Source organism: Halomonas litopenaei (genome assembly GCF_017303055.1).
GTDB lineage: Bacteria > Pseudomonadota > Gammaproteobacteria > Pseudomonadales > Halomonadaceae > Halomonas > Halomonas litopenaei_A.
Map to the genome: position 1 here is coordinate 797,866 of NZ_JAEKJT010000001.1, position 57,671 is coordinate 855,536.

At 60.0% G+C, this 57,671-nt stretch carries 52 protein-coding genes and 1 tRNA gene (2 of these 53 only partly in view); 26 read left to right on the forward strand and 27 right to left on the reverse strand.

Annotated features, from left to right (window positions below; all coding sequences use genetic code 11):
* Positions 1–1,258, reverse strand: the 5' end (the start) of a protein-coding gene (locus JF545_RS03400; protein WP_206938831.1) for a GNAT family N-acetyltransferase. 1,490 nt of this gene lie to the left of the window's left edge; 1,258 of the gene's 2,748 nt are visible here — the first part of the coding sequence; its start codon is at positions 1,256–1,258; the stop codon falls past the left edge of the window.
* Between the two features lie 213 nt (positions 1,259–1,471).
* On the opposite strand from JF545_RS03400, the gene JF545_RS03405 reads away from it, so the two are divergent.
* Both JF545_RS03405 and JF545_RS03410 read left to right on the forward strand, forming a co-directional pair.
* Positions 1,472–2,419 carry a histone deacetylase family protein gene (locus JF545_RS03405; RefSeq protein ID WP_206938832.1) on the forward strand — a complete coding sequence of 316 codons (948 nt, stop codon included), beginning with the start codon at positions 1,472–1,474 and terminating at the stop codon, positions 2,417–2,419.
* A 145-nt stretch (positions 2,420–2,564) separates the two neighbouring features.
* On the forward strand, positions 2,565–3,203 hold the full coding sequence (locus tag JF545_RS03410) for a helix-turn-helix domain-containing protein (protein WP_206938834.1): 639 nt from the start codon (positions 2,565–2,567) through the stop codon (positions 3,201–3,203).
* Positions 3,204–3,325: 122 nt separating this feature from the next.
* On the opposite strand, the gene JF545_RS03415 is transcribed toward JF545_RS03410, so the two are convergent.
* Positions 3,326–4,198 (reverse strand): formate dehydrogenase accessory sulfurtransferase FdhD, encoded by an 873-nt coding sequence (locus JF545_RS03415; RefSeq protein WP_206938836.1) that lies wholly within the window; start codon positions 4,196–4,198, stop codon positions 3,326–3,328.
* Between the two features lie 148 nt (positions 4,199–4,346).
* On the opposite strand from JF545_RS03415, the gene JF545_RS03420 reads away from it, so the two are divergent.
* The 11 genes from JF545_RS03420 to JF545_RS03470 all read left to right on the forward strand — a co-directional run bounded on the left by JF545_RS03420 (position 4,347) and on the right by JF545_RS03470 (position 15,232).
* Positions 4,347–4,778 (forward strand): DUF3305 domain-containing protein, encoded by a 432-nt coding sequence (locus JF545_RS03420; RefSeq protein ID WP_242520581.1) that lies wholly within the window; start codon positions 4,347–4,349, stop codon positions 4,776–4,778.
* Positions 4,775–5,566, forward strand: a complete 792-nt coding sequence (locus tag JF545_RS03425; protein ID WP_206938838.1) for a DUF3306 domain-containing protein — start codon at positions 4,775–4,777, stop codon at positions 5,564–5,566. The genes JF545_RS03420 and JF545_RS03425 overlap by 4 nt, the downstream gene beginning before the upstream one ends.
* 130 nt (positions 5,567–5,696) lie before the next feature.
* Positions 5,697–7,436 carry a 4Fe-4S binding protein gene (locus JF545_RS03430; protein WP_206938839.1) on the forward strand — a complete coding sequence of 580 codons (1,740 nt, stop codon included), beginning with the start codon at positions 5,697–5,699 and terminating at the stop codon, positions 7,434–7,436.
* Complete coding sequence (locus tag JF545_RS03435) at positions 7,433–8,113, forward strand: TorD/DmsD family molecular chaperone (RefSeq protein ID WP_206938850.1); 681 nt, start codon at positions 7,433–7,435, stop codon at positions 8,111–8,113. The genes JF545_RS03430 and JF545_RS03435 overlap by 4 nt, the downstream gene beginning before the upstream one ends.
* Positions 8,110–8,328, forward strand: coding sequence for a twin-arginine translocation signal domain-containing protein (locus JF545_RS03440; RefSeq protein WP_206938867.1), 219 nt, complete (start codon positions 8,110–8,112; stop codon positions 8,326–8,328). The genes JF545_RS03435 and JF545_RS03440 overlap by 4 nt, the downstream gene beginning before the upstream one ends.
* 18 nt (positions 8,329–8,346) lie before the next feature.
* On the forward strand, positions 8,347–11,202 hold the full coding sequence (locus tag JF545_RS03445) for a formate dehydrogenase subunit alpha (RefSeq protein WP_206938869.1): 2,856 nt from the start codon (positions 8,347–8,349) through the stop codon (positions 11,200–11,202).
* A 73-nt stretch (positions 11,203–11,275) separates the two neighbouring features.
* A complete protein-coding gene (gene fdh3B / locus JF545_RS03450; protein ID WP_206938871.1) occupies positions 11,276–11,899 on the forward strand; it encodes a formate dehydrogenase FDH3 subunit beta in 624 nt (207 codons plus the stop codon).
* A gap of 9 nt (positions 11,900–11,908) precedes the next feature.
* The gene (locus JF545_RS03455; protein ID WP_206938873.1) at positions 11,909–12,994 is read left to right on the forward strand and encodes a formate dehydrogenase subunit gamma; all 1,086 of its coding nucleotides are present in this window, start codon (positions 11,909–11,911) and stop codon (positions 12,992–12,994) included.
* A 159-nt stretch (positions 12,995–13,153) separates the two neighbouring features.
* Complete coding sequence (locus JF545_RS03460) at positions 13,154–13,495, forward strand: DUF1244 domain-containing protein (RefSeq protein WP_206938875.1); 342 nt, start codon at positions 13,154–13,156, stop codon at positions 13,493–13,495.
* The gene (gene moaB / locus JF545_RS03465) at positions 13,492–14,019 is read left to right on the forward strand and encodes a molybdenum cofactor biosynthesis protein B (protein ID WP_206938882.1); all 528 of its coding nucleotides are present in this window, start codon (positions 13,492–13,494) and stop codon (positions 14,017–14,019) included. Before JF545_RS03460 ends, moaB begins: the two co-directional genes overlap by 4 nt.
* Entirely contained in the window at positions 14,009–15,232 is a 1,224-nt protein-coding gene (locus JF545_RS03470; RefSeq protein WP_206938883.1) for a molybdopterin molybdotransferase MoeA, read from the forward strand. Before moaB ends, JF545_RS03470 begins: the two co-directional genes overlap by 11 nt.
* On the opposite strand, the gene JF545_RS03475 is transcribed toward JF545_RS03470, so the two are convergent.
* From JF545_RS03475 to JF545_RS03500, 6 genes are all read right to left on the reverse strand, one after another.
* A complete protein-coding gene (locus JF545_RS03475; protein WP_206938884.1) occupies positions 15,227–15,808 on the reverse strand; it encodes an ACP phosphodiesterase in 582 nt (193 codons plus the stop codon). The genes JF545_RS03470 and JF545_RS03475 overlap by 6 nt on opposite strands.
* 8 nt (positions 15,809–15,816) lie before the next feature.
* On the reverse strand, positions 15,817–16,170 hold the full coding sequence (locus JF545_RS03480) for a TusE/DsrC/DsvC family sulfur relay protein (RefSeq protein WP_206938885.1): 354 nt from the start codon (positions 16,168–16,170) through the stop codon (positions 15,817–15,819).
* A gap of 153 nt (positions 16,171–16,323) precedes the next feature.
* Positions 16,324–16,614, reverse strand: a complete 291-nt coding sequence (gene tusB / locus JF545_RS03485; RefSeq protein ID WP_206938895.1) for a sulfurtransferase complex subunit TusB — start codon at positions 16,612–16,614, stop codon at positions 16,324–16,326.
* Positions 16,615–16,747: 133 nt separating this feature from the next.
* Entirely contained in the window at positions 16,748–17,137 is a 390-nt protein-coding gene (locus JF545_RS03490; protein ID WP_206938897.1) for a DsrE family protein, read from the reverse strand.
* A gap of 43 nt (positions 17,138–17,180) precedes the next feature.
* Positions 17,181–17,573 (reverse strand): sulfurtransferase complex subunit TusD, encoded by a 393-nt coding sequence (gene tusD / locus JF545_RS03495; RefSeq protein WP_206938899.1) that lies wholly within the window; start codon positions 17,571–17,573, stop codon positions 17,181–17,183.
* 134 nt (positions 17,574–17,707) lie between these two features.
* Positions 17,708–18,379 (reverse strand): Bax inhibitor-1/YccA family protein, encoded by a 672-nt coding sequence (locus JF545_RS03500; RefSeq protein WP_206938901.1) that lies wholly within the window; start codon positions 18,377–18,379, stop codon positions 17,708–17,710.
* Between the two features lie 331 nt (positions 18,380–18,710).
* On the opposite strand from JF545_RS03500, the gene JF545_RS03505 reads away from it, so the two are divergent.
* A tRNA-Ser gene (locus tag JF545_RS03505) sits at positions 18,711–18,800 on the forward strand.
* 536 nt (positions 18,801–19,336) lie between these two features.
* On the opposite strand, the gene JF545_RS03510 is transcribed toward JF545_RS03505, so the two are convergent.
* From JF545_RS03510 to JF545_RS03540, 7 genes are all read right to left on the reverse strand, one after another.
* The gene (locus JF545_RS03510; protein ID WP_206938903.1) at positions 19,337–22,939 is read right to left on the reverse strand and encodes a hypothetical protein; all 3,603 of its coding nucleotides are present in this window, start codon (positions 22,937–22,939) and stop codon (positions 19,337–19,339) included.
* 954 nt (positions 22,940–23,893) lie between these two features.
* Entirely contained in the window at positions 23,894–25,864 is a 1,971-nt protein-coding gene (locus tag JF545_RS03515; RefSeq protein WP_206938905.1) for a hypothetical protein, read from the reverse strand.
* A gap of 5 nt (positions 25,865–25,869) precedes the next feature.
* Complete coding sequence (locus tag JF545_RS03520) at positions 25,870–26,739, reverse strand: hypothetical protein (protein ID WP_206938907.1); 870 nt, start codon at positions 26,737–26,739, stop codon at positions 25,870–25,872.
* Positions 26,739–26,960 (reverse strand): hypothetical protein, encoded by a 222-nt coding sequence (locus JF545_RS03525; RefSeq protein ID WP_206938909.1) that lies wholly within the window; start codon positions 26,958–26,960, stop codon positions 26,739–26,741. Before JF545_RS03525 ends, JF545_RS03520 begins: the two co-directional genes overlap by 1 nt.
* Entirely contained in the window at positions 26,960–27,151 is a 192-nt protein-coding gene (locus JF545_RS03530; RefSeq protein ID WP_206938911.1) for a helix-turn-helix transcriptional regulator, read from the reverse strand. The genes JF545_RS03525 and JF545_RS03530 overlap by 1 nt, the downstream gene beginning before the upstream one ends.
* Before the next feature lie 96 nt (positions 27,152–27,247).
* On the reverse strand, positions 27,248–28,057 hold the full coding sequence (locus JF545_RS03535; protein ID WP_206938913.1) for a hypothetical protein: 810 nt from the start codon (positions 28,055–28,057) through the stop codon (positions 27,248–27,250).
* A complete protein-coding gene (locus JF545_RS03540; protein ID WP_206938921.1) occupies positions 28,054–29,292 on the reverse strand; it encodes a tyrosine-type recombinase/integrase in 1,239 nt (412 codons plus the stop codon). The genes JF545_RS03535 and JF545_RS03540 overlap by 4 nt, the downstream gene beginning before the upstream one ends.
* A 793-nt stretch (positions 29,293–30,085) precedes the next feature.
* Between JF545_RS03540 and JF545_RS03545 the strand changes: the two genes are divergently transcribed.
* A complete protein-coding gene (locus JF545_RS03545) occupies positions 30,086–30,286 on the forward strand; it encodes a hypothetical protein (protein WP_206938923.1) in 201 nt (66 codons plus the stop codon).
* A gap of 129 nt (positions 30,287–30,415) precedes the next feature.
* On the opposite strand, the gene JF545_RS03550 is transcribed toward JF545_RS03545, so the two are convergent.
* Entirely contained in the window at positions 30,416–31,216 is an 801-nt protein-coding gene (locus JF545_RS03550; protein ID WP_206938925.1) for a M48 family metallopeptidase, read from the reverse strand.
* A gap of 244 nt (positions 31,217–31,460) precedes the next feature.
* Positions 31,461–33,167: a potassium/proton antiporter gene (locus tag JF545_RS03555; RefSeq protein ID WP_206938927.1), complete on the reverse strand. Its 1,707-nt coding sequence runs from the start codon at positions 33,165–33,167 to the stop codon at positions 31,461–31,463.
* Between the two features lie 189 nt (positions 33,168–33,356).
* Between JF545_RS03555 and JF545_RS03560 the strand changes: the two genes are divergently transcribed.
* Complete coding sequence (locus JF545_RS03560; protein WP_206938929.1) at positions 33,357–34,628, forward strand: ABC transporter substrate-binding protein; 1,272 nt, start codon at positions 33,357–33,359, stop codon at positions 34,626–34,628.
* 156 nt (positions 34,629–34,784) lie between these two features.
* Here the strand turns inward: JF545_RS03560 and JF545_RS03565 are convergent, their stop codons facing one another.
* Both JF545_RS03565 and JF545_RS03570 read right to left on the reverse strand, forming a co-directional pair.
* On the reverse strand, positions 34,785–35,561 hold the full coding sequence (locus JF545_RS03565; protein WP_206938931.1) for an alpha/beta fold hydrolase: 777 nt from the start codon (positions 35,559–35,561) through the stop codon (positions 34,785–34,787).
* A gap of 125 nt (positions 35,562–35,686) precedes the next feature.
* Positions 35,687–36,373, reverse strand: coding sequence for a 7-cyano-7-deazaguanine/7-aminomethyl-7-deazaguanine transporter (locus JF545_RS03570; RefSeq protein WP_206938933.1), 687 nt, complete (start codon positions 36,371–36,373; stop codon positions 35,687–35,689).
* 742 nt (positions 36,374–37,115) lie between these two features.
* Between JF545_RS03570 and JF545_RS03575 the strand changes: the two genes are divergently transcribed.
* Entirely contained in the window at positions 37,116–37,445 is a 330-nt protein-coding gene (locus tag JF545_RS03575) for an ArsR/SmtB family transcription factor (protein ID WP_206938942.1), read from the forward strand.
* Positions 37,446–37,596: 151 nt separating this feature from the next.
* On the opposite strand, the gene sohB is transcribed toward JF545_RS03575, so the two are convergent.
* On the reverse strand, positions 37,597–38,622 hold the full coding sequence (sohB, locus tag JF545_RS03580; protein WP_206938944.1) for a protease SohB: 1,026 nt from the start codon (positions 38,620–38,622) through the stop codon (positions 37,597–37,599).
* A gap of 156 nt (positions 38,623–38,778) precedes the next feature.
* Here sohB and JF545_RS03585 point away from each other — a divergent pair, with 156 nt between their 5' ends.
* Entirely contained in the window at positions 38,779–39,084 is a 306-nt protein-coding gene (locus JF545_RS03585) for an SCP2 sterol-binding domain-containing protein (RefSeq protein WP_206938946.1), read from the forward strand.
* A gap of 175 nt (positions 39,085–39,259) precedes the next feature.
* Here the strand turns inward: JF545_RS03585 and nudC are convergent, their stop codons facing one another.
* The 4 genes from nudC to JF545_RS03605 are packed head-to-tail and all read right to left on the reverse strand — an operon-like array spanning position 39,260 to position 42,099.
* Positions 39,260–40,039: an NAD(+) diphosphatase gene (gene nudC / locus JF545_RS03590; RefSeq protein ID WP_206938948.1), complete on the reverse strand. Its 780-nt coding sequence runs from the start codon at positions 40,037–40,039 to the stop codon at positions 39,260–39,262.
* Complete coding sequence (gene dnaQ / locus JF545_RS03595; RefSeq protein ID WP_206938950.1) at positions 40,039–40,815, reverse strand: DNA polymerase III subunit epsilon; 777 nt, start codon at positions 40,813–40,815, stop codon at positions 40,039–40,041. The genes nudC and dnaQ overlap by 1 nt, the downstream gene beginning before the upstream one ends.
* A 39-nt stretch (positions 40,816–40,854) precedes the next feature.
* Positions 40,855–41,316, reverse strand: a complete 462-nt coding sequence (rnhA, locus tag JF545_RS03600; protein WP_206938954.1) for a ribonuclease HI — start codon at positions 41,314–41,316, stop codon at positions 40,855–40,857.
* Between the two features lie 6 nt (positions 41,317–41,322).
* On the reverse strand, positions 41,323–42,099 hold the full coding sequence (locus JF545_RS03605; protein ID WP_224852104.1) for a class I SAM-dependent methyltransferase: 777 nt from the start codon (positions 42,097–42,099) through the stop codon (positions 41,323–41,325).
* A gap of 178 nt (positions 42,100–42,277) precedes the next feature.
* Here JF545_RS03605 and gloB point away from each other — a divergent pair, with 178 nt between their 5' ends.
* The 7 genes from gloB (at position 42,278) to JF545_RS03640 (ending at position 52,772) form a co-directional block, all read left to right on the forward strand.
* The gene (gloB, locus tag JF545_RS03610; protein ID WP_206938963.1) at positions 42,278–43,060 is read left to right on the forward strand and encodes a hydroxyacylglutathione hydrolase; all 783 of its coding nucleotides are present in this window, start codon (positions 42,278–42,280) and stop codon (positions 43,058–43,060) included.
* 83 nt (positions 43,061–43,143) lie between these two features.
* Positions 43,144–44,352, forward strand: coding sequence for a transglycosylase SLT domain-containing protein (locus tag JF545_RS03615; protein WP_206938970.1), 1,209 nt, complete (start codon positions 43,144–43,146; stop codon positions 44,350–44,352).
* A gap of 45 nt (positions 44,353–44,397) precedes the next feature.
* The gene (locus JF545_RS03620) at positions 44,398–46,224 is read left to right on the forward strand and encodes an extracellular solute-binding protein (protein WP_206938972.1); all 1,827 of its coding nucleotides are present in this window, start codon (positions 44,398–44,400) and stop codon (positions 46,222–46,224) included.
* Between the two features lie 144 nt (positions 46,225–46,368).
* Positions 46,369–47,442, forward strand: coding sequence for a microcin C ABC transporter permease YejB (locus JF545_RS03625; protein ID WP_206938974.1), 1,074 nt, complete (start codon positions 46,369–46,371; stop codon positions 47,440–47,442).
* Positions 47,443–47,444: 2 nt separating this feature from the next.
* A complete protein-coding gene (locus tag JF545_RS03630; RefSeq protein ID WP_431606254.1) occupies positions 47,445–48,509 on the forward strand; it encodes an ABC transporter permease in 1,065 nt (354 codons plus the stop codon).
* Positions 48,506–50,107, forward strand: coding sequence for an ABC transporter ATP-binding protein (locus JF545_RS03635; protein ID WP_206938976.1), 1,602 nt, complete (start codon positions 48,506–48,508; stop codon positions 50,105–50,107). Before JF545_RS03630 ends, JF545_RS03635 begins: the two co-directional genes overlap by 4 nt.
* A gap of 382 nt (positions 50,108–50,489) precedes the next feature.
* Positions 50,490–52,772: a sensor domain-containing diguanylate cyclase gene (locus JF545_RS03640; protein WP_206938984.1), complete on the forward strand. Its 2,283-nt coding sequence runs from the start codon at positions 50,490–50,492 to the stop codon at positions 52,770–52,772.
* 24 nt (positions 52,773–52,796) lie between these two features.
* Here the strand turns inward: JF545_RS03640 and JF545_RS03645 are convergent, their stop codons facing one another.
* Together JF545_RS03645 and JF545_RS03650 are read right to left on the reverse strand one after the other, a co-directional pair.
* The gene (locus JF545_RS03645; RefSeq protein WP_206938990.1) at positions 52,797–53,492 is read right to left on the reverse strand and encodes a pseudouridine synthase; all 696 of its coding nucleotides are present in this window, start codon (positions 53,490–53,492) and stop codon (positions 52,797–52,799) included.
* Positions 53,492–54,304 carry an amidohydrolase gene (locus JF545_RS03650; protein ID WP_206938995.1) on the reverse strand — a complete coding sequence of 271 codons (813 nt, stop codon included), beginning with the start codon at positions 54,302–54,304 and terminating at the stop codon, positions 53,492–53,494. Before JF545_RS03650 ends, JF545_RS03645 begins: the two co-directional genes overlap by 1 nt.
* A 150-nt stretch (positions 54,305–54,454) precedes the next feature.
* Here JF545_RS03650 and rarD point away from each other — a divergent pair, with 150 nt between their 5' ends.
* Positions 54,455–55,357, forward strand: coding sequence for an EamA family transporter RarD (rarD, locus tag JF545_RS03655; RefSeq protein WP_206938997.1), 903 nt, complete (start codon positions 54,455–54,457; stop codon positions 55,355–55,357).
* Here rarD and JF545_RS03660 read toward each other — a convergent pair.
* Positions 55,333–57,671, reverse strand: partial view of an EAL domain-containing protein gene (locus JF545_RS03660; RefSeq protein ID WP_206938999.1) — the 3' portion only. It continues 145 nt past the right edge of the window; the window shows 2,339 of its 2,484 coding nt (coding positions 146–2,484); its start codon lies beyond the right edge, outside the window — the gene reads right to left on this strand; its stop codon occupies positions 55,333–55,335. The genes rarD and JF545_RS03660 overlap by 25 nt on opposite strands.

Consider the following 57,671-nt stretch of genomic DNA (forward strand, 5'->3'; position numbering starts at 1 on the left):
AGCCCATCCAACTGGTCAGCAGATTGCGCGGGAAACGTCGCCTTCCACCAATCAGCGCTTCGGCGGTGGCCCGGGAGGGCGCCAGGCGCGTGGGGGCATGAACCACCAGCACCGCATCGACGTTGGGATCCGCTGCCACCGCCTCCAACGCTGCCACAAAACGCTCTGGGGTGGCATTGCCTCCCAGGTCCACCGGATTTTCACCTGGCTTGCTGATATCCAGGTCCTGTTCGCGCAGCGCGCGTTGGGTATCATCCTCGAACTCGGCCAGGCGACCGCCGGAGCTAATCAGCTTGTCGATGGCGAGCATGGCCGGGCCTAACCCATTGGAAACGATTGCCAGCCGATCCCCTTTGAGAGGGCGCATCCGCGACAGGGTTTCCAGCGCATCATAAAGCTCATCGGAATCGTTGACCCTGACCACCCCCGCCCGGGCAAAGGCCGCATCGAAGACCTGATCGCGATGGGTGATACCCGGTGTCGGTGGCAGTCCACTCATGTCACTTTGCGCCGTGCGACCACTCTTGATGGCCAGGACCAGGCGACTGCGCGACGCATCTCGCACGGCAGTCATGAAGTGCTGGGCATCATGCACTCGCTCCAGGTGCAGCAATATCGCCTGGGTCGGCGAATTCTGATTGATGTAGTCAATCAGGTCAGGAAGCATCACATCGATGCTTTCACCCAGCGTCAGCAAGTGTGAAAAGCCAATACCTCGCCCCGCCGCCCAGTCGATCATGGCGTTGGCCAGCATGCCGGACTGCCCGAGATAGGCGACCTTGCCCCTGGGAACCGTGTGGCTCGAATAGGAGGCATTGAGGTGCCTTCCGGGCACGATCAGCCCCATGCATTCGGGTCCCAGCACGCGAATACCGGAGGCCCTGGCGGCATCGAGCATGCGCTGGCGAAGCGAGGACTTGCCGCTATGCTCATCATCCAGTTGGCTGCCTCCGGACAGCACCAGCGCAGCCCGAACGCCACTTTCGCCAAGGCGGGAAAGCAGCTTCGGCAAGCTATTGACCGGAGTGCACAGAATGGCCAGATCGACGATCTCGGGTAACTGCGATGTCCGCGCGACACAGGTGACCCCATGCACGCTGGCGTAGCCCTTGGCATTGACCGCCCAGAGTTTACCGGTGTATCCCCCATCGAGAAGGTTGCGAATGACCTGGCCTCCCGTGGAGTGCGTCTTCTCGGAGGCGCCCACGACGGCTATCGACGCGGGATCGAAAAAACGGCGCAAAAACTGGGTGCTCACGGCAAGACCTCCTGGGCGAATCGTACCCCGATGGGTGGCACCTGGCGTGCCACCCAAGCCAATAGTGGTGGAGTGTGGCGCGGTGCCCTCCGCGCGTCCACCCTTGGGTGTCACGTCAAGGGGTGTCGCCACGGTGGGCGCGTTCGACCATTGGTGACTGTCTTCCCAGGCCGTCTCACCCTTAAGGTGGCGCCATGACCGCCGGAGCCTCGCATGATTACAGCCTACTTGACCCATCCGCAGTGCCAGCGCCACGACATGGGACCAGAGCACCCGGAGAGCCCGCTGCGACTGGATGCCATCAGAGCTCAGCTGATGCGTGCAGGTGTGCTGCAGCATGCCATGCAGGCCGATGCTCGCGAGGTCACCCGGGAACAGCTTGAGCGCGTGCATGGCACTTCCTACCTGGCGCGCCTCGACGCCGCTCTGCCTGACGCCGGCCACGCCCACCTGGACGCCGACACCTTGATGAACCCCGACAGCCTGCAGGCAGCAAGCTTTGCGGCTGGGGCGGTCGTCAAGGGCGTGGACCAGGTCCTCAAGGGCAAGGCTGATAACGTGTTCTGCGCGGTGCGTCCGCCAGGACACCACGCCGAAGCCGATGAAGCCATGGGTTTCTGCTTCTACAACAACGTCGCTGTCGGTGCGGCCCACGCCCGAGCGGCCCATGGCGTGCAGCGCATCGCCATCCTCGATTTCGACGTGCACCAGTGCAATGGCACTATCGATATCTTCAAGAATGATCCCGATACCCTGATCTGTACCAGCTTTCAGTCGCCCTTCTATCCCTGGCGGTATCTCGACACTCCCTACCCCAATGTGGTGCACACGCCACTGCCTGCCGGCACACAGAGTCTTGAGTTTCGAGCTACCATAGAGCGTGACTGGTGGCCTGCGCTGGACCGTTTCAAGCCCGAACTGGTGATCATCTCGGCAGGCTTTGACGCCCATCGCGACGATCCCATGGCCGAGCTATGCCTGGACGATCAGGATTACCACTGGATTACCCAGGGCATACTCGCCATAGCGCGCCAGCATTGTGAAGGGCGCGTCGTCTCAGTGCTTGAAGGAGGCTACGACCTCATCGCTCTCGGCAGATGCGCTGAAGCCCATATGCGCGCCCTGCTGGGACTGGCCTACTCACCTTCCGCCGCCACCTGACGGCGCGCCTCCCTCCCTCTCACGGGGCTGCAAGTTACGGGCTGTGGCTTAAGAGCGGCGTCTTACGGGTAAAACAGGCAGAAGCGAAACAGGGAGGGGCTGTGTTAGCCTAAAGGAAATCAGATTTCCTATCGTGAACACCGCCATGGCGCAACATACCGATCAGGAGGCAGCGCTCGAGATTGCCTCCGGCCGCAAGGCCTTCGTTGAACCCCTCCGTCTTGGTGAGCGGCTCAAGGAAATACGCCTTGCCAACCAATGGACGTTGGAAGATGTCAGCCAGCGCACGGGGCTGGCCCGCTCGACGCTTTCCAAGATCGAAAATGATCAGATATCCCCGACCTTCACCGCCGTCCAGAAACTGATCGGTGGGCTTGGCATCGACTTGCCACAACTGCTGTCACCCCCACGCCAGCAGTCGCGCACCATGGGCCGACGCGATATGACCCGTCGCGGCGATGGTCAGCGCCACCCGACGCCGACCTACGAGCACGAGCTGCTCAGCTGCGAACTGGCTCAAAAGCGAATGATCCCGTTCAAGACGATCGTGCGGGCGCGTCGGTTCGACGAGTTTTCCGAGTGGGTACGTCATGACGGCGAAGAGTTCTTGATGGTGCTGGACGGAGAAGTCCTGCTCTACTCGGAGTTTTATGAGCCGCTGGCGTTGGCCGAGGGGGACAGCATCTACTTTGACAGCGACATGGGCCATGCACTGGTCTCTACCAGCAAGGAAGACGCCACGATCCTGTCCGTCTGTACGCGACGGGAAGCGGTGAGCGGTTAAATTCTGGTCGGCGCCAAGGCGCTAGTTGCTGGTCCGTGTGGTGACTTGAGCATCGTGGCATGCGTGAAAAGAGCCAAGGTCTCGTCAAGGAGCGCTTCTTACTCACTACCGCCTACATCGACCTACTGCCGGCGCTGAAGATCCCCCGGCCGGGGATCAGGCTTGGCATCATGGATAAACCGATCTCGCCCATGGATGATCTGCAGTCTGCGCCCCTTGGCGCGGGCAATCAGCAGCACCCCAAACCTCTCGGCAAGCTCGACACCTTTCTGAGTAACGCCTGAGCGGGATACCAGTATCGAAATGCCCATCTGCGCCACTTTGAGCACCATCTCGGAGGTCAGTCGCCCGGTGGTGTAGAAGATGTCGGGTACCTGCCCATCCCCCGGCGTTAACCACTCACGCCCGGCCAGAGTATCCACGGCGTTGTGGCGCCCCACATCCTCGACGAAGTCCAGCACCTCCTGCTGGCGGCACACCGCACAGCCATGTACCGCGCCCGCACTGCGGTAGGTGTCGTTATAGGCCCCTAGTGCCTCCAGCAAGGCGTAGATCACCGATTGACGTACCGGCTCACGCGACAGTGCTGCCATCGAGGTCTGATCCAGCAGGCGGCCGAACACCGTGCCCTGGCCACAGCCAGTGGTAACGGTACGCTGGCCCAGGCGCTGCTCGAGATCGTCGGGCTCCTCTCGCGTCACCACGGCCGCAGCCTCTACCTCCCAGTCCACCATGACAGCGTCCAGGTCCTCACGCCGCTGTATCAAGCCCTGATTGCGTAGATACCCCACCACCAAGGCCTCAGGGTCGGCACCAAGGGACATCAAGGTGACGATCTCCCGTCGATTGAGGTACACCGTCAAGGCCCGCTCTGCGGCGATCGCCTGGCGACGGGGATGACCAAATTCATCGACAACCTCGATCTCGAGTGTCGCTGGCAACTGCGCGTAGCTTCTCTGGACCTTATGCTGGCTGCTGGGCTTGCTGAATGACATGCAGACTCCTGGAGGTAGGTGGCAGCCATCGTAAGGGCGTGAATCAAATGCCTGTTAACGGCATAATGCATGTTGGGTATCATTGAATGAGCGTTCGCTGATACTGTCGTTCCCCAGAGGCAAGGATGCCGCACGGAGACAATACACCATGACTGAGATGTCCAACAGGCGACAACTCAGCCTTGACCTTGGTCACCACGACCGTATGGTCAAAGGCTTTCGCCAGCGCAACTGGGAAATCACCGGCCTTGAACCCGGAAACAGCGGTCCCTGGGTGCTGACGCTGGTGCTGAGCATGACCGAGCGTGCCGCCTACCGCTTCAACCTCGAGTCCCAGACCCCACGCCTGTTCGTTCGCGCTGGCCACAGCGACCTGCCTCCCAAGCCCGACGCGGTCACCGCGAGCCAGGATGTCGCTGCCAACTGGATGGACGGTGAACACCGAGTGCTCGCCACACCCATGCCCTTGGCCCTGCAGGCCTGGGTCGAGGCCTATCTGGCAGCCCATGGCGAAGCGCCGGCAGAGGGGCGCAAGAAGAAGCGCAAGGGCGCAGGCCGTGCCCGGGAGAACACTGCATGAGCCGCCTGTCGCGCTGGTCTCAGCGCAAGCTGGATGATCACGAAGCGCCTGACCACTTAGCGTCCGTGGATGAAACGCAGCGAACCATTGGGGCCGGCACGGCGGCCGGCATTGCGGCTGGCAACGAGCCGGAAGATGCCCCCAGTGATCGTATGTACGCTCCCGGGCACGCCGCTGTGCCAAGCCCAGCGCAAAGCCCGGCGCAAGCGCAACCGACGAAAGCTGCAGAGGGCGACGCCAGCGAGTCTGCTGCTGGCGCTGACGCCACCGCCCTGCCCGATCCAGAGACGTTGGTTCCAGGCAGTGATATACGCGCCTATCTTGAGCCTGGCATCGACAAAGCCTTGAAGCAGCGTGCCCTGCGGCAGCTTTTCAGTGCCGAGCGCTACGGCATTCGCGACGGTCTGGACGACTACGACGATGACTTCCGACAGCGCCTGACACCGCTGGCCAAGGAAACCGCCCAGCGCTTGCGCCGCTGGTGGGATAACGTCGACGACGCGACTGACGATCGGACTCTCGATGCCGATGCCGACAGTGTTGATCAAGACAGTGCTGATCAAGAGGCTGGCGACCAGCAGGCTTTTGACCACGGCATCGCCGAGAAAGACGCCGCTGGGCATGCGCAGGACCAAGCTACCAACGAGGGTGGTGCCACTCCTTCTCGCCCACGCACAGGCCGGGAGGAGTCTACCTCAGCATGCAGTAAGTCTCACTGCGAGACGCTCAGCGAAGACACAGCGAGGGGCGACGACCGGGACCTCTCGGGAGATACATCTCAACCCTGACCTCATCAACGTTTGGCCCACGTCTTCGACCAAGGGCGGTTGGCGAATTTGAGATTGACCGCTCACACTGAGTCCTAGACACATAAGAAAAAAATGATAACGACCAATACGTTCTCGACCGTGGAACAGCATGAACCAAAGAATTGCGACGATACCGGTAGACCAGGAGGTCAACCGGAAAGCCCGTGAGCGCGCACTTGCCGCCAGCTCATGGCCAGTCAACCTGGCAGCCTCCTCCGTCGGCTATCAGAGTCATGGCCATGTGCTGGCCATCGGTGACAGCCGTGCCCTGACCGCCCTGCTGGACCGCCAGGGAGACGCATCATCCCTGGCCAGCCTGACGCTGGTCGTCACCGACGCCGGACATCAAGCGCTCACGACCCATGCTGATCTGCGTGCCCATGCCGATCTGCGCGTCTTCGTGCAACCACTGCTGGGCAAACACCCTGCGGACCTGCACCTCGAGGGCTACCTGGGCAACTTCAGGTTGTGGCTGCCGACGCCCGATGGGCCTATCAACCTGGCCAAGGCGCTACTGGAACGTGACGGCCACGACCTGGTCATCGACCTATGTGCAGAGCCCAGCCTGCCTCGAGAGCTTCCTCCTCCCGGCTACTTTCACGCCCCTGTTGCGGGGGAGCAGCGCGACACCCTCATTGATGGTCTGGCTGACTGGGTTGGGGACTTCGAGAAGCCTCGCTACTTCCAGATTCATAACGATCGCTGCGCCCACTCCACACGTGGCTTTGAAGGCTGTACTCGCTGCCTGGAGGTTTGCCCAGCCGATGCTATCCACAGTGTTCCTGGAAGGATTGGCGCGCACATCGAGATTGACCCTCAGCTGTGCCAGGGCGTAGGTAGCTGTTCCAGCGCATGCCCCACCGGAGCCATCGAGTTTCGCCAGCCTCACAGCCTACGTCAGCAGGACACCTTGCTGGCGTGGCTCGATGGGTATCACAACGCTGGCGGCACGTCGCCGGTCGTGCGCTTCGTCCAGGCCGACTACACCGACCATCAACAACCTGACGCGCCTCACGTGATCGACGTGGCCCTGGAAGATCTTGGCGCCGCCGGTGCTGACCACTGGCTATCGCTGATCGCCGCGGGAGCGTGTGAAGTCCGCATTGTCGACTACCCCTCCATGCCGCCGCGCCTCGCCGCTCATCTGGAGGATCAGCTGGCTCAGGCTCGCGGACTGCTCGCGGCACTTGGACATTCTGAACAGCGACTCCAGCGTTTTGCCGCCAGCGACCCGCTCAGCAGCGATGCTTTGCCCCGCCATGCGGGATTGCCCACCCGCCTGAGCCGCCTTGACGACGACGCCGACAGTGACGGCGATGACGAGCAGGGCAAGCGCCGACGCCTCAACCGAGTGCTGGAGCACCTGGCGCTCCATGGCGAGCAGGATGGCCAGCGACACAGCATGCCAGGCGGCAGCCCTTTCGGGGGCATCGACGTCAATAGCGATGCCTGCACCCTGTGCATGGGCTGCGTCGCCAGCTGTCCCACGGACGCGCTCGCCGCGGGCGGGGACACACCTAGGCTCGACTTTCGTGAGGCCGACTGTGTGCAGTGCGGTCTATGCGCAAAGAGCTGTCCTGAATCTGCCATCACGCTGCAGCCCGGATTCTTCGCCAGCTCAGCGCGAGCGGACTGGCGCGTGTGCCACGAAGACAGCCCCTTTCACTGCATCTCCTGCGGCACCGCGTTCGCCAATCGCGGCACCATCGAGGCCATTCAGCAAAAGCTCGCCCAGCATCCGTACTTCAGCGGTGATCAGGCACGCCGTCTGGAGATGTGTCAGGACTGCCGCGTCAAGGATGTATGGCAGGAGATGGCGACCAACCCGGAGGCTCAGCTCAAGGTATGACGGCTCAACACTCGCCCACCGATATCTCGCCCGGGCAGGACGATGAGGCCCGGGCCCTCAGAGCGGACATCTATGCCCTGCTCGCCGCCTTGCTGAGAACGCCACCCGACAACGCACTGCGTGAATGGCTGGCTTCTCTCGAGACATCGACAGACGACATACGTTTCGCCCAGGCCTGGCAGCGCCTGGCGAATGCCGCCGCGGACAGTACCAGCGAAGGGCTGAAACGCGCTCACTTCGTTCACCTGGTCGGCGTCATCCAGGGCGATGTGCTGCCTTACGCCTCCTACTATCGTGAAGGCGGCTTGATGGAAGCGCCATTGGTCGCCCTGCGCCAGGAGCTGCGCACGCTTAACCTGGAACGTTCTCCCGACGTGAGTGAGCCCGAGGACCACCTGGCCGCCCTGTGCGAAGTCATGGCCATGCTGGTGGCGGAAAGCCATCCCCACGAGGCCGGTTTCTTCCATCGCCACCTGGCGCCCTGGGCCACTGACTGTGCACGGGATCTCGCCGCCGTGGCATCGCCCTTCTATGCCGCCATCGGCGCGCTGGCGTCACTCTTCTTCGAACGCGAAGGCAGTCAGTTGCAGGCTACGCCCCACCCCTCATCCCAGACCCTCGGCATGGCAACACCAGACGTTCGTCGCCAGCCCCAAGGAGCAGGAGATCAAGCATGAGTGCTACCCCCGATACACAACGACGTCGCTTCCTGAAGGTGCTTGGCGGGGGCACGATTGCCGCTGCCGGGGCAGCGGTCGTGGTCAGCCAGACGGCTCAGGCGACAGCAGAGGACAACGCCGACGCCTCATCGGCCAAGCGTGACCCAGCGTCTTCCGGCAATTACCGGGAGACAGAGCACGTGCGTGCTTTCTATGACTCTCTACGCGACTGATACCCAGGAGATCCTGCTATGCGTCTGACACGCACCTCTCACACTCCCAAGGCATCCGGGCTGGGTATCTCGCGGCGACAGTTCCTCAAGCGCAGCGGAGCCGCCACCGGCGGTGTTGCCGGCCTCGGTCTACTTGGCAGCCCGATGATGCGTCGCTCCGAAGCCGCCGAGAAAACCCCGTACAGCGACGCACCGGTAGAGACACGCCGGACGATATGTTCACACTGCTCCGTCGGCTGCGGCGTCTATGCAGAGGTTCAGGAAGGCGTCTGGACCCACCAGGAACCGGCCTTCGACCATCCGATCAATCGCGGCGCCCACTGCGCCAAGGGTGCCTCGTTGCGTCAGCATGGCCACTCGACGCGACGCCTGAAATACCCCATGAAACTGGTCGCCGGCGAATGGCAGCGGCTGTCCTGGGATGAGGCCATCGACGAGATCGGCGCCAAGGTGCTGGAACTGACGGATCAGCATGGGCCAGATAGCATCTACTGGCTGGGATCTGCAAAGTTCAGCAATGAACAAGCCTACTTGATGCGCAAGTTTGCGGCGCTGGCGGGCACCAACAACACCGATCACCAGGCCCGTATCTGCCACTCCACGACGGTGGCGGGCGTTGCCAATACCTGGGGCTACGGGGCGATGACCAACTCGCTCAATGACCTCCAGAACAGTCGTTCGATCCTGTTCATCGGCTCCAATCCCAGTGAAGCGCATCCCGTGGCCATGCAGCACGTGCTGCTCGCCAAGGAGCGCAGCCAGGCCGAAATCATTGTGGTGGATCCTCGCTTCACCCGCACCGCAGCGAAGGCCGATCACTACGTGCGGATTCGTCCCGGCTCTGACGTGGCCTTTATCTGGGGACTGCTGTGGCATATCTTCGAAAACGGCTGGGAAGACCGTCAGTACATTGAGCAGCGCGTCTATGCCATGGACGAGGTGCGCAATGAAGTGGCCAACTTCCCGCCCAGCGAGGTAGAGCGAATCACCGGCGTGCCCGAAAATGTCATGCGGGATACCGCAAGGACATTGGCTGACAACCGCCCGGGTTGCATCGTCTGGTGCATGGGAGGCACCCAGCACACCACCGGCAACAACAATACTCGCGCCTACTGCATTCTCGAGCTCGCCCTGGGCAATATCGGCAAGTCAGGTGGTGGTGCAAACATTTTCCGTGGCCATGACAATGTTCAGGGCGCTACCGACCTGGGACTGATGTCCCACTCGCTGCCCGGCTACTACGGTCTCGCCGAGGGCGCGTGGCAACACTGGGCCCAGATCTGGGGGCTGGACTACGAGTGGCTCAAGAGCCGTTTCGACCAGACCGAGTACGCCGACGGCTACCCGATGAATTCCAGCGGGATCACGGTGTCTCGCTGGATTGATGGCGTGCTTGAGGACGATGCTGATATTTCGCAGCGCACAAGCCTCAAGGCGATGTTCTACTGGGGACATGCCGTCAACTCCCAGACGCGTGGCACCGAGATGCAGAAGGCCATGCAGAAGCTGGAGATGATGGTCATCGTCGATCCTTATCCGACTGTGGCTGGCGTCATGCATGACCGCACCGACGGCGTCTATCTGCTGCCGGCCGCCACCCAGTTCGAAAGCTACGGTAGCGTGACGGCCACCAACCGCTCTGTGCAGTGGCGTGACCGTGTGGTGGAACCCGCGTTCGAAGCCAAGCCCGACCACGCCATCATGTATCTGCTTAGCCAACGTCTTGGCTTTGCCGACAAGCTGTTCAAGAACATCCAGGTCAATGGCGATGAGCCACTGATCGAGGACATCACCCGAGAATTCAACCGCGGGATGTGGACCGTCGGCTATACCGGCCAAAGCCCAGAGCGGCTGAAGGCCCACCAGCAGAACTGGCACACCTTCAGTTTCCGTGACTTGCGTGCCGAAGGTGGGCCGGCTGACGGCGATTACTACGGCCTGCCCTGGCCGTGCTGGGGCACGCCAGAACTTGGCCATCCAGGCACTCCGATTCTGTATGACACCAGCAAGCCGGTATCCCAGGGGGGGCTGACCTTCCGTGCTCGCTTCGGTATCGAGCATGAAGGCACCCCTATTCTGGCGGACAACTCCTTCAGCGCCGAGTCTGATCTCGAGGATGGCTATCCTGAATTCAGTGCCGACATGCTCAAGGACCTGGGCTGGTGGGACGAGCTGACCCCGGAGGAAAAGCAGGCTGCAGAGGGCAGGAACTGGAAGACGGATCTGTCCGGCGGCATCCAGCGTGTGGCTATCGCCCACGAGTGCGCCCCCTTCGGCAATGCCAAGGCGCGCTGCAATGTGTGGACCTTCCCCGACCCGATTCCCAAGCATCGTGAACCGCTCTATACCTCGCGACGTGACCTGGTCAAGGACTATCCCACCTGGGAGGACGTGGCCTCCCATTATCGCCTGCCGACGCTCTACCAGAGCATTCAGGAAAACGACGCCAGTCAGAAGTACCCCATCATCATGACGTCTGGACGTCTGGTCGAATACGAAGGTGGCGGCGAGGAAACCCGCTCGATGTCGTGGCTGGCCGAGTTGCAACAGGAGATGTTCGTCGAGATCAACCCTGCCCTGGCCAATGACCTGGGCATCCAGGACGGCAACATGGTCTGGGTCGAAGGTGCAGAAGGTGGACGCATCAAGGTCAAAGCCATGGTCACGCCGCGGGTGGCCAGGGAAGTGGTCTTCATGCCGTTCCACTTCGGTGGCGTGTTCCAGGGAGAAAGTCTGGCCGACCGCTACCCGGAAGGCACGGTCCCCTACGTGATCGGCGAGGCGGTGAATACGGCAACGACATACGGCTATGACTCGGTGACCCAGATGCAGGAAACCAAGTGCACGCTGTGTCGTATCGAGCTCGCGAGCTGAACCGTCGAATCGAACAAGAGATCGGGACCGGTGAACAGCCCGTCCCGACCTCCGGGAAACCAGGAGTTGCAAGATGGCCCAAATGAAATTCATGTGTGACGCAGAGCGCTGCATCGAGTGCAACGGCTGCGTTACCGCCTGCAAGAATGCCAACGAGGTCGAGTGGGGAATCCAGCGCCGGCGCGTGGTCACCCTGAATGATGGTGAACCCTCCGAAGTCTCCATCTCGGTGGCCTGCATGCACTGCGATGACGCCCCCTGCATGGCCGTCTGCCCCACCGACTGCTTCTACAAGACAGATGACGGCATCGTCCTGCACGACAAGGACCTGTGCATCGGCTGCGGCTATTGCCTTTACGCCTGTCCTTTCGGCGCCCCCCAGTTCCCTCAGCAGGATGCCTTCGGCGAACGCGGCAAGATGGACAAATGCACGTTCTGCGCTGGTGGTCCCGCGGACAGCCCGGAAGAAGAGTACGAGAAGTACGGCGCCAACCGTATTGCGGAAGGCAAGCTGCCGCTGTGCGCTGAAATGTGCTCTACCAAGGCTCTGCTGGCCGGTGATGCCCAGACCGTAGCGGATATCTTCCGCGAGCGGGTCGTCCGTCGCGGCCACAAGGACGGCGCCTGGTCCGCTATCGGCAACGGGTCGCCCTCGGCGATCGACGCAATGGCCTACGATGCGACTCAAGACCAGTGAGGAGGCCCCATGAACATGCGTGATGTCTTGAGCTGGCTGGGCCAGGGGTTTCGCTTGCCACGGCTGGCGATAGCCCTTCCAGGAATAGCCCTGCCCGGTTTACTCCTGCTGGTCGCCCTGGCCTTTGGTAGCGCTGCACTGGCTGCCGACCCCAATGCGGAGATTGCGGTCGCCGTGCCCGCCGCTGACGCAGATACCTGGCGACAGGTGAAGGATGGTGAGTCCTTCATCGATACTCGCCATGATTCCACCTACAGCCTGATCAACCAGAGTGGTGAGACCTGGCGTCAATGGCGCAACAAATGGGTATCGCCATTCGGGCTGGTGGCGGTGGGCGGTATGCTGGTCATGATCACGATCTTCTATCTGATCGTGGGGCGCAGCCAGCTCGATGAACCGCGCACCGGTCGCAAGCTGTTGCGCTGGTCGGTCTTAAGCCGAGCACTGCATTGGACCTTGGCCACCCTGTTCCTGATTCTAGCGCTGACCGGGCTCAACATTCTGTATGGCAAGTTTGTGTTCAAGCCCTTGTTCGGGGATGCGGTATGGGCGGCCATGATCAGTGGCACCAAGTTCCTGCACAACTATATCGGCCCCTTCTTCGGCATCCTGCTGATCTTCGTGCTGGCGAAATTCCTGAAGCACAACTGGATCAAGCGCCATGATATCGAGTGGTTCAAGCAGGGGGGCGGCATGATCGGGGACAAGCATCCGGATGCGGGCTTCGCCAATGGCGGGGAGAAGGCGTGGTTCTGGATGCTGGCGACGGCGGGCATGGTGGTCTTTGCCAGCGGACTGGTGCTGGACTTCCCGAACTTCGATCAGAGCCGCGACACGATGCAGTGGGCCAACATCATTCACGCCGTAGGTGCACTGATTCTGACCGCCGTTTCCTTCGGCCATATCTACATTGGCACCCTCGGCACAGAAGGTGCGTTGGAAGGCATGACAACGGGATACGTCGACGAGACATGGGCCAAGCAGCACCACAACTTGTGGTACGAGGAGGTCAAGGATCAGGCCGGTGAAGCACCAGCGGCACAGCCCCACGACGATCAGGCCGACAGCACCCCCTCCTCGTCCTCACCCTCGTGATCATCAAGGGCTATTGTCCATCGCAGTGACGGTCAAAGCTGCACATCGCTTCACACGTCGCCCCGACTCATGTTCGGGGCGACGTGTTTCTTGCGGGCGGGCTTGGCGTTACCATCATGGCATCCGGCTTTGTGCTCGACATATTTTCTGGAGAACCTCATGCAACATCTCGATGAACACACGCGCACTGAAGTGGAAGCGGCAGCCTTCCGTCGTCTCCTGAAGCACCTTGATGACAACAAGGACGTCCAGAACATCGATCTGATGATCCTGGCAGACTTCTGTCGCAACTGCCTTTCCAAGTGGCTGGTAGCAGCCGCCGATGAGCGCGGTGAAACCATCGACTATGAAAGCGCCCGCGAGTACGTCTACGGGATGCCCTACAGCGAATGGAAGGAACTCTACCAGGCAAAGGCCACGCCAGAGCAGATGGCCGCCTTCGAGGCACGCCAGCAGACCAAGCGTGACAAGCAGCAGAGCAAGGAGAGCCCGAGCTCATGAGCCACGATGCCATGATCGGATTGAAGATCGCCGTCCTCACCGTCTCCGATAGCCGAGATGAAGCGACCGATCGCAGTGGACAGGCATTGGTCCAGCGCCTGGAAGATGCCGGTCACCAGCTGGCCGACAAGCAGATCGTCATCGACGATATCTATCGTATTCGTGCGGTGCTGTCCCAGTGGATCGCGGACCCGGAGGTTCAAGTGGTGCTGACCACGGGCGGCACCGGGTTTACCGGCCGTGATTCGACGCCAGAAGCCGTCAGTGTGCTGCTCGACAAGCGAATTGAAGGCTTCGGCGAACTCTTCCGCCAGCTGTCCTGGCAGGAGATTGGAAGTTCTACCGTCCAGAGCCGCTGCCTGGGCGGCATGGCCAATCGCACGGTCATTTTCTGCCTCCCTGGTTCTACAGGGGCTTGCCGCACCGCCTGGGATGGCATCCTTGCCGAACAGCTGGACAGTCGCCACAAGCCCTGCAATTTTGCCAATCTCGTGATTGCGGAGCGCGGACAGCATGACCATTGAGCCGTCGAGCAGGCTGGCACCGATGCAGGACGCCCTGGACACCCTGCTGGAGGGCGTAAAGGCCCTCCCCGAGGAGACCGTCAGCTGCGACGTCGCCGACGGCCGAGTGCTGGCCAGGGACGTCAAGGCCGTGCTGGACGTACCGCCTTTCGACAACAGCGCCATGGACGGCTATGCCCTGCATCATGAGGATGCCGGCCGGCGTCTACCCGTGGCGCTGAGGATGGCGGCAGGATCGCCCACGGCGAAGCTTGAACGAGGCACCTGTGCACGCATCTTTACCGGTGGCGTGCTGCCACAGGGCGCGGACTGCATCGTGATGCAGGAAAAGGTGGAGCGTGACGGCAATATCGCGATCATGCCAGCGACGATTCCTGCCGGCGACAACGTGCGCAGGCAAGGGCGTGATGTCACCAGTGGCGATACCCTGCTGGCGGCGGGCACGCGCCTGGATGCCGCTGCCCTGGGGCACCTGGCAGGCCAAGGCATCGTCGAGGTGGCTGTCCACCGCCGACCCCGTGTCGCCCTGCTGTCGACCGGTGACGAGATCATTGACCCGGGCAAGACGCTAGCCCCCGGTCAGATCTACAACTCCAATCGTGCCATGCTACTCAGCTTGCTGCAGCGGTTCGGTGCCGAGGTGGTACTGACCCGCAGCGTGCCAGACACTGCCGAGGGTACTCGCGCTTGTCTGTCTGAAGCTGCCGCGATGGCCGATCTGGTGGTGTCTACGGGTGGGGTCAGCGTAGGCGAGGAAGACCATGTCAAGGCAGCCCTGGAACAGCTGGGTCACCTGGATCTATGGCGCCTCGCCATTCGCCCTGGCAAACCCCTGGCGTTGGGCCAGTTGCCGAATGCAACAGGACATGCGACACGCTTTGTAGGTCTGCCTGGCAATCCAGTCTCCAGCTACGTCGGTGCCTGGCTATTCTTGCGCCCACTGCTCGGCAGCATGCAGGGTTGCCAGCAAATGGCTGAGCTACCGCGCCTTTGGGCACAAAGCGATTTCAGCACCAGCACGGGGCCACGCCAGCACTACATGAGGGTTTCCCTCGACTTCCGTCAGACTGGCATTGCGGCGAAAGCCTTCGACGACCAGAACTCAGGCGTTCTATCTTCCTGCATCAATGCCGACGCCTTGGCCGTCATTCCACCGCACACCGAGATAAGCCCTGGAGATGCTGTCGAGTGCCTGTGGCTACGAACGTCATGAGAGACGTGGGGAGACTTCCCAGTGGCGACGGGTATCCCGCCACAGGATGGCGAAGTCTTCCCGCAGGACGTCGTAATCCTGCTCCAGGTGCGGCACCAGTTCCGCCAGCCGATTGGGACCCGATAAACGCGTACCGATGCCGGCAATCGCGCGGGTGGTGAACGCCAGGCTGGAATAGCGCCGCAACCAGTCCTCACGCACCATCACGGGCACCATCTGGGCCAGCCGCTGCGGCGCACCATGCCGCTCGAACAGTCTGTAGCAGCGATCAATCAGCTCGTCTCGCTCGCGCCACTGATCGCCGCTCAGCTCATCAGCGAGAAAGTGGTCCCACATCATGTCCAGCGCAATACCGGCAACGCGACGCCCATCTGCTGGCGCACGAGCCCTTGCGGCAGCGACTCGGGGGTGATGATCGACAAAGGCATCAACCTGGCGATGATGGAGCACGCCTTCCGCGACTGGTGCTGGCCACGCAGACAGGTCGGTCCCCTTGACGCCGTCGGCAATCAAGTTGCCGAGCAGAAAGCCGTCACTGCCCTCGCGGGCCAGCCAGCCATGAGCCAGGAAATTCACAGCCGAGCCTAGAGGCAATTGGTCGGTTTAGGCAATCCAGCAAGGCGGGCACCTAGCTTCGGCGGACTGCCCGGAAATAACCGCATGAGATAGATCGAGCTAGCCTTGTCCTGGCCAAGGGCCTTGCCCACCGCCTTTACCAGCGGGCGCATGGCTGGCGACTGCTCGTAGCGCCCGTAGAACTCGCGCAGCACGTGGAGGATCTCCCAATGCTCCTCGGTAAGCACCAGGCCCTCCCGCCCTGCCAGCGCCTCGGCGACTTCAGGAGTCCAGTCGTTAAGATCAACAAGGTAGCCCTCGGGATCGAGTCCGATGGTGCCCGTGCCAAGGTTGAGCTCCTCAGCGGTCTGTGTCGTTGCCATGATGACGCTCTCCTGCTGGACGACGCTGATGACGGTGAATACTGAACGCCATGCCTGCATGGCGCTAGATAACAATAGGTGGGGGCACTGACAGCGAGCATAAACCCCGCGAATCGCCAGGGATGGCAGCTGGCTATCACCAGACTTACTGACTCAGTACCAGCTCACCACCTTGGTGGCCTGCTCCGTCAAGGCGACAAACTCCTGGATATCAATGACGGTGATGCTATCGGAACAGGCATCGACGAGACCTCGCGACGCCAGATCTTCTCGCAGCGCGAACAGTCTGCCAGTGAGCTGAGGCCAGCGCCCAGCCTGGGCTGGCAGGCACCCCAGGACACCATCCTCTATGAGCAACAGGCAATCCGCCTCGGTCATGGCGGCCAACGCCTGAAGGTAGACTGACGAATCTAGCGGCGAGCGATTGAGGGTATGCAGAATCATTCTTGCTCCACAGGGGCGACAAATGGCAATGGTGCAATAGATGGGTGAAGTCGATGGGTGCACAATAGATGAGCCGTGACTCAACCAGCAGGATCGCTTCCGTCGTCCATAGACAGTGAACGCCTCGCAGGCCTCAGAACGTCATTACCAGCGAATGGCATGCCATCAACTGAGCGACACCGCCACTGTCGACAGCGGTGACGTCGATGACCAGCGCGTCTGCCGACATGTCGAGGGCTTCCAGACTGGCACTGTCGGCATAGCACCGATCGATGTCATACATCTCGAGCATGTCCAGCGTCGGCAGAGTTCCCTTCTGGTCCAGCGGGCCTTTGCCCTGACCTGGCATCAAGGCGGCCACGCCACTGCCCATGAACAGAAGCGATACACGGCGCCCAAAGGCGGCAGCCACCAGAGCAGCATCAAGCCCTTCCTTCAGCGCGATACCTGAATGAGGACCATGGCGAAGAATCACCAGCAGTTCTCCCGCTGCCCCCTCGTCGACTGACGTCGTTACCGTCATACCCACTCCTCCGGGTTTGTCCCTGGCCGTGACTCCGCTCGCGTCATGCGCCGAAGGTGATCAGACGGTCACAGTCAACACCAAGGTCGATCAGCTGCCCCAGTCCGGTGAGCGTGAAAGGTGGCGCAAGGCTGTGCCCGTCCTTGCCATGTCGCGCCGCCTCAGCGGCATCGATGATGCCGCGTCGAAGAGCCGCCGCAATGCACACTTCGAGCCTGACGTCATGGTCACGCTGAAGATCTACCCAGCCATCGACAATCTGCGGCTCGTCCTGGGGCGGGGTCGCCAGGCTCGCCGCATTGTGAACGCCATCAGCGTAGAAGAACACGGCTTCCAGGCGGTGACCACGCGCTATCACCGCCTGGGCGAAACGCAGTGCACTATGGGCTGCCTGAGAGCTGTAAGGCGCACCCAGCAACAGGATGGCGTAGCGCATATGTCTCTACCCCTGGACAGCGTCATCAATCACTGGCATCGGGTCTATGGCGACACGCAGCCAGCACAAAAAAATGGCCCCGCATGAGCGGGGCCACCATTCTACGATACTTGTGCCATTCCGTCCCGTCTGGATCAATCCTGGCTGACAACGCCCAGCAGTGACAGCAGGCTGATGAACAGGTTGTAGATCGAGACGTACAGGGTGATGGTAGCGAGGATATAGTTGGTTTCGCCGGCCCGATGAACGATCTCGCTGGTTTGATACAGGATCGCTGCCGAGGAGAACAGGACAAAGCCCGCAGAGACCATCAGGGACAGCGAAGGAATGTTGAAGATCAGCGCGGCAACCATGGCCAGAATCAGTACGATGGCACCCGCCATCATGAAATTGGCCAGGAAGCTGAAGTCCTTGCGGGTGATCAGCGCGACCGCCGACAGACCGAAGAAGGTCAAACCGGTCATGCCCAGCGCAGTCATGATCAGTTCAGGGCCATTCGACAGCGTCAGGTAGGCGCTGAGAATAGGACCAAGGGTGAAGCCCATGAAGCCGGTGAAGGCGAATGTCGCCAATAGCCCCATGGCGGAGTTAGCGGTCTTGTGAACCAGGAACATCAGGCCGTATGCGCCAATGAAGAACACCAGAATGTTCATCTGCTGAACGCCGAGGGCCACTGCCGCCCCCGCTGTCACCGCAGAGAACAGCAGTGTCATCGCCAGCAAGCCGTAGGTATTGCGCAAGACCTTATTGGTCGCAGCTACCTGCGTCTGGGTCTGACGACTCACCTGTGACTCTTGATAAGCCATGTATCCGTAGCTCCCTGTTTGTGGACATGCATTCGACACAGAATGCCCATGGGAGGTTCCCGGCGCAAGACGTCCACCTGCGCGGTTTCAACGAAGGGAATTCACCTGAATGGCGCTGCATCCCCGCCACACTTGGCTCGAACAGCGTTTCCTATTGGCGACAAAAAATTGCTTAGCTGCACATTTCTTGCGCAGTTTCCCCCTTGCCAATCGCCTGGGCTAAAGATTAATGACCTGGCTGACGAGGGCTCCTCGGGTAAGCCGTAACACATTGATCGCACACAACTGTTGACGTGAGAAGAAAAGCTGGTAAAGTACATCGCCGTGAGCCGGAGGGATGGCAGAGCGGTTGAATGCACCGGTCTTGAAAACCGGCAAGGGTTAACGCCCTTCCAGGGTTCGAATCCCTGTCCCTCCGCCACTTTTTCTTTAAAACCAGCCTGTTACGGCTGGTTTTTTATTTGGTCCACCATCCAGACCACCAAACCTCAAGTGGTTAGAAAAAGACCAGTTAGCAGGGATGTGTAAGGAGCGCCTACTTTGCTTCTCCTTCTACGAGGTGTCTAAGCACAACGCCGGATAGCCAGGACGGAGAAGCACGAGGAAAGGAGGCGCAGGCATGTGCCGACGACAATCGACCAAGCCCCCCACCCACCTTTTTCCAATCTAGCCCACCTGCATGGCTCGTCTAGGGCCCGCGCGAAAAATTTTCGATTTTTGCGAATGGGGGAAAGCAGTTGAAATCGGTTTAGACAGTTTGTGCGGTCTACCTCCCGTTAGAAAAGTTTAGTAGTCGCTTCAGTTTGTATCACTGTGCGCCAGCAGCGCCCAACCAACCGAATAGACCGCTCAAACTGCACACGCCCCCCCTCTCGATATGGCCGCTGGTGCATGATCAAAAAAAAATCGCCCTGTCAGCCTATCAAGTGAGCCACTCCAGCCGGAGAAGAGCCATCCTCAATACCATAGATCTTGTCTGAGGTCGGCATCTAGATCGTGATAGCGTGCTTGCGTCTCGTATGACTTCGCGACTTGTTCAAGTAGGGCTGAGGTCCTCGGCCAAGCTGTGGCTGCCATTCGCGAATACTGTCTATATTGTTCCGCAAGCTCCTGTTCCTGAGCCCCACCGTCTGTAATGCCTCGAGTCGTAAACCCACGGCTATCTATAATTTCCGAGAAGAACCCACCTTCCAAGTCATCACTAGCAACTGCCTCAATAAGATCGCAGATCGGCTCACTAGGCCATACCTCACCATCAACGGGAAGCGGGCCGTGTCGCAATACTTGACCAATATGAAGGTCGCCGCTACCAAGCCTGTTGGCTTGCTCTAATAAGTCTCTCGCCTCTCGGACCCAAGAAAAGAGATTTTCTCTATCTACACCCCCTTCTTCAGACCTCCCTGGAACATCCTTCCAGGAACGGAGTAAGTTACGAGCTGTTCTCGCCCTAGTTTTCTCTGATTCAGAGGGCTCTATAGGCTCTTCATGCTCCGCTTGATAGATCATCGAAACTACCGCAACAAAATCCTTGGGACTATTCGATAACTTACGGTGGAGCACAGGTGATCTCCGCTTATCAAACCTAAAAAGAGGAAGGCACATCCACTCCAGCGCTGCGAGCCTCTCCTCATCGAACCCATGCTCAGCTAACCGGTCAAGGTGTCGCCCTACATGGTAAGGAAACATCTGACCAAGAGGCTCATTTGTTTTGTTTTCGGCAGATGCCTCAAGAGCAATAGCAGTCAGGTCATCTAACGGGCCTTGAGGTATGTCAGTGTTGTATAGATCCAGCAACTCAACAGCTGTGTACGGCCTTCCGTACTCAATGAGTTTCCTCGCGGAGCGTAGACAAGCTTCGCCTCTCTCTGGCAGCCCATAATGTTTAACTCGGTTCCAATAAATTTTTTCGACGTCGTGACCAGCGGCTTCCGAAATATCCCAAACTTTTGGGGTGGCTGGCAGAATAGCTAGAAAAGAGGCAGTATGATCACTTGTCCAGCCAGGATGCTCCTTTACAATTTCATAAGCCCACTCAAGCCAACCGCCCTCTAAAATTGAAATTCGCCTCGCGACAAATCCCTCTGCAAGCTGAATCAAAGATTCGCTAGTTGCTATTAGTTTTTGAAATACTCTCTCCTCCTCGTCCGAAGATAGCTCGATTCCTCCTAAAGCAATACCAATCCACCTTGGCCCAAAGCCTTTGCTTATCTGTTCCGCCCACGCAAACACACTATCTATACCGCCCTTAGCGTATACCTCCCTTACAGCTTCAGTTTGCGCCTCTTGTAATGCTTCTTGTTGCTGTTGATAGTCACCTTGACCCTCGAAGGCTCTGGGACTGCCCCTAAGGAAAAGCCAACGGTGACGATAACACGGGTCTTCCGGCGTTAGATGTTCACAACTTTCTTCGAGCTGATCTAAGTCTTTAGGTGGTAAGGACCAATCTGTATCCGGGTATGCCCGATGATGAGAGACAAGATCCCGAGCTGTATCGGATAAGACCTGCCGATCCGCTTGCGATAACATCGTTGGATCTAGGCCACTCATCTTTCCAGCAATTCTCGCTCGGAATGATGACGGAAAATCAGCATACCTGCCCACGACCTCAATCAATCGTTCACTATCATCATCAGCATCAACGATAATTCGCTCGCAGGCCTCATGCACTCCCCGGACGTGTTCACCGTATAACACCGATCTAGTATCATCTGGCTTCCAATCTCTCCATTTTGGAGAATAAGGAGCCACAAAAGTCTCGTGCTTTGATGGGAGAAGCTTCAACAACAAGTCCCAAGCGACGCTTGGAACGCGTCGTCGTATTTCATCAATAGCTTGAAAACGTTCATCTAAACTAGCTGAGGTCCCGCGAATCCACAAAACGTGAATCTCACGAAGACTATTGATAGGTCGATTTGTCAAACGGCCGCCGGGGTCAACGACCGCAAGCTTGGCGAGCGTAAGCGATACCGGCACAATATAATCAGCCTTCCAGGCTAATGCCTCTAGGGCCCATAGCACCCCAGTGTGAGGCGAAGCCCCTCCCAACATAAATCCATCTGTATGATCATCGTGATCTTGAAATACGCCTGAAATAGGATTTCCACCACTCAGCCCAGCGTCTACAGCTCGCAAAAAATCATATGGCGCTGCCTCTGCAAGGGCAGGCAGTACGCCTGAGATAGTCGACCAGCGTCGACCACTTGGATCTTCATTTGCGAAACTCAACAGGCGACGGACTATAATAGCTGCCTCATCGTCTGATCGACGCCGGTCTATAAGCTCTACAAGATCTGCGGCTGATCCCATTAAGGCAATGGTATCAGCAACTCCATCCATAATATGTGTAGAGTATGGCCTAACTTCCCCAATAATAGGTGCCATAAACCGCTCTTGCGGTGCAAGGTCGAGAGTAGGATCATCTGAACTCAGCACCTCAAGCGCAGCTTCTTGGAAGTGACGAAGATCGTCAGGTAAAAGATGCCTAGCAAGTAGCGTCCACGCATCCTGTTTCGATGCAACAAGCCACACATCTCCCACACGGCGCACGGGCGGATCAGAGGTATATGCCCACCTTGTAAGTGTGGAAGCCACCTCTTCGTAAGGCTGTCCTGCCAATGAGGCTATTATCTCCCTATCAGCTTCATTCCCATCCACCCATTGGCCAGCAAGCATCGCAGGTAAGATTTTTCTGGCATACTCTGGCTTGGACCACTCAGGCGTCTGCACAGCAGGTAGTACAGCCATAGCACGTCGCATGGATAACAGGCTTCTTCGCCCCAGTGTGGCGAAACGTGAAGCTTTGCTTTCAGGTAACCCCGCTTCAGTGAGAGCAGTTTGTATCCCATCGCGATGAAGACGAGGTAGCTCGTATTGGGCTTCTGTTCCTATCTCCCGGCCTATGGGAACGATGACATGGTGTCCGTTTCGGAATGCAAGCGCCGCGTCTGATCCCTCAAAGAGGGGCAGGAGAATAAGTGATGTCTCACTAAATGACAAACGCCGCCACGCTGAAGGGTTCCGAACAAGTATAGCTCGTTCCAATAGGCCATCAGGAGTATGTAACCCCTGAAGAGATGCCGCCAAAAACGCAACCGCTTCCTCTCGGCTGTCTGCGGCGACAGTGTAGGGAGCAGAAGGCTTCTGGAGGTGGGCAATAATATTCTCAACTGACGCCTTCCTTCCAGAAAGTAGTAACTCCGGTGGGATTTGAGGTATCGTTGCCTGAGACCATTCCTCCCACCAAGTCTCTAGACTTTCAGCCTCATAAGGATCCTTGCCAAGCAGCGCAGAGAACCATGCATGTACACTTGGCGCTCGTTCCATCCAGTGTGCTATATCGTCGGCATCATACGCACGCACCTCTTTCCATATCTCTTCCACATTACGTGCGTGGACCCAGTCCTCTTTACCATGCCAACGCCTTGGGGTAACAAAGACATAAGTGACCTCGCTCGGAGTTATATCTCCAGGGGTCGATGAACGCTTTTGGTAGTCTTCGTTGGCCTTTTGCGAAACTCTTCCGTTGGTACCTATCTCCCAAACGGAACGACCCTCAGGCACGTGGAGATCAGCGGCCCCTGCTTCAACCTTACCATCCCACCCTGGATACTGAACCCCTTCTCCACTTCGCACTGACAGCTCTTTCAGCCCTTGGCCCGTTGCGGTGACCAAACGTCTTACTAACTCAGGGAAACGTCCTCTTGCCTCAAGACGGTCGGCCCATCTAGAAAGATCAGTGGCATCAGCAAGGTTTAACTCGGCCATTTATCACCCCCCGTCTTCATATAACCTTCAGAAATATCTTTTTAATGCCCTACCTTTGCTATTCCCGTTGTCTACTATCCAAAGTGATTATCAAGCGACAAGGCTAATTTTAGTGCACCGCTGGGCAAGCCCAGCGGTGCACCTTCACATACCACCCTTATACAAACTTTACTTATGCTTTGGAACCCCTCTCCACAGGATGGGCCGTCCGCCACTCTCCTCTAGTCATCGGCAAGCCAGCGATGTACCCGCTCTCAAGCGTCCAGGTTCCCAGAGCCCACTCGACCCACCACCACGCCCATCTATGCCGAATGCGGTGTTTCCCCTGGCTGAAAACCCAAAGGGCCAGCTCTCCGCAGTCGACGAGTTGCGGATTTCCCCTATTCTTTACATACAGGACATCATCTACGACATCGTTATACTCATCCTCGCTTAGCTCGCCCGCCTTCTTGGCACGCACAGCTTCATGTATCTGGTGTTGAATCGCGGCCTCTGAGGCTGGCTCTAGCCCGGCTTCCTGCAAGTAGGCCCGGACGGTTTTCAAGCGGACGCACAAGGCTCCCGCCAATTGGGATACAGACAGGAGCTCTTCTTCCAGCTCGCAAGAAGGATGAGACCAGGGCTGCCGCGGCGGGATACCTCCTCCTGGCAAGCTCTTAATCAACCAATGCGCTGGACCGTAGCCAGCCGCGTGCAGGCGACCGATACCCTGGGATTCTCGCCTTACAACGCTCGGTGACACAGGCTGACTCATGATTTTCCTCCTACTCTGTCAACTTTCCAGCTAGCTACGCGGGCGGCCCCCACTCGTCGCAGACAGCTACCATCCACAATGCGATCAACCCGATTGGCCAGGATTCTCCCGATGCTCCGGTGCGACAGGCTACCTGGTCGCTGGTTGAAGTCATCGAGCGACTCGGCCAGATCGCGGAGTACCTGCGATTCAACGTCATCCTCGTCCACCACACCCTCGGCACACTGGAGCCCAAGATGGTAGGCATTTCCCAGTTCGCGAGTGGTGAAGGTCCGGTATCCCAACACGCGGGCGATTCCCTCAAGCAGTGACGACAAGCGCTCTTGCTCAGGATCAAGCACCTGCCGAGCATCCACGGCGTCCATGGGGTCGACGAGGTCGTCCCGCATGGCGGCCAACCAGGCAATGGGCTGGCGCACCATTGCATCCCATTCTTCAAAGCTGGCCATCTTGCCGGGTGCCGTTGCTGGTGCCACAGAACGATAGGCTGCCATGATCGTCAGAACGTCCCTCACCATGTGCTGGCGCCAATCGATTACATAAGCGGCGGGGTCCAGTTCGAACGACCGGGCGAACGGCCTTTCACTGCCTGGATCAATCCTTGACACCAGCACTCGCCTGGTAAGATCGCCCGCCGGCGCCAGATTGTTACCCGTCAAAAGCCACAGGGTGCGATTGGGGAACGTCACTGTTTCCGACCGGCCAAGCAGACGGTCGGTCAGAGTGTCGCTCGTCAACATGGCCGCCATCGCCGGGCTGTCCCAGATGCCCACGACATTGTCCCAGACCACGCAGCGAGGATCGCCAGCCAAGGTTGCGGTCAGACGCTTTCGCGTCTCTTCGTCGTCGCGGCCATGCGTATGCGGTACCACGTGCGGCACGGAGCCATTAGCCAGCAAGCCCACACATTTGGCCAGCAGTGTCTTACCGCTGCCCTGTACCGGCGCGTCGAAACCAAAGGCTGGCGCAGTGGGCAGCACGGGACGGACCACAGAGGTGAGCAATGCAGCCAGCAACACCCCACGATCTACGGCACTGGTATAGGGAAAGTCACGGAAGGGGTATAGCAGGCGATCCATTGCAGCCAGGGCATCTGCCACCGTGGGCCGATCCGGCACGGATTGCTTCAAATCTTCATTCCGAGCATCAAGCACGAGCCGTGTCGCGTCGTCATACCCCGGCATCATCAGCAGGCTACCGTCCCGCCGCATCGTCGGGGCGGAGATGACGGCATCGGCGGGCAGCAATCGTCCCACAATGTCAGGGACGTTCATCATTTCCACCACACCCCGCGGCGGATTCATCTGAACCCGAACCATGCCCCCATTAGGCTGGGGCTTATCACGGTAAAATTGCAGGCGCGCCCCAAGCAGGTACTGAAGTCCGGGCCTGTCCAGCGCCACCAGCGTCCCGTCTTTTACGCAGGCAACCCGCCCCGCGTAGGCAAAAACATCGGGGTGCTGACTCAGCGCGTCCGCCGCGGCCTCCGCAGCTTCCGCATCACGTCCGGACTGCACTTCGATCCACTCGACACCCCGGGACAGCATGTACGTTTGACCGCCGCGGGCAAATGAGTGGATACAGGGGGATGTCCCATCCACATATAGCTTGGCAACCTGACGACCGTCGTCGTAGTCGGGCTCTATCGGGTCCGGTCCCGTACGGCCGTGGTAGCGGTCGGGCATCACCAAGATCGTCGAAACCGGTACCCATTCGAGCCCACCGCCGTCGTCATGGAGCGGGATGGGGTACGCCCCGGAGAGCACTGCCCCCTTTATCGCACGACGCACGGTTGCGCGGTCATCCTCTGTTGGCTCGCCTCGGCCCTCAGCTTTGGCGACTTGCGCCGCTTTCTCCTCCATGTATTCCACAGCAATAGCATCGGCCTTCGGGCGAACCTCAGCTTTCTCTGCGTCCTGCAACCGTTGAACCTGTGCCAGCATCTCCAGGCTGGGAGGGGTGATCATGCACGTCATGCCGCCACCTCCCTGGCATCAGCCGGCACGAACGCCGAGAGATCAACAACAGCTCCTTCAACTACGACCGGCTTGCCCCGATCTTGGTGCAGGCCACGGCCACAGGCAGCGCCACCCGCGAAGTCCAGGCGCTCGGGCTGCCACACCGCGCCGTCAACCAGCGTGCGTTCCAGCAGGGCTCCAGACTTGCTGACCTTGATGTGTCCATGGCCAGCTGCCCACAGTCGCGTCAGCAGGGCTTCGCCAGCGCCTGGGATGCCCTGAGTATCGTTCACGAGAAACCACAACCGCTGACCGCGTAGCCCGGTCAGGTCTTCGCCGGTATCACTGTTGATGATGTGACTGGAGCTGGACGGATACCAAGCATACCCGGCCCCGGCCAATGCAGGTTCTGCTTCAATGAGCCGGGCCAGAAACTCTTCCCGGCTCAGGACATCGGCACCCGGCTCCGGGTCATAGTCCAGCATCCAGAGTCCCGGCCCCGCCGGCCATGAAATGGCATCCCTGGTGCGAGGATATGGGCCGTCCGGGCGTCCACGTTTGTTCCACTTCCGCTTAGTGATCAGCGTCACGTCATCGACCGGCGCCAGCCCATACATCAGGGCGTGTCTAGCGTCGAGCTCAGGCAACAGCTCGGCCAATGCGGGCAACCCCGTCAGTTCGAGGCACTCGCATCGCCCTCGGATCATCACTCCACCCGGGGACTTTGTCAGCCTCCCTTCCTGGAGAACGAAACGCTTACCGATGGTGGTGGGCTTTAGGGCGGTCACTACAGACAGGCTGAATGCTGTCCTGCTACCATGCATCTCGATAACCTCTTCTCTGGCCGCGTCCACTTGGCGCGGCTTCTCTTTACCTGCTTTCATCAATCCCCCTTGGTGGCTTCCAGGTCCGTGGCCAGCGTCACCAGCATTTCCAGGTGCTCGGCGGTGTACCCCTCGTCGCGCACTTCTTTCACAATGCACACGAAGACATCACGCAAGGCGCGAGCGTCGTCGATGCCGTTGCTGGCACTGTGTGATTCCACAACAGCCAGCAGCTCTCGACGCAGCAGACTCATGCTCGGAACACAGTAATGGAGTTGCATCAGGCGACCTCCTCACGCTGTGTCTCCCATTCCAGGAGGTCGGCGAGGCGCCAGCGGGTGCAGTTGTCGCCCAGCTTTACGGGCCGGGGGAAGTCGTCACGCTCACGCGCCCAACGATAGACAGTGTTGCGATGGACGGCATAGCGGTCGGCAGTTTGCCGGTCGGATAAATAGGTATTGGTAGCATTCATGACGTCGCTCCTACTGTGGGTGCGTAGCCATGATGCGGAGAAGGGCGAGTGGCACGGGCGCATATGCGTGCACATGCGCCCGTGCGTCCTAGTGGGTTACTCGTACAGGGAGGCGAGTAGATTGCGGCTGGGGGAAGCGACCCGAGCCTGAAGTAGCGCGGCTTCTACCGACTCATCGTCAAACACATCCACTTCACCATTCAGGGAAGCCGCGAATGCGAACAGACCTAAAGCAGTCTGGCGGGCACGTGTCGGTACTCTCTTGTCTAGGTCTACTTCGATATTCGCACGGGCAGCGTCCACCGCTCCCCGTTGCTTCCATGCATTAGGGTCAGGGGGGCGTCCGGGAAATCCCCTTCCCTCCATTCCCTTCGCCACAGTACGCAGGATTGCCCGGGATGCTCCCACCCTCTCGAGACGGCCGCTTGCGAACGCCCAGCGTAGGGGAATCACGTACCACCACCCAGCACTGGCCTCAGAAGAGTCGGTTGGGAGATTGAGGCTTGGAGCATGCCGCCACCCGGCATCTTCGGCCCATTCAAAAAACTCAGTGGACTTCAAACTGAAGCGATACCGCTTTACATCCGAAGCAGGGTCGATAGAGCCCGCCTCGGTCAGTCTCTCCCAAGGTTGGGACCATGCGCTGTACTCTTCGAGTGTAAGGCTGCCCAACCATTCGGGGTCAATGTCGATACGTTTGTAGACGCCGTCTACTGTGCTCAGCCTTCCTGCTTTGACCGCATATAGGACATGGCGATACATCTCACCGATCGGTCCCGGCATTGAAGGCGAAGGATTCTGCACTGGCGCCTTGCGCGCCAGCAGGTAGGCGGCTTCAGCCCCCGTGATCATTTCACGTTCTCGCCATAGGGCAAGCGATTCAGCCGAAATGTCTCGCATTGTCACGCACTCGCCTCCCGGATCGGTGTCACGGTGGCAGCTGCCGCGGTGGTGCTGGCGCAGAACTCGGACCATTGCTCCATCAGGCGGCGACGCTTCTCTAGTAGGTCACCGCGCCGATAGGCGGCCTCGGCCTGGTTCTTGATCGTGTGCGCCAGAGCCATCTCCGCAACGTGATGCGGGGTGCTGGTGTATTCGGCGGTCCAGTCTCGGAAGGTGGAGCGGAAGCCGTGAACGGTGGCGTGGACATCCATGCGCTTGAGCACAGCGGCTAGGGTCGCGTCTGACATCGAATGACCCCGCGTGCCAGGGAATACCAGTGTGCTATCAGCATGACGTGGCTGGCGCTCCAGCAAAGCCACGGCCGCCGGCGACAGCGGGACTCGATGGTCTTTTCCTGCCTTCATGCGCTCAGCGGGGATCGTCCAGATCCGGCCTTCCAGGTCGATCTCATCCCACGTCGCTCCCCGGACTTCGCCCGAGCGGGCGGCCGTCAGAATCGTGAATTCCAGGGCACGGGCAGCTGCCCCCTTGCGCTGCCGCAGCTCGGCCATGAAGGCCCCCATCTCCGGGATCGGCAATGCCTTGTGATGCTTGACCTTAGCGATCTTGGTCGGCTTGGGCAGTACCGTGTCTAGGTTGCCGCGCCAACGCGCGGGGTTATCGCCATCCCGGTAGCCACGCGCGATTGCCCAGGACAACACCGCCTCGATGCGCTGACGCACGCGGGTCATGGTCTCGGTCTTGGTGTACCAATGGGGTTCGAGAGCCTGGACGATGTGGGCAAGCTCGATGTCGTCGACGGCCAGCTTACCTAGGATCGGACTGGCATAGGTTGCCAGCGTGTTCTCCCATTGGGCCGCGTGCTTGGGGTTGCTGGCCTCGGCCTGCTTGACCTTCACCACGGCGGCGGCGCACTGGTCGAAAGTGATGCGCTTGTTCTGTTCGGCAATGAGGGCGCGGCGAGCAGCCTCACGCTCGGCGGCGGGATCAACGCCATCCCGGATTTGCTGGCGCGCAGAACGGGCAGACTCGCGCGCTTGCGCCAGCGACACATCTGGGTAAGCACCCAACCCCAGTTCACGGCGATGCCCGCCGATGGTGGCGCGCAGGGTCCAGCAGCGCTTAGCGCCCGGCCCAATGAATAGATAGAGACCGGACACGCCTCCTACGGCATGGCGACCGGGCTGAGTCAGGCGCTTGACCTCCAGCGCCGACATCTCTCGAACTCTCCGCGGCATCCCTGGCCCTCCATACAGTCCACCAATAAAGATGAATATGCATGGTATCCGATGGTGCAAGGCGGTGCAAAAGCTGACGGGTAAGGCATTGATAAAAAACAGTAATGAGGACGGATGGTGCGAGGTAGTTCAGCAGACTGGCGGGCTGTCCCTCCGCCACCTCGAATTGCCAAACGCCGAATCTGTCCTGCGGATTCGGCGTTTTCGTTATGGTATACCCACCTGGATCGTCAGCACGATCAGCCCCTCTCTCACCATACCGATGAAGCTCGAACCAACCCGCCTAGCATTCAGCGGTGCCCCGCGCTTGTCTTCTGTCTCTAGCCGCTTATTCCTTCTCTCTTCTCTCTTCCCACTTTGCTTATTGTTGTTGTTTCTTGTCGGTGTCTCTGCCCTCACCTGTCTCTGCCCTCACCTTCGACCATTGCGCCGGCACCCAGGTTGACGCCTGGCGCTTGAGCAGCAGCTGCCTATAGCGCTCCCAAGCGCTGCGCCTGGCAACCGCACTGACGTGATATCATTAGCAGACTAGGCATTAGCAGATGCCAGGGAATGAGCGGTCCGACTGCTGAAGCGCCACGCCACCCCCCTGGGGGCAAATGATGCGGACGGACTGAACCTTTTCGTTCCGTCATACTCTTATTGCTCAATAAGATATCGCTTAATGAATACCCTAATCATTACTCAGCATACGGCGCGTGACATCATCGTTGAAGGCTCAGTAAACTTTTGACCATGCTGATGGCTTACAGCACGTAGACTGCGCGCCTTCGCAAAAAGAGCAGAGTTTCCCATGAAGCACTTTCGCGTCGAGAGCTACCAGACCAAGGCGCTCAAACGTACCCGGTGGGCCGTTGTCGCCTTCTCCGACTCATCACCAGGAGCGACACGCCAGGTTATCTCACGCCATGACAGCCAGGACGCGGCGCGGTCGGCAGCGGCCGCCCTTGCCTTCGAGGACAGGCTACCCACCCGCCCTGACGATAAAGCGTAAAGAGCGCCCTATTGGTGCGGTATGGCCACCGCCGACCAGCCCAGGATCGCTACAGGCAACGAGACCCGCCAGACAACGTGGGGCCCATGCCAGAGCTGTCAGGCAAAGAGAAAGGATATAGAGGTGGCACTATAGCGGCCGAGCAGAACACCGAGATGGTACCGCCTCTTGATACTGTCTCTTGGCAGCAGCCATATGCTCTCTTAGCCCACTGATGCGGGACTGATGGCCGGGATGCGTGGACAGGATCTCAGGCGGTTGACTGCCGCCAAGCGCCGCCATATTGCGCCACAAGGTGATGCTGGCGCCAGGATCAAACCCAGCGCGTGCCATGATCGCAAGCCCCATCAGGTCTGCTTCTGACTCATGCACCCGGCTGAAAGGCAGCGCAATGCCTAGCTGACTGCCGATCCCCAGAGCTTCCATCAGCGGCTCCTGGCCGACATCGCCCTCGCTGATCAGACCCACCACCAACAGCACCGCCTTGATGCCTAGCTGCTGAGTCAACCGCTCGTTACCATGCTTAGCCAGCACGTGGGCGATTTCATGTGCAATGACGGCGGCCAGCTGGTCCGGGGACTGCGCGACTTCAAACAAACCCGTGTTGACCCCAATACGCCCACCCGGCAAGGCAAACGCATTGGGTGAAGGGGAGTCGAAGATCACCACCTGCCAGTCCTCGGGCGTCTCCACCTCTGGGTATTCCAGGCGAGCTGACTTGATGAGGGCTGCGCTGATGCACTGGACCAGCGCCTTGCGCGACACGTCCTGATCCAGAGGAAGCTCATGGCGAAGCTGATCAAAGGCCTGCCTGCCCATATCGCTCATGACGAAATCTGGCACAAGAGTCAGCTGGCTGCGACCAGCCGGCGTTTCGTCGCAGCCGCTCAGCACCACCAGCAGCAACAACGGCAATAGTCGTCTGAGCATGACCATCTCTCCACACGCCTCCCAGGGACGACGCCCTATTGCTCCAAGGCTCTTACAACATGATTCGGACGCCCGCTCACCATCCAGCGGCAGGCTATTCGCCAGGCTTTGTCCGACAAGTCGACGAGCGAAGGTGAGACAAGGCAAACATCGGTGAGAAAGCGCAGTTTACGAGGAGTAATTGAGCATTTGGACCGATGTTTTAACGCCGTATCACCAAGCGCAGGCACTTTCCGTACAAGCCCTAGTACAGGCGCAGCCCCACCTTGGTGATATGGTTTCCCTCCATGTCACTGACCACCCACTGGATACCGTGCCAGTCGACGTCATCGCCCACGACAGGATGACCGCCCAACCGCAGCCCCAGAAACTCCCCTAGCGTCAACGACGCTTCGCCAGGACTCAGGGTCAATCCGTAAGCGTCGGCCACGTCACCCATGCGCGCCTCAGCATCCAGCGTAAAGGTCCCGAAGAAGGCTCGCTGCTGGCGATGCTTCGCATCCCCATTGAACAGACGATTCAGCGCAGGCAGGTCATCGCTCTTGCCGATGACACAGATGATGTCGTCCATGCGCAGCTGGGTACTGCCTTTGGGATGCAACATCACGTGCTGACGAAACAGCGCCGAAATCAATGAGCCCGAGGGAAAGCGTAACAAGCGAATCGGGATGTCTTCGAGATCAGAGTTCTCGACCTTGTAGACAAACATCTCGAAATCGTTTTCCGGCAAGATGCCAAGCGGGCCGCGATGATTGGGCGTTGCACTGTCAGGCACCATGACCTTCATCCGCTTAGCCATCCACGGCAAGGTCCCGCCCTGAATCAGCAGCGATAGCAACACCACCGCAAAGGCCACATTGAAGTAAAGGTCCGCCCGCTCGACGCCGCCAATGACGGGAAAGATGGCCAGCACGATAGGCACCGCGCCGCGCAACCCCACCCAAGAGATAAAGCCGACCTCACGCCAGCGAAAATGAAAGAACGGCTTGAGCGTGAGAATCACCGCCAGTGGCCGCGCCACGAAGATCAACGCCAGCGCCACTACCGATGCGGGTAACAGCACGTCGAACAGCGCCGACGGCGTAACCAGAAGCCCCAGCACCAGAAACAGACCTATCTGACTCAACCATGCCAGCCCGTCGTGTACCGGCAAGATGAAGTTGAGATGACGACCGGGCTGATTACCGATCATCAGGCCCGCCAGATAGATTGCCAGGAAGCCGCTTCCTCCAAGAGCACTGGTCAGGCCGAAGACACAGAACCCCAGGGCCAGGGCCAGCAGCGAGTAGAGGCCAGGAGCCAGGTCAAGGTAGCGCAGCAATCTACCGATCAGCCAGCCCGCGCCGAGACCCAGTGCAATGGCGACGGCGAACTGCTGGATAAAGAACAGCAGCATGTCCAGCGGGCCGCCCAGGTCCCCCACCAGCGCTTCGATCAACACCAGCGTCAGAAAGATCGCCATGGGATCGTTGGTGCCGGACTCGATCTCAAGGGTCGCACCAACACGCTCATTGAGATTCAGGCCACGCCCGCTGAGCATGGAAAACACCGCAGCAGCGTCCGTCGACCCGACGATGGCTCCGACAAGAAGCCCCTGCAGCAGCGACAGGTCGAACACCCACATCGCCAACAGCCCCACCAGACCGCTGGTAATGAATACGCCTGCGGTGGCCAATCCCAAGGCCGGCCGGAAGCCCACTCGAAAGGTCTTCAGCCGGGTGCGAAGACCGCCATCGAGAAGAATCATCGCCAGCGCCAGGTGACCAATGACGAAGGCTAGGGAATAGTTGTCAAAGTCGATGCCAAGCAGGCCATCCTCGCCCGCCAGCATGCCCAGCCCAAGAAAGAGCACCAGAAGAGGCACCCCCGCTAACGCGGAGAGTCGGCTCGCCAGCACGCTCAACGCGATCAAGGTGCCACATAACAGAAAAAGGCTATTGATGGAGTCCATGCGAGTCCCTTGCAAAGTTCGACCACAGTATCTCATGCGGGTCAAACGCTGATCCATCAAGATGTTGATGGATGCCGCTGGTAGGTGAAATTACCGTTGTATACACTAGCCCGCTGGTACGAACGCCTGATCCACGGGAGACACTTGATGGCGAAGTCAATGCCCTGGCGCCATCGTCTAGGCTGGCTCATGGCCACTGCTTTGACACTGGGCTTTATTAGCGCTTCCTGTCCGGCTGCAGACGAGGAGGGCTCAACCGATGCTGCCGTCGCAGTCGACAGCAGCGAGGCCGCCACGGCGACCCAGCCGCAGGCTGAAAACGATGCTGGGGAGCAGGAAGCGCAGCAGCAAGAGCAGCAGGAAGAACAGCTCGACGAGAGCACCGCCAGCGCTCAGGACGACCCCACGGATACCCCGCCCGCTGCCGAACACGCCAACAACAGTGCGCCCGGTGCCGAGCGACATGATCCCGCAGCAGCCTATGAAGGCCTGCCCACAGGACCAAGCGTGGATACGCCGTCACGGGCCATCGCGCCATCGATCACCGCGGCCCCGGCAGACCCCATCGCTCCCCCGCCCGTGACCACTCTCAACGTCATTCTCGAATGGACCCCGGGTCCGCAGCACGCCGCACTGCTCGTGGCGCAACACAAGGGACTGTTCCGGCGCCGCGGACTTGACGTTCATCTCAAGACGCCGGCAGATCCGGACGTGGCGGCCAAGCTGGTCGCTGCCTCACAGGCAGATCTTGCCCTGACAGATCAACTCAGCCTGCATGCCGCCGTCGATGACGGGCGTCCGATCATGAGGGTCGCTACGCTGGTGGAGCTTCCCCTCGCGGCGCTCGTCGTGCGTGACGACATCAACGCCGCCTCAGCGCTGTCATTAATCGATCATCGGGTCGGCTACGCCCAGCAATCCGACAAGGATGTCCTGCTTAGAGCCATTCTGCAGCAGGAGGGATTGAACCTGTCACATGTGGAAGCGAAGGACGTGCATTTCAGCATCATTCGCGCCATGAGCGAAAACTGGGTTGATGCGGTCGTTGGCGGCCACGGCATCTCGCTACCACGCGAATTGGGTGACCTGGGAGTGGCGACGCGAGTCATGTCGGCAGCGTCCTTGGGCATACCAATTCACGATGGGCTCATCCTGGTGGCCAACCAGGAACACTATCAGTCACAGCAGGATGCCATTCGTAGCTTCATTGACTCGATTGAGGAAGCCACTCGCTGGATCATCGAACATCCCACCGAGGCGTGGGACATCATGGTTCAACAGCAACCGACCATGGACAGCGCAGCAAATGCCGCCGCGTGGCCCGACATCAGGCGCCGACTCAGTCTCCGCCCGGCCGCCATGGATCACGGTCGCTATCGACGCGTGGAACGCTACCTGCACGATCAAGGCATAGTGAAGGAGATAACTCCAGTGTCTCGCCTTGGCCGCGACCCAGGCTGACCCTGGGTCTAAGCCCAGAGCCCAGAGCCCAGAGCCCAGAGCCCAGAGCCTAAACCCACGAGCCCCAAGCCCGGTCGCAAGGGCCACGAAATGACCGAGTGCCTTTTATCCGCCTGGCGTTGGCCGTTATCGCGGCACCTGTTGCTATCAGACTGGCTAGGCTAATGGTTCAAGAAAGCGATCGATGCACTGCTGGAACTCCTTTGCCTTCTCGGTATGCAGCCAATGTCCGGCGTCAAGGGTTTCCAGCGAAGCCTCCGGCAGCACTTCACGAACCGCCGCCAACCTGGCGTCAGCCACATAGTCCGAGCGACTACCGCGAATGACGATGGAAGGCACTCGAATGGGACCCTGACCGGCGGGTTCGGCCATGATGTCTTCGTAACTTCCCTCGATGGCATCCAGATTGACCCTTAGGCAAAGTACATTGCCTTCCCCCCGAACGAGGTTGGTCGCCAGGAACATGCGGGTTGGCTTGTCCTTCACATGCTCGGCCATCAGCTCATCAGCTTCTCGGCGGTCCTTGGGGGCAGACGCCTCCACCGCACGTAGCGCCGCGAACACACTGTCATGTCGGTGCTCGTAGGCTACCGGCGCAATATCGGCCACCATCAGGGACGCGACAAGATCCGGATACAGGCGAGCAAGAGACATGACCACCTTGCCACCCATGGAATGCCCCAACAGGTGGACCTTGTCGGCCCCTGATCCCGTGATGACGTCGGCCAGGTCCTCTGCCATGTCCTCGTAACTCATGCCGTCTGCGTGGGGAGAGCGCCCATGGTTGCGAAGATCGACCGCGATGACACGGCGCTGTTGCGACCAGTGCTTGACGTGGGAGCGCCAGTTGTCGGCGCTACCTAGCAGGCCATGCACAATCACCAGGGGCACTCCCGGCCCACCGCTGTCAGCTACTTCAAGGGCAACCGCCATGTCTGCAACTCCTTCTCTTGCGCAATTCTAGGATCAGGCCCCCACCCACGATGGGGGAAAGAAATGGGGTAAGCACAAAGCTTACCCCGTCGCACCAGCGCCGCAAGGCTGACTTAGCCGTACTGCTAGCCACGCCGATCTGCTGCGCGCTCCGGCCAGCGGTCGGCACTGCCCGTGGCGACGACCAGGCGCTGGGTCAGCGTCTTGAGCAACACCCCGTAAAGGGGCAGGAAGAACGCCAGACTGATGGCCAGCTTGATGGCGTAGTCCACTGCCGCAATTTCCGGCCAGTGCAAAGCCATGAAGGGGTCAGGCCCTGCATGGAAAGCAATGGCAAAAAACGCCAGCGTATCGACAAGATTACCGAGCAGCGTGGAAGCCGCTGGGGCTACCCACCAGGCGCCCAAGCGCCGTAAGCGGTCAAACACCTGCACGTCCAGCAGCTGGCCGAGCAGATATGCCATAAAACTGGCAAGTGCAATACGCGCGACAAAGAGATTGACCTCATCGAAGGCAGCCATGCCCACATAGCTTCCCTTGGGAAAAATCACCGACACCAGGTAGGAGATCACCAGGGCTGGCAGCATGACCCGCAAGATGATCGCCCGAGCGGGCTCCTTACCGAACAGCCTTACCGTCAGGTCCGTGGCGAGAAAGATGAAGGGAAAACTGAAGGCGCCCCAGGTGGTATGCAAGCCAAATACCGTGAAGGGCAACTGCACGAGGTAGTTGCTGGCGGCAATGACGGCAATATGAAAAGCCACCATAAGTGCCAGCAATCGACGGCGCTGATCGGTCGTAAGCGTCAACATAGCGAACCTTTTTGGTAAGGGGTGAGGGAACCCTGGTGATCGAGTCATGACGACAGACGTCGCGCATGAGGGTGTTGAGAGGCAGCAAACGTAGGCCCTGCTCGGGGAAACCGAGGTAGACCCGAGACGCAAACACCCCAAAAGTGCCTGCCGCGCGCTCTTATGCCGGGTGCAGGATTATACGCACATCGCCATGGCCATGCCATGCATGCCACGCGGCAGCCAGCCTGGAGGCCGCCTGCGCCCCCACCACACGACGATGAGACAGCGTCTGTTAGCGCCCGTTGCGAATCGATTCTCTTTAGTCAATATCGGTAACAACACGAAGGCTATGGTTACTTAACGAGACAATAATTTGCTAATTCTGCTGTAGCGGTCACAAACAAGCGTTTAAGACGCGTTTACTCCTACAATGCGCTATAATTGAGGAGTTTCTTAATCACTGACGCACTGAAAGGCGAGCCGTCCTGGAGCGACATAAGCCTGGAGCAACCCAGGCCTGAAGCAACCTAGGTTCAGAGCACCCCAGGCATACAGCGAAAACGTCTATGGGCTTGTGTTGCAGCCCCAAGCGGGAGCGGGATGGCAACGCTGATCATCCGCGCTCACTTAATCAGGGTGACAAGACATTTATGCGAAACACTGCAACCTCTTGCAACGCCCCACCCGTCCAGAACCTGCTGGACCGCAAGCCAGCGCCGGGTGTCGATATGATCAGTCACCATTGCAGTGGAGAGTGCTGATGAACAGCCAACAACGTGTTGCCGGTCGTCTGCTTGAGGGAGGAGACGCCGTGGTCGATAGGGCCAGTGGCCTGCTCAAGGCGATTGCCAACGACAACCGGTTACGAATTCTCTGCCTGCTGGAAGGACACGAACTCTCCGTCACGGAGCTTAATCAACGACTTAGCCTAAGCCAATCCGCCCTATCGCAACATCTGGCCATTTTAAGGCGCGCGGAACTGGTCACTACGCGGCGCTCCTCTCAGACCATCTACTACTCACTCAATGGTGAAAGTGCGAGCATCATGATCGCCGCGATCGTCAAGATGAACGCCGCCAATGACGATTGATGGCCGTCACATCGAGACGGCCAAAAGGCAGGATGCCAACCGCCTTGAGTATCGCTACAAGGCTTGAGGACCAACACTGTCACGCAGAGCGTGGCGAAAACTCAAGCCTTGTGCAGGCGGGTGTTACTCGCCCCCCTTCCAGCAATACCCTTTAACGATGCTCCCAGCGGGATGCGTCCAGGCGCTCTTCTACTCTATCAAGGGCCTTGTCCACCACAGCAGAAGAGGAAAAGCCTAGCCGCTGAGCTAGCGTCGGCACTGACGACAGCTTGACGCTGAAGACCCGACGTTCGGACATCACCTGAGCGAGATACGCTTCGCTGGTCGACACGCCATCTGCCAGCCCCTTCGCCACGGCTTCCTCGCCATACCAGACCTCGCCGGTGGATACGGCTTCAATATCCACATGGGTACGACGCTCAGCCACATAGGACTTGAACCTCTCGTGAATATTCTCGAGGTCCTGCTGAAGTTTGTCTCGTCCCTCATCGGTATTTTCGCCTAACACCGTCACCGTTCTTTTGTAGCGACCCGCGGTAAACAGCTCGACGTCAATATCGTGGCGCTTCAACAGTCGATGGACGTTAGGAACCTGTGCCACGACACCAATGGAACCGACGACGGCGAAGGGTGCCACGATGATGCGCTTGGCGTTGCACGCCATCAGATACCCGCCGCTGGCAGCCACCTTGTCGACACATGCCGTGGTATTGAGCCCCGCAGCATTGAGCCTGTCCAGCTCTGCAGCAGCTTGCCCGTAGGCATGGACCACTCCGCCTGGGCTCTCGATACGAATGATGACATCGTCCCCCTCACGGGCAGTATCGATCAGCAGTGAGACCTCCCTGGCCAGGCGGTCGACCCCACTGGCCTTGAGATTACCGTGAAAGTCCAGGACCCAGGCAGTAGGCCTGCTATCGTCACCCTGGCCTGCCTCTTTTGTCTCGTCCGATGACGTCTTGAAGGGCCAGAGCCCCCGGCGACGCTTGGGCGACATGGCCTGAACAAGCCTCGCCCGCAGCCGGCGCTGGCGCTGGCCCAAGTCGACAATCTGCAGCTGCTCTCGCCCTTCGCTCTTCTGGCCGCGTGATCCAAGCGCAATCGCTCCCATGACAACCAGCGCGACCAGCAGCAACTGAACAAAAAACGTCACCAATTCACCCAACCACTCTTCCATGACATCCTCCTGCGACGCTCATGACGTGAGACGAGACCGAACAGGCAGAATCATGCTTTACAACCACCAGCATGCTCGGCAACGACAATCTCGACCTTGATTAAAACATCCGTTTGAAATACGCTTCCATACAGATTCCCAGACCCAGGATGCAACATGTCAACCACCCTCGAGTCCCTGCGCTCTCGCTTCAACCCGGATGCTGCCAAGGGCATGAACGAAGTCTTCCAGTTCCATTTCAGCGATGTCGAAGACTACTACGTGGTCATCGATGATGGCGCGCTGGATATCCAGCAAGGCGAGCATGACGACCCTTCTGTCAGCCTGAGCATGAGCAGTGAGACGCTCAAGGGAATCATGCAAGGCAACATCAACGGCATGACGGCATTCATGACCGGTAAACTTAAGGCAACCGGCAACATCATGCTGGCGACACGGCTTACCGACCTGTTCCCGAACTGATAGCCCGCGGCCAGCAGACAAGCTGCTGGCCGCTCCGCGCGACTGTCATTCTTCGACGCCGACCTCGACTAACCGGCGCTCACACAGCTCATCCCTAAAGCCGTTCATTTCTCAAGCCGCTCATTTCTCAAGCTGTTCACCCCTCAACGAGCTCATCCGCCAAGCGGCTTAGGCCCTAGCCACCCCGGCCGTCGCGCACCTCAGCCAGGTGCAGCTCTATCAGTTCGCGGGAAATCGAATAGAGAGGGGGAAGCTGGGGTAGTGTGCGCGGTGTAAACCAGGCGGCATCTTCGATTTCATGGCCATCAATCCGGATTCTTCGGGTCGAGGCTTCCACCAGATAGCCAAGCATCAGAGAATGAGGAAATGGCCACGCCTGACTGCGAATGTAGCGTAACCGTCCCAACGAGATACCGACCTCTTCATGCACTTCACGATGCACAGCCTGCTCGGCAGATTCGCCGGGCTCGATGAATCCCGCCAGAGTGGAATACCGCCCAGGGGGAAACCTGGGGCTGCGAGCCAGCAGCAGCGACTCGCCATGGGTTACCAGGGTAATGATGCACGGTGAAATACGAGGGTAGTTGCGATGACCGCAATGGTAGCAGTGCATCGCAAATTCGTGCTCGAGCCGCGTGGCGGCCTGGCCGCAACGCCCACAGTAGCGGTGGTTGGCCATCCAGGCCCCCACCTGAAGCGCGGTCGACACGAGGGCGAACCATGACTCGGGTAACTGAGCCAACCATCCACGACCGTCGATCCAGTCATCCCCTGGCTCGGATTCCAGACGCAGCCCAATCGGGTCGTCGTTCCACCAGCAAAGGGGTTGCACCTGGTCGTCCCAGTCCTGAATCAGCCCCAGCGGCGTATCGTCGACGCCAGGGGCGATGCGCCCTTCCGACAGCCTGATCACTCGGCCGCGCGCTATTCCCTGCGGCAGCTCCCGACGTAGCATCAGTGACTCTCCTCCTTGGGCTGACCTAGGCCAGCATACTCCGGTGCCAAGTGGTCCCAATGACACTGGCCCGCCTTGGACCTCACGGCGTCGAGCTTCGCCAGGTGCGCCTGCTGCTCATCCTCATCGGGACGAATCACCGTCAACCGCCCTGCATCCAGTGACAAGCGGCGCACTGACAACTCACCCGGAACTGCCGCCTGCTGATCCTTGTCATCTCCGGCATCCAGCGTCAGCGCGGTCTGGCCGCCCGTCATTGCTAGATAGACGTCGGCCAGAATCTCAGCGTCAAGCAAGGCGCCGTGAAGCACCCGGTGACCGTTGTCGATGTCATAGCGCTTGCACAGCGCATCCAGGCTGTTGCGTTGGCCGGGATGCAGCTCCCGCGCCATCGTAAGGGTATCCAGCACGCCGCAATGCTGCCTGACCGGACCAGGATAGAGATCGGGCCGAGTCGCCTTCAGCAGCGAGAATTCATGATCGATGAAGCCCACGTCGAAGGGTGCGTTATGGATAACCAGTTCAGCCCCCCGTATGAAGTCCCAGAACTCGGCTGCCACGTCGGCGAAGACCGGCTCGTTGGCGACTCGCTCATTGGTGATACCGTGAATCCCGATGGCTTCAGCATCGATATCACGTTCTGGATTGATGTACTGATGATAGGTGTTACCGGTGAGGCGACGATTGATCATCTCCACCGCACCGATCTCAATCATTCGGTGACCATCGCGGGTCTCGATACCGGTGGTCTCAGTATCCAGCACTATCTGTCGCATGGGGATTTCCTGAATGTGGTAACGCCAGCGCCTGCGGGGTCAGGCGCCGCTCAACAAGTCGTCGATGGCTTCGTTGACCAGCCTGTCGGCAGCTTCATTGCCTGGGTGGCCGCTGTGCCCCTTGACCCAGTGCCACTCGATCTGATGACGCTGGGTCTGGGCGTAGAGCTCGCGCCAGAGATCAGCATTCTTGACCGGTTGCTTGGCAGCTGTCTTCCAGCCACGCTTGATCCACCCGTGAATCCACTCGGTAATGCCCTTGCGCAGGTATTCTGAGTCTGTCCACAGCGCGACTCGGCATTCCCGCTTCAACACGCCGAGGGCGCGTATCGCGGCGGTCAGCTCCATTCGATTATTGGTGGTGTCATGCTCGGCGCCCTTGAGCTCCTTGCGATGGTCGCCACTCTCGAGCAGCGCGCCCCACCCTCCTGGCCCTGGGTTACCTCGACACCCTCCGTCCGTATAAATAGTGACGACAGGGAGTGAGTCCGGTGTGGTCAACGCATTTCACCCTTTTTTCTGCTTCTGATGTTGTCGGACGCTAGGCTCCAGACAGGTGGTACCCAGGTGAGCACCACCGACCTGCAGGCCAAACAGCGGCCGCCGTCCTTGTGTGCACGCCAACTGAGAGCGACAGCGCGCCTGAATGATGTAGCAGTCGCCCATCGGCAGGTTATAGCGCCGACCCAGGGTTTCCAGCATGGTGTTGCGCCCGGACAACCCCGGCAGACGAAAGCGGCAGTAGTCTAACCGGTCGATCTCGACATCGACAAACTCCAGCCAGTCCCTGAGCGTACCCGGTGTTCGCCAGTGTCCCTGACCTGGCAGATGGCGTCGCTGCCGTGGGCTGAGCCTCATCAGCCCGGACACCGACAAGGGAGACCACCCGAGCAGCACCAGCCTGCCCTGCGGCGCCAACACACGCACGGCCTCCTGCAGCAATTGATGAGGATGGGCCACGACCTCAAGCAGATGATTGAGCACTACTAGATCAACCGCCCCATCGGGTAGCGGGAGGCGCTCGGGCAGGCATACCAGCGTGCTGGAACTTTCCGCCAACTCCCTGGTCGGAGACCATCGTATCCAGTGACGTACGGCGGTCATGTCGACCAAAGGTTCGGCCAGAGATAGCTCGAGGCCATGCTGGCCGCACCAGCGCTCCGCCAGAGGACCCAGACAGGCCCTCTCGCAACGGCGGACAGCTTGACCACTGTCACTGGACCAGTAGCGTCGAGCGTGCCGTATCAGGCGCGCGAGCTCCATCGGCTCCGACGCATTTGACATAGTGGACTCGTGCCTCCAAAGTGTCTGATTTTGCAGGGCGAAAAGCGAAGTTTACTGAAGACATCAGCTGCCGCCTGTCGCCACTAGCAGAGCGCCTGCAAGCTAACTAGACGTGTGCGCCTGCGGCATTAAATCCAGTGGCTATCGACTCTGCGGCTTTCGAAGGAACCTGACGACCATGCTAAGCGTGACACCGATTCCTGCCTTTAGCGACAACTATATCTGGCTACTGCGCCAGGATTCGAGTCAAGAGGTCTGCGTGGTCGATCCAGGCGACGCCGAGCCCGTCATTCAGCTGCTCGAACGGGAAAACCTGACGCTGGGATGCATCCTGGTGACCCATCACCATCACGACCATACGGGCGGCATCGCCGAACTGGTCGAGCGCTACTCACCGCGCGTGGTCGGACCCAGAGCATCAGACTCGGACGCTCCCACGGTCGAGGGCATTACCGAGATCGTCGGTGATGGTGATGAACTACGCGTGATGGGGCGCCTGTTCGAGGTGATGGCGGTTCCGGGGCACACCCTCGACCACATCGCTTTCTTCACCGCTGGCATCCCCTCTCTACTGTTTTGTGGAGACACCTTGTTCAGCGGTGGCTGTGGCAGATTGTTCGAAGGATCCCCCGAACAGATGCTGCGCTCCCTCGAGCGGCTGAATACGCTACCAGCCGAAACCCTGGTATTCTCGGCTCACGAATATACCCTGGCCAACCTTGCCTTTGCGCAGGCGGCCAATCCAGGCAACCCCGAGGTTGCCCGTGCCCTGACCGACTGTCAGAAAGCACGTGAACTGGACCGACCCACGCTGCCAACAACGATGGAACGTGAGCGACGTATCAATCCTTTCCTTCGTTGCGATGATGAGGATGTCAAGCGCGCTGCATCAGCTCATGGGTCGACCGACAGCACGGACGCCACCTTTGCCACGTTGAGAGCCTGGAAGGATGACTTCTAAGGTCGCCATCAACTAGGCGTTCCATGTACATCGCCCCATGACAGGTTCGTGAACCCTTTCATGAACCGGGAGAACTCTTACGCATGACATTTCACACGACCCGTAGACGACTTCTTGGTGCTGCCAGTAGTCTGGCGCTCCTTGGCTCGTTGATGGCCGGTGCCTACACCTCGCAAGCCTCACCGCTCCCACCCGGTGGAGCACTGCCCTATAACAGCAGCCCCGGCAGCACTGCGGCCGCCCAGGGCGGCGCTGCGGCGCACCAGCATTTGACCACCCACTTCTGGGACGCGCTGGAACTGGAACCGCAGGATGCCTGGACCAGCCTGCGCGGAGATTTTCAGTGGAACGATGTGGCCGTCAATGCGCGTGTGCAGGAGTGGATCGACTACTACCAGAAAAGTCCCCACAACGTTGCTGAGATCACCGAACGCGCCCGTCCGTGGCTAGCCTGGATCACCCAACAGGTGGAATCCCGCGGTCTCCCCGGCGAGATCGCCTTGATCCCGTTCGTGGAAAGCTCCTTTGACCCCAAGGCACGCAGCCACTTTGGCGCCGCTGGACTGTGGCAAATCATGCCGCGTACCGGCGACGCGCTGGGGCTGAAGCGCAACGGTGCCTGGGATGGCCGCAACGACGTCGTGGCATCGACTCGCGCCGCCCTGGACTACATCGAGATGCAGGCCGATCAGTGGTACGAAGGCGATCTGATGCTGTCTCTGGCTGCCTACAACGCTGGCGCTGGTACGGTCAACAATGCCCGCCGCGCCGCGCAGGCAAGAGGCCTGGCCGGAGACTACTGGGACCTCAATCTTCCCGCCGAAACGATGGCCTACGTTCCCAAGCTGATTGCGATTTCTCGTATCATCGATAACCCCGAGCGCTACGGCGTGACGTTACCTGACATCAGCGGCTCCGCGGCCTTCGCCAAGGTCTCGGTGACAGCTCCCATCTCGCTCAGCAAGGCCGCCGCCCTCGCCGGCGTGACCACCAGCGAGCTGGCCGAGCTGAACCCTGGGCTGAAGTCACGCAACGTCAATCCTCGCCACACCCGTCAAATTCTGGTCCCTGCCGAGAGCGCAGCGACCCTGCGCAGCGCCCTCACCAACATCAACGATGTTCAGGTGGCCAGCGCAGACCCGGCAGACACTCATGTGGTCGAGAGCGGCGAGACCCTCACGCGCATCGCCATGCTCTACTCTGTGTCACCTCGTGATCTTGCCCAATGGAATGGCATCGATAATCCGCAGGCTTTACAACCGGGCCAGCAACTGACACTTTCCGGAAGATAAAGCGGACGCCATTCTGGCGTCCCTCAGGACAAGGATTTCAGCGCGATGCGACAGGTGGCGATTGGCGTGAGCCTCGCGAGCGTGCTGCTGGCCGGACATTGTGCGGCCGCAGACGTGTCTACCGTTCCCACGGTGCATGCCCTACCTCTGTTCGGTGAGCCGGCGCTGCCGGCTGACTTTGACCACCTGCCCCATGCCAACCCCGATGCTCCTCATGGAGGCAGCCTGGTTCGTGCTGCCCAGGGCAGCTTCGACTCGACCAATCCCTTTATCGTGCGCGGCACTCCCGCCTCTGGGCTTACCCAGATCTATGACACCCTGCTGGAGTCGAATCCGGGTGAACCTTTCACCATGTATGGGCTGCTGGCCGAAGGCATCAGGCTCGATCCGGATCGGCGCTGGGTCGAATTCGACTTGCGCCCGGAAGCGCGTTTTCATGACGGTGAACCGGTTGATGCCGACGATGTTGTCTTCAGCTTCCAGACGCTGACCACCCAGGGACAGCCGTTCTATCGCGCCTACTACAGCGACGTTACCAGCGTGACCGCGGTTGATCGCGATACCATCCGCTTTGAACTTGGCGACAGCGAGAGCCGAGAGCTGCCGCTGATCCTGGGGCAGATGCCGATCCTGCCTGAGCACTTCTGGCAAGACCGTGATTTCGAGGCCGTCACCCGCGACGCCTTGCTGGGATCGGGGCCCTATCGTATCGCCGAGGTAGATCCTGGCCGCCGAATCGTCTACGAGCGGGTCGATGACTACTGGGGGTGGCAGGTTCCGGTCAACGTGGGCCGCCACAATATCCAGCGACTGGTGTTTGACTACTATCGCGACCAGACGGTGGCGCTGGAAGCCTTTAAGGCAGGCAACCTCGACTTTCGACTGGAGAACTCCGCCAGCAACTGGGCGACCGCCTACGAGTTTCCTGCGCTCAAGGAAGGGTTTGTCAAACAGCTGCAGGTGCACGATGGCCAGCCAGCGGGCATGCAGGCCTACGTGATGAATCTGCGCAAGGACAAGTTTCAGGACGTGCGCGTACGCGAGGCCATCACCATGGGCTTCGACTTTCCATGGCTGAATCAGAATCTGTTCTATGGGGCATACGAGCGCACCGACAGCTACTTCGAGAATTCCGAGATGGAAGCCAGTGGCCTGCCTTCCGCCCAGGAGCTTGCCTTGCTGGAGCCCTTTCGTGACCAGCTACCCGAGCGGGTCTTCACCCAGCCATTGCCCATGGAGCAACCCGAGGCCTTACGCCCACGTCTCGCTCATGCCCTTCAGCTGTTGACCGAAGCCGGCTTCGAAGCCCGAGATGGCACGATGGTCAATGCGCAGACCGGGGAACCGCTCAACATCGAAATCCTGCTCTACAGCACCCAGTTCGAGCGCATTGCTCAGCCGTTGCTGCGCAATCTTGCAAGGCTGGGCATCCAGGGCAATATTCGCACGGTGGATGTCAATCAGTACCTCAACCGCCTACGCAACTTCGATTTCGACATGGTGGTGGGCAGCTATCCACAGTCCCTGAGTCCCGGCAATGAACAGCGCGAGTTCTGGGGAAGCGAGTACGCAGACCGTCCCCAGAGTCGCAACCTCATCGGATTGAAGGATCCGGTCATCGATGCCCTCCTGGATCGTCTTATCGCCGCGGAATCGCGCGAGGCACTGGATACGGCCGCGCATGCCCTCGACCGCGTGTTGCGCTGGGGGTTCTATGTGGTTCCGCAGTTTCACCTGGCCGCACACCGTATCGCGCTGTGGGACAAGTTCGCCTGGCAGGAGCCCTTTCCCGAGTACACGCTCGATCTCAGCGCCTGGTGGGTCGATGGCGAGCGCGAAGAGGCCGTCGAGGCCCGCCAACGCAGCCGCTGAAGGGCTGGCGAGATACCGTCCGCTGGAAGTCCAGCATGAAGGCGGCATAAAGGGGGCGCCGACGTTGATTCGGGCGAGTTGCTGAGTGACGCTCAACGCATCACCGTGGCAGCATGACGAGAACCTGTTCTGCAAGGAAGTGCCGTGGGTGCCTACATACTGCGCCGACTGTTGTTGATGATTCCCACCCTGCTGGGGATCATGCTGCTCAATTTCATGATCGTTCAGGCCGCCCCCGGCGGCCCCATCGATCAAATTCTGGCCCGTTTCGAGGGCTTCTCCAGCGAGGCCAGCACACGTCTGCAAGGCGGAGGTGGCGAGACGCTCACCAGCGGTGAGTCACGCGGTAGCCGCGGGGTGCCCGAGCAGTTCATTGCTCAACTCGAACAGCAGTTCGGCTTCGACAAGCCCGCCCATGAGCGCTTCTTCGACATGATGGTGGACTACGCCACCTTCGACTTCGGCGAGAGCTTCTTCCGCGGTGAAGCGGTCACCACACTGATGCTGGAGCGTCTGCCGGTGTCGATATCGCTCGGTCTGTGGACGACGCTGCTGGTCTATCTCATTTCCATCCCCCTGGGGGTGCGCAAGGCGCTAAAACACGGCTCCGCCTTCGATGTCTGGACATCGGGGCTGGTCATCGTGGGATATGCCATTCCGGGGTTCCTGTTCGCCATCCTGTTGATCGTGCTGTTCGCGGGTGGCAGCTACTTCGATGTCTTCCCGCTGCGTGGGCTGACCTCACCGGATTTCGCGGAGCTGGGAACCTGGGGCAAAGTAAAGGACTATCTCTGGCACATTATCCTGCCGGTCAGCGCCTCGGCCATCGGCAGCTTTGCTACCCTGACCATGCTCACCAAGAACAGCTTTCTTGATGAGATTCATCGCCAGTACGTGCTGACGGCCAGAGCCAAGGGCGCCGGTGACCGCAGGGTGCTGTACGGTCACGTCTTTCGTAACGCCATGCTGATCATCATCGCCGGCATGCCTGCCGCCCTGATTGGCATCTTCTTCACCGGCTCGCTGCTGATCGAGGTGATCTTTTCCTTGAACGGCCTGGGGCTGCTCGGCTTCGAGGCCGTGATGCAACGTGACTACCCAGTCATCTTCGGCACCTTGTATCTGTATACCCTGATAGGCCTCCTGTTAAAGCTGGTGTCCGACCTGACCTATGTCTGGGTGGACCCTCGCATCGACTTCGACACTCGGGAGTCCTGACCGTGCCGACGCTATCCCCCATCACCCGACGCCGACTCAGCGTATTTCGTCACCAGCGCCGCGCCTGGTGGTCGCTGTGGGTCTTTGGACTACTGTTCGTCCTGAGCCTTGGCGCGGAGCTGGTAGCCAATGACAAGCCGTTGCTGGTGAAGTACCAGCAGGAATGGTATTTCCCGCTGGCCGTGGATTACCCCGACACCGCCTTTGGTGGCTTCCTGCCTACCCCCGCCGACTATCGCGATGCGTTTACCCTGGACGCCATCGAGGCGGACGGCTGGATCCTGTGGGCCCCCATCCCCTACTCCTATGACACCCTGGATATGGCGCTGACCCACCCTGCCCCCTCGCCGCCCGATGCCCGCCACTGGCTAGGCACCGATGACCAGGGGCGGGACGTGCTGGCTCGCGTCATCTATGGCTTCCGCCTGTCGGTCATCTTTGCCCTGGTGCTGACCCTGGGCTCCCTGGTGCTGGGGGTGCTGGCAGGCGGGGTCCAGGGCTACTTTGGAGGCAAGGTCGACCTGGTAGGCCAGCGCCTGACCGAAATCTGGTCCGGGCTGCCCGTGCTGTTCCTGTTGATCATCCTGGCGAGCCTGGTCGAACCGAACCTGTGGTGGCTGCTGGGGATCATGCTGCTGTTCTCGTGGCTCGGCCTGGTGGACATCGTGCGAGCGGAATTCCTGCGTGCGCGCAATCTCGAATATGTCCGGGCCGCAAAGGCCATGGGGCTACCGTCGCATCTGATCATGTGGCGACATGTCCTGCCCAATGCCATGGTCGCCACCCTGACCTTCATCCCGTTCCTGTTCACCGGTGCCATCACCACCCTGACAGCACTGGATTTCCTGGGCTTTGGCTTACCACCGGGCTCCCCTTCCCTGGGCGAGCTGGTCGCGCAAGGTAAGAACAATCTCCAGGCTCCCTGGCTTGGCATTACCGCCTTTCTGACGCTCGCCATCATGCTGTCATTGCTGGTGTTTATCGGTGAGGGCATCCGTGATGCCTTCGATCCCCGCCACGTGCCCTCCTCGACAAGCAGCGGAACAGCCCAAGGAAGCGAGACATGAGCAGCGATACGCTACTGACCCTAGATCGCCTCAGCATCGACTTCGACGGACATAATGTCGTCAATGAGCTGTCCCTGGAGGTCAGGCGCGGGGAAACCCTGGCGCTGGTCGGGGAGTCTGGCTCGGGCAAGTCGGTCAGCGCACTCGGCGCCTTCAATCTGCTCTCCGACAATGCCAGCGTCTCTGGGGGCCGCTTCCTCGAGCAGACCGATCTCAGCAGGCTTACACGGGCGCAATGGCAAGGCCTGCTTGGCAACAGAGTCGGCTTCGTCTTTCAGGAGCCGATGACGTCACTCAATCCGCTGCACACGATTGGTCGCCAGCTGGCCGAAACCTTGAGATTGCACCAGGGCATCAAGGGACGTGCGGCACGTGCTCGCTGTCATCAACTACTCGAACAGGTACAGCTGCCCCGTGCGGAAGAGCTACTCGACGCCTGGCCCCATCAACTCTCCGGGGGGCAGCGCCAACGGGTGATGATCGCCATGGCCATCGCCAACGAGCCACAGCTGTTGATTGCCGATGAGCCTACCACGGCGCTGGATGTCACCGTGCAGCAGGATGTCCTTACACTGTTGGCTGAGCTTCGCGATCGCCATGGCATGGGCATGCTGTTCATTACCCATGACTTGAATCTGGTGAAACGCCACGCCGATCGCGTCTGTGTCATGCACCGAGGCGTGGCCCAGGAAACCGGCGATGTCGACGAGGTCTTCAGCGCTCCCCGTAGCCAACATGCAAGAGAACTGCTGGAGGCAGAGCCCGCGGGACAGCCTGCCCCCACCGCAGCAGATGCCAGCCTGCTGATGCGTGCAAAAGGGCTCAGCGTTACCTTCGAGCGCCCGCGGCGGCTGCTGCAACGGGCGCGGCCAGGATTTCAGGCGGTAGCGCCGCTGGACCTCGAAATTGCCGAGGGTGAAACCCTGGGCATCGTTGGCGAGTCGGGTTCGGGCAAGACCACTCTGGCGAGCGCCCTGCTAAGGCTTACCCGCAGTAGCGGGTCCATCCAGTTCGATGACCAGCGGCTTGATCAGCTGAGCGGCAACGCCCTGCGCAAGCAGCGTCGCCAGCTGCAGATGGTGTTTCAGGACCCCTATGGTTCCCTGTCACCCCGCATGCCGGTGGCCGACATCGTCAGTGAGGGGCTGCGCTACCATCACCCCGAGCTTTCCCCGACAGAAGTTGCCGAGCGGGTTCGCCGAACGCTACGGGAGGTCGAACTGCCACAAGACGTAGCGCGACGTTACCCCCATGAATTCTCGGGAGGCCAGCGCCAGCGCATCGCCGTGGCCAGAGCCATCATCCTTGAGCCTCGTCTCATCGTGCTGGATGAACCCACGTCGGCGCTGGACCGAACCGTTCAGAAGCAATTGATTGATCTGTTGCGACAACTTCAGGAGCGACATGGCTTGAGCTACCTGTTCATCAGTCATGACCTGGCAGTAGTGCGAGCCATGGCGCATCGCGTCATGGTACTGAAGGAGGGAAAGGTGGTCGAAGAAGGCCCTTGTGCCGACATTCTCTCCCGCCCGAGCAGTGCCTATACTCGTGCCCTGGTGGACGCCGCCGGACTCTCAACGGGTTACGACCCCAAGTAACGAGCGTCAGGAACGGCCGACGGTAACGAACGTCAGTAACGGACGGTAACGAGCGTCAGCTACGAGCGTCAGTAACGAGCGACAATGACGGCCGGCACTCGCTTGCCATGATGTCGCCGTACCACCCCACGGGTGCCGTTCAACGGTGATAGCGGAGTGCCCTGCTCCATCCTGGGATAGACCGCAGCATCATCGCTTGCTGTAACGGTCGACTTGCCAACGCTTGAACGGAAAAGCTCCGTTACGTTTGCTGCCACGAAACAAGATAACGGTATAAAAAGCTAGAAGCGTAAAAAAGCGTTAATGGGAATGTCAGCCTCATCAAGTGAACCAGAGGATACCTCGTTCTATACTGGCCGGATCAGCCGTTACAGGTCCTGCCATGCGCCGCCTTTGTCTTGTTCTCCTCTTCGCCGTCGGGTGGCTCGCCAGTGGGCAGGCACTCAGCGACGCGTTGGCGCTCAATAGCCAATGGGAATACCGTTGGGGCGACTCTCCTCGAGACAGCAGCGGACGCCTCGTCTGGCTAGATGAAGCTGACACCTCCTGGCAGCCCCTGTCGGGTGTCGGTAATCCGCCGGGGCGCGGCCACAACAACAGCCTCTGGATTCGCCATCAGTTACCTGACGGTGCCTGGCATCAGCCGGTCCTGTTTATCTCGAGCTTGAACCTGGTGGGGGAAGCCTACGTCGACGGCTTGCAGATCTATCGCCATGGCTCACTGGAGGGCGGAGCCGCCGGGGAATTCGCCGGCTGGACCTGGCACGTCATCGACCTGCCGACTCCCGTCGCTGACAAGATGCTGTATCTCAGAATCAAGTCGACCTACAAGGATATCGGCCTGTGGGGCAAGGTGGTGGTGATGGAGAGGGCCGATGTTCTCCCTACCATCCTGTCGGAGACACGTGGGGAGATCATCATCGCCCTCAGCTGTCTGATCCTTGCTCTGCTCGCGCTGATCCTGATCCTGACGCAACCCGAGCGCTGGCGCCTTGGCAGTATCGGGCTATTCTCGCTGGCGGCGGGCTCCATGGTGCTGGCGGAAAGTGATGCCAGCCAGTTGCTGCTATTTGCGCCGCTGGCGTGGGATTATGTGGCCGCCTTGGCCTACTTCTCGTTGCCAATCGCCATGGCGCTGATCCTGGAGCACTGGTTCCCGCAGATCCCGCGCAGGGGCCTTCGCCGACTGTGGCTGTGTCTCGTCGGCTATGCAGCCGGAGCACCCGCACTGGCCATGCTGGACATCGTCACCCTGCCCACCACGTTTCCGGTCTTCGATATCCTCCTGCTGGCCGCCCTCGCCTACATGTCACGCTGGCTGTTCAGGTACCGCAGGACCTTCGATGGCAACCAGCGCCTGATCGTCGCCAGCTATGCCATCTTCAGCATGGTCACCGTTATCGATATGGTCGTGGCCCACGGTTTTGTGTCCTGGGTGAGCGTTCCTGTGCACCTTGGTGCACTGGCCTTCATTTTCGCCATGGTGGTCATCGCGGCACGCCACTACGCACGCTCGCAGCGCAAGCTGGAGCACCTCAACAACCAGCTGGAGCAAGAGGTCACGGCACGCACCCGACAGCTCGAGACCTACGCCGAGCGTGAGCGTCAGCGAGCCAGGTTGCTCGCCAACGAGCACAGCAAGACGCATCGTCTTGCCAACTTGATCGACTCGCTGCAAGCCTGCACGTCCCTTGAGCAGGCGCTCGACCTTACCCAACGGGCCATGCCGGACATCCTTGCCCCCATGAGCGGGGCTTTCTATCGGCCCCAGGACGAACCCGACACCATGCACCTCGAGCTATTCTGGCCCACCAGCCACTGTCCTCCGGCGTGTCTGGATGGCTCGACTATTCCACCGCTGGAGGCACGTGGGGACGACGATCTGCCGGACTTCGAGGACCTGCTTCAGCAAATGCGCAGCGAACGCACCGTGCCGGTGAACGGGACCTCCGTTGATGAGCTGCCACGCTGGACCTTTCCCCTGGATGTCACCGGTCCGGGACGACAGCCCCGTCGCCTCGGCGTGATCTGTGTGATACCCCAGGGCCCTCTCGTGCGTCGACCACAATACTGGGATCGCACCTATCACTTTATCGAGCTTGGGGTGAGCCGACTGGCGCTGGTGCTGTCGAGCATCGCCTTGCAGGAGGAGCTGTCGGCCCTGTCCTACCGGGATGACCTGACCGGGCTCAATAACCGGCGCTACTTCGAGGAGCTATTCGCCCACGAGAGCGCCATATCACTACGTAAGCAAAGTCCGCTGGCGGTGGTTATCCTGGATATCGACCACTTCAAGAAGTTTAACGACCAGCATGGCCATGCCGCGGGCGATAGCGTGCTGGAAGGAGTCGGCAGGATGCTCGCCAACAGCTTCCGTGACATTGACGTGGTGTGCCGGTTTGGCGGGGAAGAATTCGTGGTACTGCTGCCCGGGGCGGCCGCGGAAGATGCTCAACACCGGATGCGCCGAATGTGTGAGGCACTGGCCAGCGCCAGCTTCCGTCATGAAGGAAACAGCCTGGGCACGGTGTCCGTCTCCTGTGGCATTGCCAGCTTTCCTGCCACCACCCAGGATCCCCATGAACTACTGGAACTCGCCGACAAGGCCCTGTACCAGGCGAAGAACGCGGGGCGAGCCAGAATCACTCTGGCCACCCCTCAGTGAGAGCGCTCCCAGCTTTAACAGCCCTTAAAACAGGGCTCGCTCCGCGTCAGTCAGCTCACGCCATTCACCCGGAGCGAGCTCAGGATCCAGCGTCAGTGCTCCAATAGCGTGACGATGTAACGCTTCGACGTGGTTGCCGATCGCGGCGAACATACGGCGGACCTGGTGGTAGCGTCCTTCGACAATGGTCAGTTCGACCTGGCGCGGGCCATGGCATACCAGAGTGGCAGGACGCGTGGGAAGCTCCTCCCCATCCAGCAGCACCCCTTCGGCAAACTGCTCGATCGCTTGCTCGGGATCTTCCAGGTCTCGTGCCAAGGTCACCTGGTAGCGCTTGCCACTGCGGTGACGCGGGGAGGTGATGCGGTGGGACCACTGGCCGTCATCACTCAATAACAATAGCCCGGTGGTGTCAACATCCAGTCGCCCCACCGGCTGGAGCCGTTCTGCCTTGGGTAGATCAATGGCGTCCACCGCTCGCGGGTACAGGCCTCTCCTGGCCGTACACTCTACGCCAACAGGCTTGTGCATCATGATGTAGCGCAACCCCACTAGCGCCAGCGGCTGGCCTTGCCAACTGACGCTGTCATCCTGCGCTAACTGGCGCGCGGCCTTCTTCTCTACTTCCCCGTTCACCGTGACCTCCTCGCGCATCAGCGCACGCTTGGCAAGGCTGCGAGTGAGATCGGTGGTTTCGCTGAGAAAACGGTCAAGGCGCATCAGTAGGTCTCATGGTCAAGGGTAAAATCGTCGGCATCTTGCCATGCCGGGAACTTCTCGCGAAAGGCCGACAGCGCTTCCCTGTCGAGCACACCGGTCCGGACGAAGGCTCGATCACGGGGCTCATCGATCAGCGCATCTCCCTTGGCATCAATCAGCATCGAATCTCCGGCATAGCTTAACCCCTTGGCGTCCTCGCCCACACGATTGACCCCGATCACCGCAGCCAGGTTTTCCACCGCCCGCGCCTGCAGCAGTACGCGCCATGGGTGACGCCGCGGTGCTGGCCAGTTGGCCACACACAGCAGGGCATCATATTCGAAAGGTGCACCTTGGGTTGCCTGCTGCCGCAACCAGACCGGGAATCGCAGGTCGTAGCAGACGCTCAGCAAGATACGAAATCCGTTGAGCTCAACGATGACCCGCTCACGGCCCATGTCATAGCGCTCATGTTCGCCCGCCATACGGAACAGATGCCGCTTGTCATACCAGTGCAGGCCACCATCGGGTTGCGCCCATATCAGGCGATTGAGATAACGCCCTTCATCCACTATTGCGACGCTGCCGGTCATCACACAGTCACGCTGCTTGGCCTGTTCACGCAGCCACTGGACCACCTCGCTGGTTGCCATGGGCTGTGCCATGTCGCGGGAATTCATGGTAAACCCGGTGGCGAACATCTCGGGAAGCACAATCATGTCGGTTTCCCGGCCACCCAGATCGGCCAAGGTGTCTTCGAGCATCCGGCAATTGCTGGAGGGGTCTTCCCAGCGCAGGTCGCACTGAACCAGAGTGGTACGCAGCTGTGACATGGTGATCTCGTCAGTGAAGTTCGTCTGCCTAGACTAAACGACATCGCCGCCGAGACCAAAGCCACCATGCCGCCGACAAGAGTGTGCTAATGTGGCTGGCCGATGCACGCCCTGCATCGATCCCTATCCTGTGTTATGGACGCTCTTTCGATGAAAGGACTCTCCCCCGCTACCGGATCACTCCAGGGTGTCGGTTTTGCGCTTCTCGCCTACGGCATGTGGGGCACCTTCCCCCTGTTCTTCGCCTTGTTCGATGGGGTCAGCGCGCTGGAGATCCTGGCCCATCGCGTGATCTGGTCGTGCCTGTTCCTGGCCCTGGTCATTACCCTGCTAAAGCGCTGGGGGGCCATCGCCCGACTGCGCCACGCGCCGCGCCAGTGGCTGCCAGCGATGGCCTGCGCGCTGTTGATCGGGCTTAACTGGGGGCTTTACATCTACTCGGTCGAGACACATCGGGTCCTCCAGGCCAGCCTGGGCTATTTCATGACGCCGCTGGTCAATGTGATGCTCGGGGTACTGGTCCTGAAAGAGCGGATCACGCTGGTCCAGGGCGTCGCCATCGCCCTGGCCGTGGCCGCCATCTCACTTCAGCTGTTCCAGTTGGGGTCGTTGCCCTGGCTGAGCCTGAGTCTTGCCGCCTCGTTTGGCACCTATGGCTTGCTGCGCAAGCAGCTGGCCTTTGATGGCCTGTCGGGGCTGTTTCTCGAGACCCTGCTGCTGCTGCCGTTGGCGCTGCTGCTGCTGCCGCTGCAGCCAAGCCACTTCATCCCTGAGCTCATTGCGGCTCCCCCCTACACGACTGCCTTGCTGGTCGCCTCCGGTGTGTTGACCGCCCTACCCTTGCTGGCGTTTGCCGGGGCGGCGAGACGGCTGACCCTGAGCACCCTGGGCTTCTTGATGTACCTGAACCCAACGCTTCAGTTCCTGATTGCGCTATGGGTGTTCCATGAACCCATCGTGCCGGCGCAGCTGACGACTTTCGCGTTAATCTGGATCGCACTATTGCTCTACTCGTGCTCAAGCCTGTTTCAGCCCCGTCGATCCACCAGGTAGGCTAGCCTGTTGACCGACGAGGGACGCTGCAGGCAGGTGCCGTACACGTCTGCCACTTCCCCCAATTCCATTGGCGGAGCAAAGAAGTATCCCTGACCTTCCTGGACGCCTAGCATCACCAGCCAACTGGCATCTTCAATGGTCTCGACACCCTCGGCCACCACGCACAATTCCATGCGGTGACAAAGCCCGACCAGGGCCGCATAGGCCTGACGGGCTTGATCGAAGCGACGTGCGGCATGCAGCAAGGAGTAGTCCAGCTTGATCGACGTCAACGGCAGTCGCTGCAACAAGTTGAACGCGGTGTAGCCTGAGCCAAAGTCGTCCAAGGCGATGCCAATGCCACGCTCCCGTAGCGCCAGCATCTGACGCTGCACCTGCTCGACATCGTCGACATTTTCATGTTCCACCAACTCAAGCTCCAGACATTCGGGTGCAATCCCGCGTAGCGCCAGCTGCTGTGACACGTAGTCAGGGAAGTCTTCAGCCAGCAGGCTGCTGAGATGCACGTTGACGGAGACACAGTGCAACCACTCCGTCGGGGCCACCAATGAAGCGAGCCAGTCCAGCGCTTGCTTGATCACCCAGCGGTCGAATCGCTCGGCCAAGCCCAGCATCAAAATGACCGGCAAGAAGTCCGCTGGTGGTATGTCTCCGGCCTCGGGGTGTCGCCACCGAATCAGCATCTCGACCCCCACCAGGGAGCGGTTGGGCGGGGCCAGTTTGGGTTGAGCCACCAGCCGCCACTGGGTGTCGGGTTCTTCGATCAAGACACCGACCTGGCGGCACAGCCAGCGTAGATGGGTTTCCTGGTAGGGACCAGCGGCCACCACCCGCAGTATCGGGCGCACCCAGCCTTCTGCTTCCAACCGTTGCATGCCCTCATCGAGGGCGCTCAGGCAGGCGTTCAGGTTACTGATATGCGCAGGCACCAGGGTCACACAGGCATACCAATGCAACACCTTTTCATTCGCCGCCTGCTGTCGCTTGCACACCAGCGCCAGATAGCTATCGAGCTGTGACTCAACGTCCGGACCGTGAACGTGTGCAGGTATGGCACCGATGATGCGCTCATCCTTTCCGATATACAGGCGCCAGCCCTTGGGCAGGTGCGCAGAAAGAGCATCCAGACTGGAACGTAACAGTGCCTCGAGACACATGTTGCCCAGGCGCCGCCGATAGCGGATCACTTCTGGCGCAGCGAGCAGGAATAGCCATTCGATCTCTGCACAGCGAGGGCCTTGATAGTCTGATTCGAGGGCCATCCGCGTGGGCAGCTGGAAACGATCATCCACCATCAGGCGGCGACGTCGCCTGAGCGATGAAAAGCGAGACAGCAGCAGCATGACCGCCACCAGCAGGCCGGTCAGGGTGACCGCCACCATTCCCACGACCGCCTGCTGATAGCCGCGGGTCAGCTGTTCCAGACGCCCCCTGACACCGACCCATTGAAAGGCGACATGTTCCTTACCATCGAACAGCTGATACCAGCGTGCATGGATAAGATAGCGCTGTGCCATGATCGAGGAGCTGGCGGGCACCAGCTCAAACGCTGGCGTCAGCGCGACTTCCACCGCCGCGTGGGCCAGGAACTCGATATCAAGGATGGCGCCACCGGCGCACCCCACCGCCATCTGAAAGGCAAAATGGCAGAACACGGGTACCTTCTGTCGGGCCAGCGCCTCAAGCCGCTCCGCCGTGCTGCCCGGCCCTTCGTTCCAACCGGAGTCACGCCCGCCCTGCATGTAAAGCCGTGTCCCGGGCGGACTGCGCGCAAGCCGCTCAAGGACGACCTCGGGCGTCCAGCCGTGGATGACATCCACCAGCTGGACATCGCGCACACTGCCGACCACCTCGGTCATGTCATCAATGACGTTGTAGGCGTGCTCCGTATTTTCCCCCAGCAAGATCAGGTGCAATGGCGCGCCAAAGGTATCCACCAACATGTTCAGGGACTGGGCCATGACGGGATAGGACTTCAAGGACTTGACGCCTGCAGCTTCGGCTTCGACCCTGAGCAGGTCATCGTTCAAACCCAATGCCACCACCTTTTCGGGCCATGGTAGAGCGTCTCTATAGCGAAGATAGAAGGCCATGGCCGGGTCATCGGTGAGAATCAGACTCCCCCTGGGATCCAGACTGGCCTGCTGCAGTCTCGCTAACAGCGCTTCATCGGCCAGGTGCCCGGGCAGACGCAGCGCATCAAGATACTCCACCTGGAACCGGCCGGCCGTCGCCGTCTCGTGAGCAAAGCGTGCTTCCACGCTGGCCACGATATCGTCGTTCCAGCGATACCCCTGATGATAGGACGTCA

What these genes read in the sequence shown, in the direction of transcription:
- JF545_RS03405 (WP_206938832.1), top strand. Translation starts at nt 1,472, where the DNA reads ATGATTACAGCCTACTTGACCCATCCGCAGTGCCAGCGCCACGACATG.
- JF545_RS03410 (WP_206938834.1), top strand. Translation starts at nt 2,565, where the DNA reads ATGGCGCAACATACCGATCAGGAGGCAGCGCTCGAGATTGCCTCCGGC.
- JF545_RS03415 (WP_206938836.1), bottom strand. Translation starts at nt 4,198, where the DNA reads ATGTCATTCAGCAAGCCCAGCAGCCAGCATAAGGTCCAGAGAAGCTAC.
- JF545_RS03420 (WP_242520581.1), top strand. Translation starts at nt 4,347, where the DNA reads ATGACTGAGATGTCCAACAGGCGACAACTCAGCCTTGACCTTGGTCAC.
- JF545_RS03425 (WP_206938838.1), top strand. Translation starts at nt 4,775, where the DNA reads ATGAGCCGCCTGTCGCGCTGGTCTCAGCGCAAGCTGGATGATCACGAA.
- JF545_RS03430 (WP_206938839.1), top strand. Translation starts at nt 5,697, where the DNA reads ATGAACCAAAGAATTGCGACGATACCGGTAGACCAGGAGGTCAACCGG.
- JF545_RS03435 (WP_206938850.1), top strand. Translation starts at nt 7,433, where the DNA reads ATGACGGCTCAACACTCGCCCACCGATATCTCGCCCGGGCAGGACGAT.
- JF545_RS03440 (WP_206938867.1), top strand. Translation starts at nt 8,110, where the DNA reads ATGAGTGCTACCCCCGATACACAACGACGTCGCTTCCTGAAGGTGCTT.
- JF545_RS03445 (WP_206938869.1), top strand. Translation starts at nt 8,347, where the DNA reads ATGCGTCTGACACGCACCTCTCACACTCCCAAGGCATCCGGGCTGGGT.
- fdh3B (WP_206938871.1), top strand. Translation starts at nt 11,276, where the DNA reads ATGGCCCAAATGAAATTCATGTGTGACGCAGAGCGCTGCATCGAGTGC.
- JF545_RS03455 (WP_206938873.1), top strand. Translation starts at nt 11,909, where the DNA reads ATGAACATGCGTGATGTCTTGAGCTGGCTGGGCCAGGGGTTTCGCTTG.
- JF545_RS03460 (WP_206938875.1), top strand. Translation starts at nt 13,154, where the DNA reads ATGCAACATCTCGATGAACACACGCGCACTGAAGTGGAAGCGGCAGCC.
- moaB (WP_206938882.1), top strand. Translation starts at nt 13,492, where the DNA reads ATGAGCCACGATGCCATGATCGGATTGAAGATCGCCGTCCTCACCGTC.
- JF545_RS03470 (WP_206938883.1), top strand. Translation starts at nt 14,009, where the DNA reads ATGACCATTGAGCCGTCGAGCAGGCTGGCACCGATGCAGGACGCCCTG.
- JF545_RS03480 (WP_206938885.1), bottom strand. Translation starts at nt 16,170, where the DNA reads ATGGCAACGACACAGACCGCTGAGGAGCTCAACCTTGGCACGGGCACC.
- tusB (WP_206938895.1), bottom strand. Translation starts at nt 16,614, where the DNA reads ATGATTCTGCATACCCTCAATCGCTCGCCGCTAGATTCGTCAGTCTAC.
- JF545_RS03490 (WP_206938897.1), bottom strand. Translation starts at nt 17,137, where the DNA reads ATGACGGTAACGACGTCAGTCGACGAGGGGGCAGCGGGAGAACTGCTG.
- tusD (WP_206938899.1), bottom strand. Translation starts at nt 17,573, where the DNA reads ATGCGCTACGCCATCCTGTTGCTGGGTGCGCCTTACAGCTCTCAGGCA.
- JF545_RS03500 (WP_206938901.1), bottom strand. Translation starts at nt 18,379, where the DNA reads ATGGCTTATCAAGAGTCACAGGTGAGTCGTCAGACCCAGACGCAGGTA.
- JF545_RS03515 (WP_206938905.1), bottom strand. Translation starts at nt 25,864, where the DNA reads ATGATCACCCCTCCCAGCCTGGAGATGCTGGCACAGGTTCAACGGTTG.
- JF545_RS03520 (WP_206938907.1), bottom strand. Translation starts at nt 26,739, where the DNA reads ATGAAAGCAGGTAAAGAGAAGCCGCGCCAAGTGGACGCGGCCAGAGAA.
- JF545_RS03525 (WP_206938909.1), bottom strand. Translation starts at nt 26,960, where the DNA reads ATGCAACTCCATTACTGTGTTCCGAGCATGAGTCTGCTGCGTCGAGAG.
- JF545_RS03530 (WP_206938911.1), bottom strand. Translation starts at nt 27,151, where the DNA reads ATGAATGCTACCAATACCTATTTATCCGACCGGCAAACTGCCGACCGC.
- JF545_RS03540 (WP_206938921.1), bottom strand. Translation starts at nt 29,292, where the DNA reads ATGCCGCGGAGAGTTCGAGAGATGTCGGCGCTGGAGGTCAAGCGCCTG.
- JF545_RS03545 (WP_206938923.1), top strand. Translation starts at nt 30,086, where the DNA reads ATGAAGCACTTTCGCGTCGAGAGCTACCAGACCAAGGCGCTCAAACGT.
- JF545_RS03550 (WP_206938925.1), bottom strand. Translation starts at nt 31,216, where the DNA reads ATGCTCAGACGACTATTGCCGTTGTTGCTGCTGGTGGTGCTGAGCGGC.
- JF545_RS03555 (WP_206938927.1), bottom strand. Translation starts at nt 33,167, where the DNA reads ATGGACTCCATCAATAGCCTTTTTCTGTTATGTGGCACCTTGATCGCG.
- JF545_RS03560 (WP_206938929.1), top strand. Translation starts at nt 33,357, where the DNA reads ATGGCCACTGCTTTGACACTGGGCTTTATTAGCGCTTCCTGTCCGGCT.
- JF545_RS03565 (WP_206938931.1), bottom strand. Translation starts at nt 35,561, where the DNA reads ATGGCGGTTGCCCTTGAAGTAGCTGACAGCGGTGGGCCGGGAGTGCCC.
- JF545_RS03570 (WP_206938933.1), bottom strand. Translation starts at nt 36,373, where the DNA reads ATGTTGACGCTTACGACCGATCAGCGCCGTCGATTGCTGGCACTTATG.
- JF545_RS03575 (WP_206938942.1), top strand. Translation starts at nt 37,116, where the DNA reads ATGAACAGCCAACAACGTGTTGCCGGTCGTCTGCTTGAGGGAGGAGAC.
- sohB (WP_206938944.1), bottom strand. Translation starts at nt 38,622, where the DNA reads ATGGAAGAGTGGTTGGGTGAATTGGTGACGTTTTTTGTTCAGTTGCTG.
- JF545_RS03585 (WP_206938946.1), top strand. Translation starts at nt 38,779, where the DNA reads ATGTCAACCACCCTCGAGTCCCTGCGCTCTCGCTTCAACCCGGATGCT.
- nudC (WP_206938948.1), bottom strand. Translation starts at nt 40,039, where the DNA reads ATGCTACGTCGGGAGCTGCCGCAGGGAATAGCGCGCGGCCGAGTGATC.
- dnaQ (WP_206938950.1), bottom strand. Translation starts at nt 40,815, where the DNA reads ATGCGACAGATAGTGCTGGATACTGAGACCACCGGTATCGAGACCCGC.
- JF545_RS03605 (WP_224852104.1), bottom strand. Translation starts at nt 42,099, where the DNA reads ATGTCAAATGCGTCGGAGCCGATGGAGCTCGCGCGCCTGATACGGCAC.
- gloB (WP_206938963.1), top strand. Translation starts at nt 42,278, where the DNA reads ATGCTAAGCGTGACACCGATTCCTGCCTTTAGCGACAACTATATCTGG.
- JF545_RS03615 (WP_206938970.1), top strand. Translation starts at nt 43,144, where the DNA reads ATGACATTTCACACGACCCGTAGACGACTTCTTGGTGCTGCCAGTAGT.
- JF545_RS03620 (WP_206938972.1), top strand. Translation starts at nt 44,398, where the DNA reads ATGCGACAGGTGGCGATTGGCGTGAGCCTCGCGAGCGTGCTGCTGGCC.
- JF545_RS03635 (WP_206938976.1), top strand. Translation starts at nt 48,506, where the DNA reads ATGAGCAGCGATACGCTACTGACCCTAGATCGCCTCAGCATCGACTTC.
- JF545_RS03640 (WP_206938984.1), top strand. Translation starts at nt 50,490, where the DNA reads ATGCGCCGCCTTTGTCTTGTTCTCCTCTTCGCCGTCGGGTGGCTCGCC.
- JF545_RS03645 (WP_206938990.1), bottom strand. Translation starts at nt 53,492, where the DNA reads ATGCGCCTTGACCGTTTTCTCAGCGAAACCACCGATCTCACTCGCAGC.
- JF545_RS03650 (WP_206938995.1), bottom strand. Translation starts at nt 54,304, where the DNA reads ATGTCACAGCTGCGTACCACTCTGGTTCAGTGCGACCTGCGCTGGGAA.
- rarD (WP_206938997.1), top strand. Translation starts at nt 54,455, where the DNA reads ATGAAAGGACTCTCCCCCGCTACCGGATCACTCCAGGGTGTCGGTTTT.